This window comes from Kribbella sp. NPDC048915 (assembly GCF_040649595.1).
GTDB lineage: Bacteria > Actinomycetota > Actinomycetes > Propionibacteriales > Kribbellaceae > Kribbella.
In genome coordinates this window covers 1-54454 of the sequence record NZ_JBEZFT010000021.1, presented here as the reverse complement: position 1 = coordinate 54454, position 54454 = coordinate 1, and the positions used below count along the sequence as shown (strand labels likewise).

Here is a 54454-nt window from a genome sequence, read left to right as displayed (position 1 = left end):
TCGCCGACGACCAGCACGCGATCGCCGGCCGGTTCGCCACCAGCGGGATCGACCGGTTCGCCGAACCGACCCGCTGGTCGCGGCTGGCGACCGGCGAACCCGTGCTGGACGACTCGCCGAGTTTCCTGCGGGCGCAGATCGCGCACCGCTTCGCCGTCGGCGACCACTACCTGGTCGTCGCCCGCCTGGCCACCCACACCGAACGCCGTGAGCACGACCCGCTGCTCTACCACGACGGCCGCTACGCGAAAGCCCACCATGTTTAGAAGAACACGTCTCCTTTCCGCCCTCGCCCTGCTCGCCGTCGTCGCGGGCTGCGGCAGCAACGCGGCCGCCGACGGCGGCGCGAAGCTCGCGCTCGACGCGGACCTGCCGACGACCGTCCCGGACGGTACGAAGATCGTGGTCGGTGATCCCGCCACGGAAGTCGCGCTCAAGCTGTCCGGTCAGCTCGACAAGGTCTCGAAGTTCGTCCAGTTCGCGAACCTGAGCGGCGGACCGCAGACCACCGAGGCGTTCCGGGCCCGCGCGCTCGACGTCGGCTCGGTGGCCGAGATCCCGCCGATCCACGCGACCTGGACCGGCCTGAAGGTCAAGATCGTCGCCTCGAAGTTCCGCCAGGACCCGCTGAACCACCCGATCTACCAGCTCGGCGTGGCGCCGGGCGTCGAGGTCAAGAAGCTCGAGGACCTGCGCGGCAAGAAGATCGCGTTCAGTCCCGGTCAGGCCCAGGGCGCCCTCGTCCTCAAGGTGCTGAAGAAGGTTGGTCTGACCAAGGAGGACGTCAAGCTGGTCGAGCTGCCGAGTACCGGTGACGTGTACTCGAACGCCCTGTCTGCCAAGCAGGTCGACGTCGCGCCGATCGGCGGCGTCCAGGTCAAGCGTTACCTGACCAAGTACGGCAAGGACGGCGCGTCGACGATCCCGCACGGCATTCGCGACGACGCCGGCCACCTGTACGTGGCGCAGGAGTCGCTGGAGGACGCGGGCAAGGCGGCCGCGATCCGCGCGTACGTCGCCGCCTGGGGCGTCGCGCAGGACTGGATCGACAAGCACCCCAAGGAATGGATCGCGGGGTACTACGTCAAGGACCAAGGCCTGACCGAGGCCGACGGTCAATGGCTGGTCGACAACGCCGGCCACCCGGACATCAGCGCCGACTGGAGTGACGCGATCGAGCGCCAGCAGGAAACCGTCGATCTGCTCTCGAAGGAGACCGGCAACAAGGAGATCGAGGCCAAGGACCTGTACGACCTGCGGTTCCAGACCGTCGCCGCGGACGCCATCAAGGGAGGCGCCAAATGAGTGCGACCACACTCCCCGGGCTGCGCACCGCCGCCGCGACGAGCCCCGTCGTACGGCGCCGGCGCCTCGGTCCGGGCAAGCCGATCAAGTTCGGGGCCGCGATCGGGCCGGTGCTGCTGCTGGTGATCTGGAGCATCGGATCCGCGATCGGTTGGATCGACCCACGAGTCCTGTCCGCGCCCTGGACGGTGCTGACGACCGCCGCTGACCTGATCGCCGACGGCCGCCTGCAGACGAACCTGTGGACCTCGGCGCAACGCGCCCTGCTCGGCCTTGCCTTCGGCATCGTGCTCGGTGTCTCGCTCGCGCTGATCTCCGGCCTGTCCCGCCTCGGTGAGGCGGTGCTCGACGGCCCGATCCAGATCAAGCGCGCGATCCCCTCGCTGGCGCTGCTGCCGCTGCTGATCCTCTGGCTCGGCATCGGCGAGTCGATGAAGATCGTCACGATCCTGCTCGGCGTCTTCGTCCCGATCTACATCCACACCCACAACGGCCTGCGCACGATCGACAGCCGGTACGTCGAACTCGCGCAGACCGTGGGCCTGTCGCAGCGCGAGTTCATCCGCCGCGTGGTACTTCCGGGCGCACTGCCCGGGTTCCTGCTCGGCCTGCGGTTCGCGGTCACCGGTGCTTGGCTGTCACTGGTGGTCGTCGAGCAGATCAACTCCACCAGCGGCATCGGCTACATGATGGAGCTCGCCCGCACGTACGGGCAGACCGACATCATCATCGTCGGGCTGGTCGTGTACGGCACGCTCGGTCTGCTGTCCGACGCGGGCGTCCGCCTGATCCAGAGGAGGGCGCTGTCATGGCGGCGAACACTGGCCTCCTGACCGTCTCCGTCCGGGATCTCGTCCGGCGGTACGACGATCGCGCCGTCCTGGACGGCGTGGACCTGGACATCGAGCCGGGCGAATTCGTGGCCCTGCTGGGCAAGAGCGGCTCCGGGAAGAGCACGCTGCTCCGGGCGCTGGCAGGTCTCGATCACGACGTCGCCGGTTCCGGTGAACTCGCCGTACCGCAGAACGTCTCGGTCGTCTTCCAGGACTCGCGTTTGTTGCCCTGGGCGCGAGTTCTCGAGAACGTCGTGCTCGGCCTGCGCGGCGCCGACGCCCGCGGTCGGCAAAGCCTCGAGGAGGTCGGCCTGGCCGGCCGGGAGGACGCCTGGCCGAACGAGTTGTCCGGCGGTGAGCAGCAGCGGGTCGCGTTGGCGCGGTCGCTGGTCCGGGAACCGGAACTGCTGCTCGCGGACGAGCCGTTCGGCGCGCTGGACGCGCTGACCCGGTTGAAGATGCACGTCCTGCTGCGGAAGTTGTGCGCCGCGCATCAACCCGCCGTACTGCTGGTGACGCACGACGTCGACGAGGCGATCGTGCTGGCCGATCGAGTGATCGTGCTCGACGCGGGCCGGATCGTCGCCGCCGAAACCATCACGCTGGCGGCGCCGCGTAGCGCCGCCGATCCAGGATTCGCCGCGGTCCGCTCGCGGCTTCTCGACGCCTTGGGAGTATCGGAATGAGCAGGCACCTGCATTTGAACGCGTTCCTGATGAGCACGGGACATCACGAGGCGTCCTGGCGGTTGCCGGAGAGCAACCCGTTCGCCAACACGTCGGTGCAGCACTACCAGGAGCTGGCGCAACTCGCCGAGCGCGGCAAGTTCGATTCGATCTTCTTCGCGGACTCGCCGGTGCTGTTCGGGAACGTCGGGCGGCGGCCGGCCGGGTCGCTGGAGCCGACCGTGCTGCTGACCGCGATCGCGGCCGTGACGTCGCGGATCGGGCTGATCGCGACCGCGTCCACGACGTACAACGAGCCGTTCAACCTGGCCCGCCGGTTCGCCAGCGTGGACCACGTGAGCGGCGGCCGAGCGGGCTGGAACGTGGTCACGACGGCCGGTCCGGAGGCGGCGCGCAACTTCAACCTGGCCGATCAGCCCGCGCACGCGGAGCGGTACGACCGCGCCGCCGAGTTCCTCGAGGTTGCGTACAAGCTCTGGGACTCGTGGCAGGACGACGCCGCGATCGCGGACAAGGAGGAGGGTGTCTGGGCGGTCCAGGAGCGGGTGCAGCCGATCGACCACGTCGGCCGGCACTTCCAGGTGCGCGGTCCGCTGAACCTGCCGCGTTCGCCGCAGGGGCATCCGCTGATTGTCCAGGCCGGCTCGTCGGAAGACGGCAAGGGGCTGGCGGCGCGGTACGCCGAGGCGGTCTTCACGGCGCAGCAGACGCTGGCGGACGCACAGGAGTTCTACCGCGACCTGAAGGCCCGTACGGCGGCCCTCGGGCGGGACCCGGAGTCGATCAAGATCCTGCCTGGGATCGTGCCGGTGATCGGGTCGACGGTCGCGGAGGCGGAGCGGCTGGAGCACCGGCTCGACGCACTGATCCGGCCCGAGTACGCGCGGCTGCAGCTCGCCAAGACATTGCGGGTCTCGCCGGAGGACCTGCCGTTCGACCAGCAACTGCCCGCGGATCTCCCGGACGAGGACGAGATCGAGGGGGCGAAGAGCCGGTATACGCTGATCGTGACGCTCGCGCGGCGCGAGCAGCTGACCGTGCGCGAGCTGATCGGGCGCCTCGGCGGTGGCCGCGGGCACCGGACGTTCACCGGGACGCCGGAGCAGGTCGCGGACGCGATCCAGCAGTGGTTCGAGGCCGGCGCCGCCGACGGGTTCAACGTGATGCCGCCGGTGCTGCCGTCCGGTCTGCAGGTCTTCGTGGACGAGGTGATCCCGATCCTGCAGGCCCGCGGCCTCTTCCGCACCGAGTACACCGGCACGACCCTGCGCGACCACTACGGCCTGCCCCGGCCCGCCGGCCGGACCCAGCAGTTGGCAGACGCCGCCGTCTGAGGGATCCCCAGGCCATCACAATCACCCGCAATTCCCTGCGGTGTGCGTGGCTGCGCGGCACGGCGCACATTGTGATGGCCTGGGGGTCCGCGTCTCACCGCCGCATGTCCATGCCGTTCATCCTCCGTCGGTGTGTGAAAGAGTTTCCTTTATGCGGAAGCTCCCGCGCGTCGTTGCCCATCGCGGCGCCAGTGACCTCAATCCCGAGCACACTCTCGCGGCGTACCAGCGGGCCATCGAAGCCGGCGCGGACGGCCTCGAATGCGACGTGCGACTGACCGCCGACGGCCACCTCGTGTGTGTCCACGACCGCCGCATCGAACGCACCTCGAACGGCCGCGGCGTGCTCTCCACGATGAGCCTCGAGGAACTCGAACAGTACGACTGGGGCTCCTGGAAGACCCCGTGGGCCGAACTCGACGAGGAGGCCGAACTGCCCGGCCTCGACGTCCGGAAGGTGCTCACGCTCGAGACCCTGCTGGCCACCGTGCGGGACGCCGGGCGCCCGGTTGAGCTGGCCATCGAGACCAAGCACCCGACCCGGTACGCCGGACTCGTCGAACGCCGGCTGATCGAGGCGCTGGACCGCTTCAACTGGGCGCATCCGAAGGTCGGCAGCGAGTCTCCCGCCCGGGTGATGAGCTTCTCGTGGCTGTCGCTGCGCCGGATGCGCGCGTCGGCGCCCGGCCTCCGGACCGTACTGCTGATGGACCGGGTCCCGCTGCGCTTCCGGGACGGCTCGCTGCCGACCGGCGTTTCGTACGCCGGACCGAGCCTGGAGATCGTCACGGCGCATCCGGAGTACGTCGACCGCGCGCACAAGCACGGACATCAGGTGCATGTCTGGACGGTGAACGCCGAGAACGACATCCGGCACTGCCGCGACATCGGCGTCGACGCCGTGATCAGCGACCGTCCCGAGGTCGCGATCCGGGTGCTCGCCGAGAACCCGGAGAGATAGGACGCCTACGTCCGGTGCGGAGTTTGTGACACACCGGGGCGAATTTGTGTGTTGTGTGTCACGCGGTGCGGATACGTAGCTGAGTGAATGCGGGCGGTTATCCCGAACCGTCAATTTCTTCGATTTCGTTACGGTTTTCAGGTTTTACGGCGTGATCTTCGCTGAGCTGTGTAACGGAATACCCGCAGGTGTTTTCCGGGGCTCGTTCGTGGGCAGAAGTCACTGTGGCTGAACCGATCATCGAGGAGCCCTGCTTGTCCTCTGCGACCCTGCCCGCCGACGTGAGCGTCGTGGACGTCGTACTGCCGCACGAAGTCTCGGCGGTGGCTGACGCCAGGCGCCGTCTGGCGGCGTACCTGAAGCGCTACCGGGTCACCGACGCGGCGTGTGACGACGCCCAGCTGGTGCTCTCGGAGCTGCTCTCGAACGCCATCCGGTATGCGCCGCCGCTGCCGGCCGGCGAGGTACGGGCCGCGTGGTGGATCGACCGGGCCGGGATCCACGTCGAGGTCACCGACGGCCGCGGCGACACCGAGCCGCAGCGGATCAGCGACCCGCACCCGGAGTCGATCGGCGGCCGCGGCCTGGCCATCGTCGACATCCTGACCTCCGGCTGGGACGTCCGGACCGCTTCCTCGCACCGCACCGTGCATGCGGTCATCCCGAACTGAGTCCCGGCTGGTTGGCCCTCAGGTGGGCTCGGCTGTAAGACTGCGGGGTTATGGGAAAGAAGTCGCGGCAGCGCGCGAAGAACACGACGACGACCGTCACGCTCGACCCGGCCGATCTGGTGGACGTCGGGCCGCGCGAGCCCTGCCCGTGCGGTTCGGGCAAGCGGTTCAAGCAGTGCCACGGCAAGGAGCGGGCCCAGGCCGCCGACACCTTCGTGGTGCGGCCGTTCGAGGGCCTGCCGTCGGAGTGCGATCTGATCGCCTTCCGCGAGATCGTGCCGGCCGGGACCGCGCAGGTCGAGCTCACCGGTGAGCACGCCGGAACGGTGATCAACCTGGTCACGCTGCTGCCGATGGCGATGCCGGGCATCGTCCGCGACGACGAGTCGATCTGGATCGGCCTGCAGACGCACGCCTCGTCCGGTGACCCGAGCCGCGACGTCGGCCACGCGATCACCGCCGCCCTGCGGACCGAGCCGGGCAACCCGGTCCAGGTCGGCGACCTGATGAAGGACGGCCCGCGGCTGCAGGACCTGATCGACACCAGCAAGCCGATCGACGTCAAGGTCCACGAGGGCTTCGACTACTGGGTCGGCGAGAACGTCGAGGACCCGACCGGTGAGGTCGCCGCCGGCCTCGAGCGCGCGAACGCCGCGGCCGCCCCGACGGTCCGGCTGGACTCGGTCGAGGCGGCGTACTGGACCAAGATCGGCGACCGGATCTACCTGCGCTGGGTACTGCCGCACACCGAGGACACGGTGCTCGACGCGCTCGCCCGGCTGCACGCCGCCGGGTCGTCCGCGATCGTCGAGGGCAGCCGGCTGATCGGCTCGTTCCGGGCGCTCGGCGTCCTCGCGCCGGTCTGGGAGCTGCCGACCGGGACCGAGGCCGCCGACGTCGAGAAGCCGGCGGCGGAGTTCGCCACCGCCCTCGAGAAGGCGCTGGCCACCGAGGCACCGCTGACGACCGACGAGCGCGCCGCCCGCGCCGGCCTCGCCAGCCGCCAGCTCACGATCCGCTGACCCACGCTCGAACGACAGAACGCCCGGCTGAGATTCTCAGCCGGGCGTTCTGCTGTGTTCACTGGTCCAGTCCGGACAACGAATCCGGCGTGGAAAAGGTGGACGGCCCAAGTCCTGCTGACGGGGGAGCAACAGGGCCTGGGCCTAGCCATGAAGAGTACTCAGACCCGGGGCCGCGCACAAGCCCCGATTTCACTCCGCGTGTCGCCCACCTCACGATCCCACCGTCCAGGTCTGTTCCGGCCAAAGTTGATCAGCGCGCAGTGACCGTGGCCGTGACCGGGGCGCGAAGGATGGGGCAGGACATGCAGCGCGGGCCGCCGCGGCCGGAGCCGAGTTCGGAGCCGGAGATGCGAACGACCTCGATGCCGGACTCCTCCAGCCGCGCGTTCGTCTCGACCGTGCGCTCGTACGCGATGCACACCCGCGGCGCCACAGCCAGGGTGTTGTTCCCGTCGTCCCATTGCTCGCGCTCGGCGGTCACCGGGTCGAGGCCGGTGTCGATCCGCCGCAGCGTGTCGATGCCGAGCGCCTTCGCGGCCGCGACCAGGAACGGCTCGGGCTCCGCGACGTGCAGTTGGTCGCCGTCGGCGGTGACCGCGAGCGCCCGCATCTCCTCGGCCATGTTCGGGTACATCAGCACGGCGTCGGTGTCGACCATCGTGCAGACGGTGTCGAGATGCATGGTCGCCCGCTGCTGCGCGATCGGTACGGCGAGCACGGTGTGCGCGAGCCCCTTGGTGAACACGCGCCGCGCCAGCCGCTCCACACCGGCCGGCGTCGTCCGCTCGCCGACGCCGACCGCGAGTACGCCGGGTCCGAGCGCGAGCACGTCACCGCCCTCGACGTGCTCCAACTGGTGGTCGTACACCTTGTCGGCGCCCGCGAACCGCGGGTGGAACGTGTAGATCAGCTCGGTCAGCTGAGTCTCGCGGACCCGGGCGGGCATCGCCAGCGAGGTAACCGCGACCGAGTCCCGGATCCAGACACTCGAGTCGCGGGTGAACAGCAGGTTGGGCAGCGGGTCGATCAGGAAGTCCTCGTGTGCCAGCAGCGAGCTGACCAGACCGCCCGCCCGCACCTCGTCGTTGCGGACACCGGCCATCAGGGCCTCCGCCAGCGCGGCCGGGTCCAGCTCGCCGAGGGCCGACCGGAGGTAGCCGCGGAGGGTGTCGCCGAGCCGGAGGTCCTCGGTCGCCCCGGCGACCGCCTGCGCGCGAGCGTCAGGATTACTCAGCGATTCCGTCAGCAGCTCGCCGAGGTACAGCACCTCGACGCCGCGGTCGCGGAGCACCTGGGCGAACGCGTCGTGCTCGTCCTGGGCCCGGCCGACCCACGGGATGCCGTCGAACAGCAACTTGTCGTTGTTGCGCGGGGTGAGTCGCCGGAGCTCGTTCCCGGGGCGGTGCAGCAGCACCGTCCGCAGCGGACCGACCTCGCTGTCGACGCCGTACGGCGTGCTGCCCGGTGTGCCCGGGGTGTCCGGGGTGTCCGGGGTGTCCGGGGTGTCCGGGGTGTCTTGGCCGTCCATCCGCGTCTCGGTCATCCGTCCGCCCTTCGCCTCCGCCGTACCCACCACGCTACGGCAACTCGGTCAATCTGTCTGATTGTCCGACAATATGCGTGAGAAGGCCAATTCAGGAGCGGCTCCGGTCGTAGATCAGGCACAGCGCGCCGGACTCGGTCGGCCGCGCGTCGGTCAGCTTCCAGGACGAGGCCGGCAGCCCGTCCTCGAACAGCCGGTCGCCGCCGCCGACCAACTCGGGCGCCAGCACGAGCGACAGCCGGTCGATCTCGTCCGCGGCGAGCAGCGGCCTGATCAGGCTGACGCTGGCCAGGATCACGATCTCGCCGCTGCCCTCGGACCGCAGTTGCTTGACCACGTCCGCGGGGTCGGCGTCGACGATCCGCGAGTTCGCCCAGGTCGGCTCGGTCAGGGTCGTGGAGAAGACGACTTTTTCGGTCTCGGTCATCCACCGCGACGCGAGCCGGTCCTGCGGCGCCGCGTTCTCGTCGTCGGCGACCCCCGGCCAGAAGCCGGCGAAGCCCTCGTAGTTCTTCCGGCCGAGCAGGATAGTGGTCGAGCGCTCCGCCATCCGGACCATGTGGTCTCGGGCGCCTTCGGTGATCGCGTGCGGCACGATCCAGCTCATATCGAAGATGCCGCCGGCGCCGTGCACCCGGCCGTCGAGCGAGAGCGTGATGTTGGCGGTCACAGTGCGGGTCATTTCGGGTACCTCGTCCTTCGTCTCGTTCGTGGTGTTCGGATACCGAAAATCCTGCCGCCGCGACCGGCCCGGAACATCTGCCACCTGGCCGACATGTTCCGGCGACCTGGACGAGACGCCTGTCGTACGAAAGGACGAATATCCCCGGCCGACCGGCTACGGACGAGGTCGATCGGCTGCAGAGGAACTAGGCTGCGGTGCGTGTCCGATGCAGACCTGTCCACCGAACCGTTCGAGCGTGCCGTCGCCTGCGTGATCCCGGCCAAGGACGAGGCCGACCGGATCGCGGCGACCGTCGACGCGGTGCACAGGATCATCGGCGTCGACCTGGTCGTGGTCGTCGACGACGGCTCCGCCGACGGTACGGCGGCAGCAGCCGAGCGAGCCGGCGCGGTCGTCGTACGGCACGAGCGGAACCGCGGGAAGGCCGCCGCGATGGAGACCGGCGCGGCTGCGGTCGCGGAGCGCGACGGGGCCCGGCCGCGGCACCTGCTGTTCCTGGACGCCGACCTGACCGACACCGCCGCGGCGGCCGGTCCGCTGCTCGAGCCGGTCCAGGCGGGTCGTGCGGACATGACGATCGGGACGCTGCCGGCGCAGGTGCGAGCCGACGGTTCGAAGGCCGGCGGCCACGGATTCGTGGTCCGGCTGGCGCGCGCCGGCATTCAGGAGGCCACCGGCTGGGCGCCGGAGCAGCCGTTGTCGGGGCAGCGTTGCCTCACCCGCGCGGCGTTCGACTCCGCCGTACCGCTGGCCGCCGGGTTCGGGGTCGAGACGGCCCTGACGATCGACCTCGGGCGGAAGGGCTTCCGGATCCTGGAGGTGCCGATCGAGGTCCGGCATCGCGCCACCGGGACCGATCTGCGCGGGCAACTGCACCGCGCGAAGCAGTACCTGCACGTCCGTCGCGCGCTCGCCGCCCGCAGCGCGCTGCCCGCGGACGGTGGTGGGCCGTCGCTGCGCACGCTGGTTCCGCGGAGACTCCGCAATGAGCACTGAGTCTGCCCTCGAGCCGACGACCGGGGTGGGACGAAAGTACGGCCGCCGGGCGGTTGCGCTCTACCTGGCGAGTGCGGCGCTGATCGTCGCGACCGGACTGCTCGGTCCGTCGGTCGTCGTGCTGACGCTGACCAACCGGCACCCGTGGTTGCCGTCGTACTGGTTCGACAGCAAGCCGAACGACTGGCTCGTGTCGGTGCTGATCTGGGTCGCGATCCTGCTCGGCGGGTACGGCGTCTTCCTGGCCACCAAGGCGCTGAAGCACGGCTGGGCGCCGCGCGTCGACCGTTTGCTTGCCTTGGGCATCGGTACGGTCTTCGCCATCACGTTGGTGCCCCCGATGGCTTCGGGTGACGTGCTGATCTACGCGGCGTACGGACGGATCATGGCGCTCGGCGGCGACCCGTACACGGTGTCCCCGGCCGACACCATCCGGCTCGGGTACGACCCGGTGATCGCCGCGACCGAGCGGCCGTGGCAGGGCGCGCGCAGTGTGTACGGGCCGATCGCGACCTGGGTGCAGTGGTTGTCCTCGCTGATCGGCGGCGACTCCGCGCAGCTCACCGTCTGGATGCTGCAACTGTCGGTCGCGATCGCGATCGTCGTCACCGGCCTGCTGCTGGTCAAGCTGGTCGGTAAGGACCTGCCGGCTCGCCGGCGGGTGATCATGCTCGGCCTCGCGAACCCGCTGATTTTGTGGTCGGTGCTGGCCGGCGCGCACAACGACGCGATCGCGGTGATGTTCGCGGTGATCGCGCTGGTGCTCTTCCGGCGGCACGTGTTCCTGGCCGGCCTCATGATCGGTGTCGCGGGCTGCACCAAGTTGTCGATCGGCCTGGTCGGCGTGGCGATGCTGTGGGCGCTGCGGGCCGACCGGCGCAAGTGCGTGTGGTTCTGCGGCGGCGGCGCCCTCGCGATGGGCGGCCTGTACGCGATCGTCGGTCTGCAGGCGTTCCAGCAGGCGCGGTCCCAGACGTCGTTCATCTCCACCGGCACGCCGCACAAGGTGCTGCTGAGCTTTTTCACGCTGTTCCTGCCGAACGGCCTGGTCCGCACCGTCCTCGCGATCCTGGCCTGGGTGGGCCTGATCGTGGTCGCGATCCTGCTGACGCAGGTGTTCCCGAAGTCGCTGGTCCCGAAGACGCATCCGGAGGACCCGACACCGGCCGCGATCCGGTACACCGCGATCTACGCGATCGCCTGGGTGCTGACCGCGATGTACTCGCTGCCGTGGTACGACGTGATCGCCTGGGTCGCCCTGGCCGCGGTGGCGGCGTCGAAGGTCGACGGGCTGATGGTGGTGCGGACGACGATGCTCGCGATCGCGTACGTGCCCGGCCGGGATCCGAACGCGCGGCAGGTGGCGGCGAGCCTGACGGATTCGCTCGAGTTCTTCAGCGCGCGGTTGCGGGACACGGTGTGCCCGGCGATCGAGTTGGCCGTGCTGATCGGGTTGATCGTGTGGGCGCGGCGCAACGGCGCGCAGTGGTGGCCGTACGACTGGCCGCGGCGCAAACAGAAGCCACTCGCGGAGAAGCCCGCCGAGGCGCACTGACGCTCGGCGGGCGTTCGGTCCGAGCGGTCAGTTCCAGAGGTCGTGCCCGGCGGCGACCGCCTTCGCGAGCACGGTTTTCACCGGCTTGCCCAAGACGGTCGCGGCCGCGGCGACGTCGTCGTACTCGGGCTGGACGTTGACCACCTGGCCGCCGTACCGCGCGATCTTGACGCGGATCCGCTGACCGCTGACCTCGACCGTGGTGAACTCGCGGTCCGCGGCGTGCTTGCGGATACCGAACTCACGCAGTCCGATCGCGGACGTCTCGGACAGGATCACCGCGCGGACCTGCTCGGCGTTGCCACCGCCGACGAGCACCGACAGGGTGTGCGCCGGCCGGCCCTTCTTCATCAGGATCGGCGTCAGCCAGGCGTCGGCCGCACCGGCTTCGAGCAGGCGGGCCAGCACCTGCGGCCAGATCCGCGGGTCGAGATCGTCGACGTTGGTCTCGTACACGAGTTCGGTCGTCGCGCCGTCCGCCGACTCACCGACCACGACGCGCAAGATGTTCGGCACCTCGACCGGGTCGCGACCGCCGGCTCCGACGCCGGTCTGCTGGATCCGCAACGACGGGAGCGGGCCGAAGTCGTCGGCCAGCGTGGCCAGCAGCGCGGCGCCGGTCGGCGTCGTCATCTCGTACGGCGCGGCGCCGCCGGTGACCGGGGCCTGCGCCTCGGTCAGCAGGTGCAGTACTGCGGGGCCGGGAATCGGGATGCCGCCGTGCTGCCCGCGGACCTGACCGCCGCCGCCCAGCGCGATCGTCGACACCACCACGCGGTCCAGGTCGAGCGAGGTCACGGCCGCGGCGACGCCGACGATGTCCGCGATCGCGTCTAGCGCGCCCACCTCGTGGAAGTGCACGGTGTCCGGCTCCACGCCGTGGGCGGCAGCCTCGGCGCGCGCCAGGCGGGCGAAGGTGTCCAGGGCCCGGTTGCGCACGGCGTCGTCCAGCGCGGCTTCCTGGAGGAGGCGACGTACCTCGGACCAGGGCCGCGTCGGGCCATGATTGTCAGCTTCCCCGTCGCCATGCCCATGCCCGTGGCCGTGGTCGTGCCCATGGCCGTGCCCGTGCCCGTGGTCCGCGTCGGCCTCGTGGTCGTGACCGACGGTGCGGGCCGGGGCGGATTCGGGGTGCGGGGTGCCGAGGACCTCGACTGTCGCCTTGGTGGCGGCGATCTGGTGCCGTGAGGTCTCGGTGACCGAGACCGACAGCGAAGGGTCGACGGCGGCGACGGCGGCGTTCACGGACGCGAGGTCGGCACCCGCGGAGAGCAGTGCGCCGAGCAGCATGTCACCGGACGCGCCGGCCGAGCAGTCGATCCACGCCGTACGCATCAGTCGTCCTTCCGTTCCCGCGGGGCCGACTGCCGCGCGACGCGTGCCGCGAACACTCCGGCGCCGAAGCCGTTGTCGATGTTCACCACGCTGACCCCGGGTGCGCACGAGTTCAGCATCCCGAGCAGTGCCGCCAGTCCGCCGAACGAGGCGCCGTACCCGACCGACGTCGGCACCGCCACGAGTGGTACGCCGACCAGTCCGCCGACGACGCTCGGCAGTGCGCCCTCCATCCCCGCTACCACGATCAGGCAGTCCGCCGCGTCGAGCCGCTCGCGGACACCGAGGATCCGGTGCAGTCCCGCCACGCCGACATCCGTGATCAGATCCACCTCGGCCCCGAACACGCGTGCCGTCGTCGCCGCCTCCGCAGCCACCGGCGCATCCGAGGTACCGGCGGCCACCACCGCGACGGTCCCGCGCTGCGACGGCGGCTCACCGAGCACCGCCGTACGTCCGACCGGGTCGACCAGCGCGTGGGGCAGGCCAGCGATCACGGCCTCCTGCGCCTCGTCCGTCAGCCGGGTCGCGAGGACGGCGTGCTCCGGGTGCGTGGCGTGCAACGTGCGCAGCAGTTCCACGACCTGAGACGGCGTTTTCCCGGCGCCGTAGACCACCTCGGCGTCGCCGGTCCGCTCCAGCCGGTCCGTGTCGAGCCGCGCGTACCCGAGGTCGTGAACGCCCGGTTGTGGGCCCTGATCAGGCAAATGTGTCACGCCGCGAATCTACGTTGCCGCGGCCCGACGTACCGCATCCGTCCCACGCCGAGCACTCTACGCGATCGCCTGACCACTCAAACATCACCAGGGATGCTTTAGGCTCTCGTGCGTGTCTTCGACGTTAGCCGGTGCTTTCGGCGTCGCCGCCCTGTTCGTGGCGGTGCTCGCTCTGGTGTTCGCGATCCAGGCCCTCCGGGCCCGAACCGCCCCATCCGACGAACCGCCGACCAGCCTGCCCGACACCGAACCGCGGTCGAACCAGCCGGAAACCAAACCCGGCACGGTGAAGTCCGAACTCCGCCGCCTGACCAAGGAACTCGACGCAACCCGCGGCGAACTGCGCGAAACTCTGCAGCACCTCGCGATCGTCCGGTACGACGCCTTCGGCGAATCCGGCGGCAAACTCTCCTGGTCGCTCGCCCTCGTCGACGACAACGGCGACGGCGTCGTCCTCACCTCGATCAACAGCCGCGCCGACGCCCGCACGTACGCGAAGGAAATCAAGTCCTTCATCAGCGACGCCAAACTCTCCCCCGAAGAACAAGAAGCCCTCGACACCCTCCACAAAGAAGCCGGCCGCACGGTCGACTGACGCAAGCCACCAGGGCCCTCCACTCGCCCGGGCCCCAGCGCGGGTTGGGGTGGATCTACCGGCGGCGAGGCACTCGGGCGGTCAACGCTCCGGGTTCGATCTCGGTGAACAAGGACCGCCCGGGGCCGATCGGGTCGCCGTCGAGTTGGCGTTGTACGTCGGCCTCGGCGTGGAGTTCGACCTTTCGGCCGGTGAAGCGTTCGAGGTACATGTCGGTGCGGTTCGTCCGCGTCAGCAGCCGCCACACGACGATCGGCCACTGGGTCACACGCCGGGGCGCGATGACGACGACGTCGAGGAGGCCGTCGTCGGGGCGGGCGTCGGGGAGGAGGGGGATGTTGGCTTGCAGCATGCCAACATTGCCGATCACGACGGTGCGGACGCGGCGCTCGATGGGTTCGCCGTCGTCGATGGTGACCCGGACGCGGACTGACGGGTGGTTGATGTTCTTGGCGGCGGACACCAGGTACGCGGTCCAGCCGATCTGTTTCTTCAGGTGCGGCGGTGCGTCGGAGATGATCGCGGCGTCGAGCCCGAGCCCGGCCATCACGGCGAAGCGGTCGGTGTCCAGGTCGTCGCCGTGCACGCGGACGAGATCGATGCGCCGGTCGCGGCCTTCGAGGATCCGCTCGAGCGCGTCGTCGAGGTCGAGCGGGATGTGCAGATTGCGCGCGAGCAGGTTGCCGGTGCCCGCCGGGATCACCCCGACCGGGATCCCGGTGTGGGCGAGTGCCGAGCACACCACCCGGACCGTACCGTCCCCACCCGCGACCAGGACCAGGTCCGACTCGTACTCGATCGCCTGTTGCGCCATCGCCCGCCCGGCGTCGTCGACGCGGGTCTCGAGCCAGAGCGGATCGTCGTACCCACGGAGCGCGAGTGCCCGCGTCACCTTCCGCCGGAACGCGACGCCGTCGCCGACCTTGATCGGGTTCACGATCACCGCGGCGCGCGGCGGAGCCGTCGTACCGTCGGATTCGTCGGAGGTACGGCGCCGGCGCCGGCGCAGCCCCGGACGCAGCCCGAAGCCGATCGTGGTCGCGGTGAGAATCGCCAGCCCGAGTGCCCATCCGCCGAGTACGTCGGACACGTAGTGCACGTTCAGCGCGATCCGGTCCACGGACGCGATGCCGACCACCGCGACGACCGGCAGCAGCACCAGCAACCGGAACCGTCGCCGCCACCCGCGCACGGACGGCAGGACGACGCCGAGCGCGCCGGCCATCACGAACGCGGCGGCCGCATGGCCGGACACGTACGAGAATCCGTCCGTCTCGACCAGCATCTGGGCCGGCCGCGAACGTCCGAAGATCGCCTTCACCGCCTGCACGAGGCCCAGTTCGGCACCGGCCGAGACGAGCAGCCAGATGGTGAGCAGGCGGGCGCGGCGCTGCCAGAGGTACACCGCCACGATGACGATGACCGCCCGGCACGCCCAGGGCAGGACCACCGCGCCGACCACGTGCCAGAAGTCCACGGCCCCGGGGTGTGCGGCGCCGTACGACGCGGCGCGGGCGGCGACCGAGGCGTCCCAGCTCGCGAGCGGAGGCCAGTTTCCGAAGACCAGCAGCGTGACCACGACGAACGGCAGCGCACCCAGCACGACCGTGAGCGCACGGCCGACCGGACTGGGTGGGTGGTGGTTCATCGCCCGCTCAGATCCCCCTCCGTGATGACGTGCACCCACCACATCATCCCGAATAGACTTCGCCGGTTCTGACACGCCCCGATACCCTCAGGGTGTGATTGACGCGAAACTGCTCCGTGAGAACCCCGACCTCGTCCGCGCCGCGCTGACCAAGCGTGGTGAGAGTGCCGACCTGGTCGACCAGATTCTGGTCGCCGACAGTGAGCGTCGATCGTCCATCTCTGCCTTCGAGGCGCTCCGGGCCGAGCAGAAGGCGCTCGGCAAGCAGGTCGCGCAGGCCAAGGGCGACGAGCGGGCCGCGCTGCTGGAGCGCACCAAGACGCTGGCCGCGGAGGTGAAGGCCAACGAGGCCGCGGCGAACGAGGCCGGGAACCGCTTCGACGAGCTCGCCCGCGCGCTGCCGAACCTGGTGTCCGACGAGGCGCCGGTGGGCGGCGAGGACGACTACGTCGTGGTGGAAGAGGTCGGCAAGCCGCGCGACTTCGCCGCCGAGGGGTTCGAGCCCCGCGACCACCTCGAGCTGGGCGAGCTGCTCGGCGCGATCGACATGGAGCGCGGCGCGAAGATCTCGGGCTCGCGGTTCTACTTCCTCAAGGGCGCCGGGATGCTGCTGCAACTCGGCATGTTGCAGCTGGCGGTCCAGCAGGCGGTCGAGGCCGGCTTCACCCCGATGATCACGCCGACGCTGGTCAAGCCCGAGGTGATGGGTGGCACCGGCTACCTGTCGGCGCACGACGACGTCTACCGGTTGGAGGACCCTGAGCTGTACCTGACCGGTACGTCGGAGGTCGCGCTGGCCGGCTACCACATGGACGAGATCATCGACCTGACCGGAGGTCCGATCCGGTACGCCGGGTGGTCGTCCTGCTACCGCAAGGAAGCCGGCTCGCACGGCAAGGACACCCGCGGCATCATCCGGGTGCACCAGTTCGACAAGGTCGAGATGTTCTCCTACTGCCGGCCAGAGGACGCCGCCGAGGAACACCTGCGGCTGCTGGGCTGGGAGAAGCAGATGCTCGACAAGATGGAGCTCAGCTACCGGGTGATCGACACCGCGACCGGTGACCTGGGCGTCTCGGCGTACCGGAAGTTCGACTGCGAGGCGTGGGTGCCGACGCAGGGCCGGTACCGCGAGGTGACCTCGACGTCGAACTGCACCGACTTCCAGGCCCGCCGGCTGAACATCCGGTACCGCGACGCCGACGGCCGCACGCAGCCGGTCGCGACGCTGAACGGGACGCTCGCCACCACCCGGTGGATCGTCGCGATCCTGGAGACGCACCAGTTGGCCGACGGTTCGGTCCGAGTTCCGACCGCGCTGCAGCCGTACGTCGGCGGCCGTGAGGTCCTCGAACCGGTCGCCAAATGATCGGACAACCCACGGCCGTTGCCCTGGACATCGACGGGACGCTGATCGACCACGACGAAGGCATGTCGCCGGCGGTTCTCGACGCGGTGCGCCGGACGGCGGCGCAGGTGCCGGTCATCCTCGCCACCGGGCGTGCCTGGTCGACGACACGGCCGGTGGCCGAGCGGTTCGGCGTACCGCCTGGTGGACTTGTTGTCTGCAGCAACGGTGCCCGTACGCTCCGTTACCCCGGCGGCGAGGTGGTCGACGAGCGGACGTTCGACCCGTCCACAGTGATCGAGTCCGTCCGGCGGCACGCACCGAATGCCCGGATGGCGGTCGAGGAACACGACGGCACCTACCTGGTGACCGCGCCGTTCCCGGACGGCGACCTCGGCCGGGACGCGCGCATCCGGGTGGTGTCCGACGGCGAACTGGCGCCGCTGCCGGTGACCCGGTTGATCATCCGCGACCCGGACCAGTCCGAGAGCGATTTCGTCCACCTGGCGGAACGCCTCGGGTTGCACGGAGTCAGTTACTTCGTCGGTTGGACCGCGTGGCTCGACATCGCACCCGAGGGTGTGGACAAGTCGACCGGGCTGAAGGTCGCGCTCGCCCAGTACGGTCTCGACCCGGCCGGGCTGCTCGCGATCGGTGACGGGCGCAACGACATCGAGATGCTCAAGTACGCCGGGCACGGGGTCGCGATGGGTACCGCTCCGGAAGAGGTCAAGGCGGCCGCCGACGAGGTCACCAAGTCCGTGCAGGACGACGGTGTGGCAGCGATCCTCAACCGCTGGTTCTGACCCTTTCGGCGTCCGCCGAAAGGCTTGACACACTCGATGCTGGAGGCAAGCGAAAGGCCCGGAATCCCTGAAACTACGGGGATTCCGGGCCTTGCGTGTCGTCTAGACTCCGATCGTCCACTGGCGGGCCGAAGATCGGGGTCAGGCCACCCGGGTGCTCCCGGTCCGGCGCGGCTGGTGCTGCTGGTCGACGACGGTGTCGAATGCGTCCAGCACGGCCTCGACGGCGGGCCGCGGCCGCGGCGTCTTGGCCGCCGGGCTCTGGCCGCGGCGAGCACGCCGCAGGTGCCGCTTCACAGTCGACAGCGAACAACCCAGCCGCATCGCCAAGGACTCCAGGCTGTCGTTCGGGTACTGCGCGCGCAGTCGCAGGACTTCCTCGTGGCTCACCGGCCGGCGAGTCCCCCGCGCGCCGGCCAGCTGGTCGAAGTCGTCCGCCTGCACCTCGACGTCGAGCAGGTTACGCATCGAACGCCGTTGTACAGCAGTGGTTCCGGCAACGAAGCCGCTCACGTCGTGCTCGGCGACGGCGCTGTAGAGACAGTCGGTGAACAGCGGGCACGAGGCGCACAGTGCCTTCGCCTCGCGGACGAGCTGCTCGTACCGCTCGCGGGTCCGCCGCGTCGCGGACGCGGGCGGCGGCTCTTCCATCAGTCGGTGCTGGAAAATATCTGAGCGGGCGATGCAGCCGGTCATCGCCACCTCGTTCCTGGAACACGTGTCGACAGCCGCTCGAGAGCTACTGCCCCCCGGCCCCGCTAGATTGGCGCTGTTGACGGTCATCAAGGCTCCCCAAGTATCAAGACCCGAGTGAACGAACGGTGAACAATTGCTCGTCCGCACGGATCCACTAGCTGACGGACCTGCGGTTCGTTGCCGGCCCATCGTGTCGTCCCGGGCGCGGGACGCACCGATCCATAACTGTTGACGCCACTGCCACGGTTTTGGTTGCAGCCAATCCCACAACAGTTCTTCGACGTTTGTGCATGTGCTTCCGGAGGTGGGGCGGCATCAGTCGCTCCGATCCAGAACAGGCTTAGGACGCGAACGAACAGCCCCCGGTTCCCCACCAGACCTCCGCATGAAATCACGCACGCACGGCGCGGCGCAGGGGAACTTGCTGCCTTTGCAGCATCCTGCCGTAACGGTCTGATGACGTTGTCAAAAGCTCAACGAGATAAGTCAAAAAGACCTGAAACCAGCGCCCGACGGCTTGCATCCGAGGTGTGGACCACGGTAATGCGGAACCGGTTCATCCGGCGATACGGTGAGCCTCGTGACGGCTCCGCAGTACCCCCGCCTGATAGCCACCGATCTCGACGGAACGCTGGTCCGCAGCGACGGCACCGTCTCCGAACGAACCCGCGCCGCGGTGCTCGCCGCCCAGGCTGCCGGCAGTGTTTTCGTGATGGTCACCGCCCGGCCACCGCGCTGGCTGCACGACCTCGGCCACCTGGTCGGCGACCACGGCATCGCGATTGTTGCCAACGGCGCCATTCTGTACGACGTCCCGCACCGTCGGGCGATCCGGACGCGGTTGATCGAACCCGAGGTGGCGATCGAGGTGGCACAGGCGATCCGGGCGGCGATTCCCGACGTGCAGTTCGCCATTGAGCGACCGGATCGCTACGGACAGGAACCGGTCTACCGCAATTTCTACCCGAATCCGGAGAACTCCTTAATTGCTGCGGTTGAGGAACTCCTCAGTGAACCGGCCGCCAAACTGTTGGTCCGGCAGCCGAGCCTGGCCGCGGACGAACTGCTCGGTCTGGTGAATCCGTTGGTCGGCCAACGAGTCACCGCCAGCCACAGCGGAGGTCACGGTTTGGTGGAGATCTCGGCGAGTGGCGTCTCGAAGGCCGCGATGCTGGCCGATTTCGCCGCAGAGCAGGGGATCTCAGCAGCTGAGACGATCGCGTTCGGTGACTCGGTCAACGATTTGCCGATGCTCGCCTGGGCGGGAACGTCGTACGGCATGGCGAACGCGCACCCCGAAGTCCTCGCAGTGGTGGACAAAACCGCGCCCGCAAACGACGAGGACGGCGTCGCCGCCGTCCTCGAAGAGTTCTTCCAGCCTGTGAAATAAGGCGTTACAGGTACATCCCGCCGCTGCCGGGTCCGTCCGGGTGGTTGGCCTGCGGCGCTTCCGGGATCCGTCCCTCGCCCGGCAGGTGCTGACCGCCCGGCAGGGCCCGGCGCATCTGCTCCAGCTGTTGGCGCGCCGCCATCTGCTGCGCGAACAACGCGGTCTGGATGCCGTGGAACAGACCCTCGAGCCAACCGACGAGCTGAGCCTGCGCGATCCGCAGCTCGGCCTCGGTCGGTGTGCTGTCGTCGGTGAAGTCGAGACTGAGTCGCTCGAGCTCCTCGACCAACTCCGGCGCCAAACCGCTCTCCAGCTCCTTGATCGAGGCTTCATGGATCGAGCGCAGCCGCGCCCGCGACGCCTCGTCGAGCGGTGCCGACTTCACCTCTTCGAGCAGCTGCCGGATCATGTTCGCGACCCGCATCACCTTCGCCGGCTGCTCCACCAGCTCGGTGACCGAGCGCTCGTCCTGCTGCTGCTCGTCCTGGTCGTTGCCGGAGCGCGGCGGCCCCTCGACGGCCATGCCGTCCTGCCCGACGATCAGCACCTTGCCGTCCTCGGTCCGCGCACCGGCCATCGGAACTTCCTGGCGCTCGCTGCTGCTCTCGCTCATCTCTCCATCCTAGGCGTCTGTGGTGTGGGGTGTCAGTCGTGTCAGGATGCGCGGGCGCGATGCCGGCGCACGGCGTCCCGGTTCGCGCAGGCGGGGCTGCAGTAGCGCTGACGACCGGTGCGGGAGAGGTCGGCGTACACGTTCTCGCAGCCCGCGGCGGCGCAGCGACCCAGTCTCGTGATGCCACGCCCGGCCAGGTGCAGCGCCGTACCGGTGCTGATCAGCGTCGCGACCAGCCGCCCCACCGGCACGTCGTCCGGCCGGTAGTGCACGTGCCAGCCGTCGCCGGCGTGATTGGTGAGCCGCGGATGCTCGGTGTACTTCGCGAGCATCGCGTTCACCAGGTCGACCCGGGTCTGTTCGTCGGGTGCGTCAACGACCAGCAGCCACTCGTCGAGCGCGATCCGGACCGCGGCCAGGTCGGCGTCCGTGACCAGACGGTCGCGCACCAGGCGGCTCTCGACACCGCTCTCCTCGCAGCGCTCGGCGAGTTCGTCCGGCGTGGTCGCCGGCCGGGTGGCCAGGTTCACCGCGAGCAGGACCGCGTCGGCACCGTAAGGGTTGAGATGCATAATGCCATTACATCACGATGAGTCCATGACTGAAACCCACCGGCACCGCTGGATCGCGGTCTCCCGGCACGCCGTCAGTGAAGGACTCGTCGTGTACCAGCGCTGCGCGTGCGGCCAATGGCGCGTGGCGAGCACATCGCCGGACCCGGTCGCCTATCCCGCCGATGCCCGATGACTCGTTGCTTTAGGCAACAGGCTGATCCGCGTGCGTCAATCGGCGGACCAGGCGGGCGGTGATCTGGCGGACGTCGTACGGCCGGCCCGTGCCGGGCGTGAGTTGATCGAGGACGAGGCCGTCGATCGCGAAGTGCAGCAGCCGAATTTCCTCGGGGCCGCCGGGCAGGCCGGCGTTCGCGTTGAACGCGACATCCGCGTCGAAGCCCTGCCGCAGGGTGCGGGTCAGGGTCTCGTGCAGCCCCGGGCGGCGAACCGCTTCCAGGCGTAGCTCGAGCAGCGCGAGCGTGAGCTCCGGCCGACCGAGCAGCCGCTCGACGATGTAGTGGACGTAGTCGATCATCAGGTCGAGATTCGGCTCCCGCTGCGCGAGCGGCGCGAGCCGCTCCTCGTCCGGTGCCAGGCGCTCGAAGATTCGCTCGCCGAGCGCGCCCAGCAGCGCGTCGCGCGTCTTGAAGTAGTTGGACGCCGTCCCGGCCGGGAGTCCGGCGGCGGCGTCGACGGCTCGGTGGGTCAGGCCGCGGGCGCCGGCCTCCGCGAGCACGGCGAGACCGGCGTCGGCCAGTTGGGTACGGCGCTCGGGGTTGCGGGGCATGTTGACAAGCGTAGCAGAGGTCCACTACAACTGTCCTATATAACAACAACAGCTGTAGTAGTCAGGAGTGCGTATGCAACCCGCAGCCTTCGGCGCGACCGTCGTTTCCGACCACCCGTCGGAGGTCGCCGCCTTCTACACGCAGTACTTCGATCTGCAGGTCGGTCTCGACCTGGGCTGGTTCATCACGGTCCGCCGGGGGACGGCGGACTGGGAGATCGCGATCATGGAGCGCGGGCATCCGACGATCCCGGCTGCGGTGTCCGCGGCCACGGAGAGCACGAACGTCTTCGGCTTCGTCGTCGACGACGCCGACAAGGTCGCCGCCGCGCTGCGTGAGGGCGGTGTCGCGCTGGAGGGCGAGCCGGTGACGGAGCCGTTCGGCCAGCGGCACTTCTTCGTCCGCGACCCGGCCGGCACCTGGATCGACGTGATCCAGCTGGTCGAACCGGACCCGGAATGGGTCGCGGCCAACTTCCCCAGCGAGTCATGACCTCCGAGTGCGGATCCCCAGCACTCATCAACGGCCGTCCGCAAGCCAGAACGACCGCCGGCTGAGCGTGAACTCGGCCGGCGGTCGGTCGTTGCTGAGTGCTGGAGATCCGCCCCGGTCAGGTCGCCCCGGTCAGGTCGCCCCGGTCAGGTCGCCCCGGTCAGGTCGCCCCGGTCAGGTCGCCCCGGTCAGGTCGCCCCGGTCAGGTCGTCAGCAAGACCTTGCCGAGCTGGGTGGACTGCTCGAGCGTCTCGTGCGCCTTCGCGACCTCGGCGAGCGGGAAGGTCGCGTGCACGATCGGGCGCACCTTCTTCTCCGCGACCAGCGGCCAGACGTGCCCGACCACTTCCGCGAGGATGCGGCCCTTGTCCGCGACCGCACGGCTCCGCAACGCGGTCGCGATCACCGAGCCGCGCTTGCTGAGCAGCCGTCCCAGGTCGAGTTCCCCCTTCGCGCCGCCCTGGAGCCCGATCACCACGAGCCGGCCGTCGTACGCCAGCGACTTCACGTTGTCGGTGAGGTACTTCGCGCCGATGATGTCCAGGATCACGTTGGCGCCCGCGCCCTTGGTCGCCTCGTGCACCACCGACGCCCACTCGGCTTCCTTGTAGTTGATCGCGACATCGACGCCGAGGTCGGTGCAGAACTCCATCTTCTCCTTGCTGCCGACCGTGGTCAGCACCCGCGCGCCGTGTGCGACGCCGAGTTGGATCGCCATCGTGCCGATCCCCGACGAGCCGCCGTGCACCAGCAGCGTCTCGCCGTCCTTGAGGTGGGCGGTCATGAAGACGTTCGACCACACGGTCGCGACCGCTTCGGGCAGTGCGGCCGCGCTCACCAGGTCGATCCCGTCCGGCACGGGCATCACCTGCGGCGCGGGTACGACGACCTTCTCCGCGTACCCGCCACCGGCCAGCAGCGCGCAACACTCGTCGCCGACCGACCAGCCCTCGACCTCGGCGCCGACCGCGGCGATCCGGCCCGACACCTCGAGCCCGATCGTCCCGGGCGCACCAGGAGGCGGTGGATAGTGTCCCTGCCGCTGGAGGAGGTCGGCGCGGTTCACCCCCGCTGCTGCGACCTCGATGACGACCTCGTCGACAGCCGGTTCGGGGTCCGGGATCTCGCCGATCCGCAGGACATCGACACCGCCGGCACCTGCACACACGACAGCTCGCATGCCGACCAATCTACGTCAGCGTTCGACCAGCTTCGCGAGGTCTTGCGCGATCGAGTCGAGGTGAGTGGTCTCGCCTATGGAAGCGAACCAGTCCCATAGTTCGAGCGAGTGGTAGAGCCGGTAGAGGTCGATGCGGTCCTCGGGTACGGCGCCGTACCCGTCGAGAAGTCCGGCGCGTTTCTCCCGGTTGTCCCGCACGGAGTACTGGATGGTCTTCGCGAGATCGATCAGCGGGTCGGCGGCGATCGCGTTCTCGACGTCGATGAACCCGTTGACCCGCCACGTGTCCGGGTCCACCAGGATGTTGCCCTCGTGGAAGTCGTTGTGGCACAGCACGGCGGCCGGGTTGTCCGCGAACAGGTGCGCGTGCCGGTCGACGTGGCGCGCGATCTCCCGGTGCAGTGCCGGGGCACCGCCGAGTTCGTCGTACTCGCGGAGCTTCTTCGTGAACTGCCACCGCATGTACTGGTCGTTGTCCGGCAGCGGTTCGAGGATGCGATCGATCAGATAGCCGTACGCCGGTTGCGCGATCTGGTGGACCTTCCGCACCAGTGCGCCGAGCTGCGCATACAGAGCCCGCCAATCGGGCGGCTCCGCCTGGGACAACGGGACGCCGTCGATCTTCGACAGCATCGTGACACCGTCACTGACGTGCAGCACGCGCGGGATCGAGTCGCCGACGACCGGTTGGAGCATGGCGTAGACGTGCACTTCCTTGGCCTGTTTCCAGCGCCAGTCGGGCGCATACACCTTCACGATCACAGGGTCGGCCGACGTGCGCACCTCGTACACGGAACTCAGCTGACCGCCGGTCCGCTCAACGACCTCGTCGACCTGCAGACCGAGAACCTCGCGTACCGATCCGGCGGCATCCATGGGTCGAACCTACGGGTGTGGTCCAGCGATTTATCCGGGCTGATGCTCGGTGCGGAACGCGGCGAGTTCTTCGGCGTAGCGTTGCCGCTGGTCGCGCCGTACCGAATGGCCGGCCTCGCGGAGGTGAACCGCGCGGAGCTCGCCGCCGGCGGCCTCGGTGCAGCGTGCCGCGTAGTCGTCGGAGATCAGCGAGCCGCGGTCGGTGTCGCCGTGGATCAGCAGGATCGGGCAGCTCGTCTTGGCCAGCACCTCGTGGAGCGGGCCGACGCCCTGGTAGTCGAGGTCGAACATCTTCGGGTTGACCTGTGCCTTCGAGACGGCCCACGGTTCGCGTTCGTCTTCGGGCCAGTGCGGATCCGCGGACGCCATCCGGGCCTCGAGATCGAGTGCTCGAGCGTCCGCGAGCCACTCCGGCATGCCACAAGTCCCGTTCCTTCGCGGCTGTTCCTCGGTCGGCGGGTCTTCCAGGACCAGCGCGCGGACCAGTTCTGGCCTCGTCGCGGCCAGGTACGCCGCCGACATCGCGCCCATCGAGTGACCGACCACGATCTTGGCCTCACCGGGCTGGGCTTCGAGGACCCGGGCTACGTCGTCGCGGTGTCCGGCGTAGCCGTACGGCTCGTCAGGCAGTCCGGACTCGCCGTGGCCGCGGGCGTCGATCGCCAGTGCTTTCATGTCGGGCAGTGCGCTGAGCAGCGGCGCCCAGCAGTGGGCCGAGTCGGAGAAGCCGTGCAGGAAGGCTACGTCGGCTGTTCCCTCGGCGGTGCGGTACCAGGCGAGGTGGGCCGTTCTGCCGCGCTCTTCGAACATGGTTGTGGACAGTAGTCCACTCCGCCGGGCTGTGGGTCGGGGATTTCGGCTGATGGTCCTCAGTCGTCCAGATCGGCCCAGGTGTCGACGTCGTCGCCGGCGCGGGTCGGCGCGGTCCAGGCCAGGTCGAGTCCGGCGAGCGTTCGCCGTACGGACTTGTCGCGGGGATCGCCGACGCGCTGGATCGCCGCGGTGAGTGCGGTACGGCGGTACGCGGCGGCGAGCTGCTGCTCGCGGCCGTCGGTGTCTCTCAGCCCGTAGCCGTCGTGCTGGTCGAGGTGGTCGACCAGAGTGGTGACGTCGGTTTCGGTGATCCACGGGAGGTCGCAGCTGACCACGACGACCGTCGGCGCCGTGCCGTAGGTGAGCCCGGCCGCGAGTCCCGCCACGGGACCGCCGGACGGAGGGTCTTCCACAGTCCAGTTCACGTCCCGGTACGTCGTACGCGCGGGGCCGACCACGACAGTCGAGGTGGCGGCGGCTGTTGCCATCAGTACGCGGTCGAGGAACGACACCCCGTCGAGTACGAGCATCGCCTTGTCCACGCCGCCGAACCGGGTGGAGCCACCACCGGCCAGGACGATCGCATCGAAGTCCACCTCGCAAGTCTCGCATCCCGAAGTGTTCACCTCGGGCGGTTGCGGGGCGGGTTTGTGCGGCACCATGGGGAGATGAGGATCGCCGTGGTGCAGACCGCCAGCAGCTATGACAAGGCCGCGAACCGGGACGCGGTCACCCGCCTGGTCGCGGAGGCGGCGCAGGACCGGCCCGATGTCGTCGTACTGCCCGAGGCGATGATGTACGACTTCGCCGTCGAGGGCGGTTCGGTGGCCGACGCGGCCGAGCCACTGGACGGCGAGTTCGTGACCACCTTGAAGAAGGCCGCGGTCGAACACGGCGTGGCGATCGTCGCCGGCATGTTCGAACCCAGCTGCGACCAGCACCGCCCGTACAACACGCTGCTCGCCGTCGGCGCGGACGGCGTGCTGCTCGGGGCGTACCGCAAGATCCACCTGTACGACGCATTTGGCTACAAGGAGTCCGACCAGCTGACCCCCGGTGACGTGGCGCCCGTGGTGATCCAGCTCGGCGATCACGCACTGGGCCTGATGACTTGCTACGACCTGCGCTTCCCCGAACTTTCCCGCGCTCTCGTCGACGCGGGCGCCGACGTGCTCGTCGTGCCGGCCGCCTGGGTCCGCGGGCCGCTCAAGGAACACCACTGGAGCACCTTGCTCACTGCCCGAGCCCTGGAGAACACCTGCTACGTGGTGGCCGCCGCTCAGAACGGCCAGAAGTACTGCGGCCTCAGCCAGATCATCGACCCCCAAGGCGTCCCGATCGCCGCGGTCGGCGAAGCCGACGGCCATGCCACCGCGACCATCTCCACCACCCGCCTCACCGAAGTCCGCAACCGCAACCCCTCTCTCGCCAACCGCCGCTACACGGTTGTCCCGCGCTGAACCAGCTGTCACTCGTCCTGTCACTCGCCTGTCGCTCTCGGTCGTTCGGTGGGCGGACCGGGCGGGGTCGAGGCGTGGTGACGGGCTAGCCTCCTGGCGTGGCGGATGGGTTTGATCTGGATCATCACGGTGACGTCGAGGTCGGCGACGGGTTGGTCGACCTGGCGGTGAACGTGCGTACGGGCACGCCGCCGGGCTGGTTGCTCGAGGCGATCTCAGCGAGTCTGACCGATCTTGCCGCTTACCCACGGCACGACGAGGCCGTTGCGGCGGTCGCGCAGCGGCACGGCGTCGCGGCAGATCAGGTACTGCTCACCGCCGGAGCCGCCGAGGCATTCGTACTGATCGCCCGCGCGTTCCGGCCGCGGCGTCCCGTGGTGGTGCACCCACAGTTCACCGAGCCCGAGGCCGCCCTCCGCTCAGCAGGTCACCTGGTCGACCGTGTGATCCTCCGTCCCGAGGACGGATTCGTGCTCGACCCGTCCGCCGTACCCGCCGACGCGGACCTCGTCGTCATCGGAAACCCGACCAACCCCACCTCCGTTCTGCACCGCGCCGACGACCTCCGCGAACTCGCCCGCCCGGGCCGAATCCTGGTCGTCGACGAGGCCTTCATGGACGCGGTACCGGGCGAGCCCGAATCCTTGGTCGGTGCCACGATCCCCGGCCTCGTGGTCATCCGCAGCCTGACCAAAACCTGGGGACTCGCGGGCCTGCGCATCGGCTACGTGATCGGCGGCGCCAACCTGATCGAGCAATTGGCGGCGGTGCAGCCGCACTGGCCGGTGTCCACTCCTGCACTCGCAGCGGCGATTGCCTGCAGCAACGAGCGCGCGATCGCGGAGGCGACCCGAGCAGCCGGCGACATCGACCGCCAACGTGCCCATTTGCTCGACGGCCTCGGCCGATTGAACGGTGTCGCGACGTACGGCGTGGCGCGGGCTCCGTTCGTCCTGGTGCGGATTCCCGGGGCAGCTGAGGTGCGCGAATCCCTGCGTGCACAGGGATTCGCGGTCCGGCGCGGGGACACCTTCCCGGGGTTGGGCGCGGACTGGTTGCGGATCGCCGTACGGCATGAGGACGTCACCGACGGCTTCGTGAAGGTGCTGTCCGATCTGCTGAAGTGACGCGGTTGTAGTTCGCCCCGTTGGCAGTTGCCGCGCAATCGAGTTGGCGCTGTAACGCGCGAGGGGTTTAGCCGAGGTCCACTTTGCGCACAAGATGACCAGTGCCCAGGTTGGTATGCCCGGGCAACTTTCTGGCGACGCGAAGGGAGCAGCACAATGGGTCTCGACGATGACGACATGAACACCTCGTCCCAAGGTTCTGGCGAGTACGGAGGTTCAGGCGGGTCGACGGCTGCTCCGGGCGGCGGGTACGGCGGTCAGTCGTCGGACGGCGGTGCTGACGGCGGAGCCGACGGTGGTGCTGGTGGTGCCGGCGGTGGTGGGTACGGCGAAGGTCCGGCGGACGGCGGCGCCTCGCAAGGTACGCAGGACGGCGGAGCCGACGGTGGCGCCGGCGGCGGACTCGGTGGCGGACTCGGCGGTGAATCCGGTGGTGCGTCCGGCGGCGAAGGCCTCGCGGACGGCGGCGCGAACCCGGGCGGTGCCGACGGTGGTGCTGATGGTGGTGCTGATGGTGGTGCTGATGGTGGTGCAGACGGCGGAGCCGGTGGTATGGGCGGTTCCGGCGGACTCGGTGAGGGACCGGCCGACGGCGGCGCTTCGCAAGGTGCGCAGGACGGCGGTGCTGACGGTGGCGCGGGCGGTGGCGCGGGCGGTGAAGGCCCCGCGGACGGCGGCGCGAACCCGAACGCGACCGACGGTGGCGCCGACGGTGGTGCCGACGGTGGTGCCGGCGGGAACTCCGGAAGCTGGTGACAACAGTGCCGGGGGCCGGGGCTTTCCCGCAGAACAACCGTTCGGCCGGCGACATGCCGGACGGTGGCGAGCTGTTGCGAGATGAGCGCCCGGCTCTCCGGCGCTGTGTGGCGGGGGATCTGAACGAGTTCGCGGACTCCTACTGGGGTTCGCGGGCGATGTTGTCGCACGGTCCGGACCTCCCGGCGCCGTACGACGACCTGTTCAGCCTCGACGCCGTGGACGAACTCCTGTCCCGTCGCGGCCTGCGGACACCGTTCCTGCGGATCGCGAAGAACGGGACGGTCGCCGGCGACGGTCAGTTCACCGGCCCGGCCGGCGTGGGTGCGGAGATCGCCGACCAGGTCCGCGACGACAAGGTGGCCGCGCTGTTCGCGAGCGGTCACACCGTAGTACTGCAGGCACTGCACCGGACGTGGCCCGCGCTGGTCGACTTTTCGACTCAGCTGTCCACCGACGTCGGCCATCCGGTCCAGATCAACGCCTACATCACGCCGGCGGAGTCACAAGGGTTCTCGGCGCACTACGACGTACACGACGTGTTCGTCCTGCAGGTCGCCGGTGAGAAGCACTGGACGGTCCACGAACCGGTCCACGTCGACCCGCTCCGTAACCAACCGTGGACCGACCATGCGCGGGCCGTCGAAGCGGCGGCGCGTGACACCGCGCCGGTGATCGACGACGTACTGCGTCCGGGCGATGCGCTCTACGTACCGCGCGGGTTCCTGCACTCGGCCAAGGCGCTGGGTGGCGTCAGCGCGCACCTGACCGTGGGCATGCACACGCTGACGCGCTACCTGCTGGTGCAGGAGCTGACGGCGCTTGCCGCCGACCAGGTGGCTTTGCGCAAGGCGCTGCCGCTGGGCTTCGACCCCGGTGACCCGGACCAAGTCGCTGAGGTACTGCCCGAGGTTGTCGCGCTCCTCACTGCGGAGCTCCGCACCGCCTCCGCGTCTGATCTCGCGGAGCGCCTCCGCCGACGCACCTGGTCCAGCAACCGACCCGCTCCGCTGCCGCCGTTGGCCCACGCCGCGTCCATCGCCTCGCTGGCCGTCGGTACCACTGTCAGGTTGCGGGCGGGATTGCGCTGCCGACTGGTCCCGGGCGACCCGCTGGTCCTGCAGCTCCCAGACCGCACCATTACTTTCCCACTCAGCACCAGGGCCGCCGTCACCGAACTCGTCTCCGGCACTGACTGCAAGGTCGGCAACCTTCCCGGCCTGGACGACGCCGACCAACTGGTCCTGGTCCGCCGCCTCCTCCGCGAGGCAGTGCTGGTCGTCCCGTCCCAATAGATCCCGCCATCTCGGGTACGACAGGGGAGTTGTCGGGTACTGCGTTGTGCGGTGAGGTGGGGTGGGGTACTGCGTTGTGCGGTGGGGTGCGGTGTCGTGCGGTGCGGTGGAGTGGTTGCGAGGCGACAGTATGGTGAGGCGGTGTGGACGGAGACGGCGGCAGGTACCGACCGGAGACTGGCTGTGCAGCGCTGGCCGATCTCCGGCGGGACTCGTTGGTGGCGAGCGCTCCGCCCGCTGAGCGCTGGCTGCTGATCGAGTCTCACGCGGCTTGGCCACGCCAGGCTCTGACCTCCCTTCGGGGTTCGCCCGGCTCCGAGGAACTGGGTGCGACCGTCACCCGCCTCTGCCGTGAGGCGGGCATCCGACCCGTACTGATCCGCCGGTACGGCCGCGTCGACCGCACCCGCCGGCGCCGATGGGGACTGGTCGACGCCCGCCCTGGGCGCGAATCTCTGCACTGGGGCGACCTGCCCGCGGATGAGCACCTCCTCGAGGTCCTGGCCGGCAACGACCGTGGTCGAGCGAGCAACGAACCGGCGTACTTGGTCTGCACCCACGGCCGCCACGACGCATGCTGCGCCGTCCGCGGACGTCCCGTCGCCGCCGCACTGGCCGCCGCCTACCCGGAACGTACCTGGGAATGCAGCCACATCGGCGGCGACCGATTCGCGGCGAACGTGGTCATGTTGCCGCACAGCCTGTTCTACGGACACGTCGCGCCCGCGCAGGCCGTCGAACTCGCCAAGCGGTACGACGAACGTGTGGTCGTACCCGATCTCCTCCGTGGATCAGGTGCGTTCCACCCGGCCGTTCAAGCCGCCCAGCACTTCGCCCGCGCCGCGGGTCACTCACCCGCGCTCGGCAACCTTCTCCCGTACTCCGTGGACGTCCTCGGCGACAACCGTTGGCGAATCCTCCTCGCATCCACCACCGGCCCGATCGCCGTCGACGTTTCTGCGCACCTCGACACCGTCCAAGCCCGCCTGACCTGCGCAGGCTCCGCTCCCGCCCAGGTCCGTCGCTTCGAACTCCACAACCTGACCCCAGCCGAACGCACAGCCTGACCGCGCGCCCAGCACAGTTCGTCCAGCGCACAGTTTGCCCAGCGCAGTTCGCCCGGCGCCCTTCGCTCAGGGCAGGTCGATGCGGCGGTCCGCCGCGTGCTCGCCGTAGCAGGCGGATTGGCGCGCCATGATTTCGCGCATCGACGTCCCGCGCGGAACGCCGTACACCGTGCCCGGGAAGTCCAGTTCGCGCTGGAGCTGCCACAGCTCCTCGTGCCGGTCCGGGGAGAAAAGCTGTGCGGGGTCGCCGGCGGCGATCCATCCGATCGGGAGGACCGTGCCCGCGTCCAGTCGCGAGTTCACGTGCAGCACGCTGTTGATCCGCAGCTCTGCGCCTGCGCCGGCGACAGAACCGGGGAACAACGCGGCGCCCGTGGCGATGAAGACCTCGTCCTCGACCGTGGCGCCGTTGACGTGCGCATGGGGACCTACCAGCACCGCGTCGCCGATCAGCGCGGGATGGTCGGCCCGGCCGCGCACCAGGGCGTTCTCCATCACCACACTGTTGGTACCGAGCCGGATGTCGCCGTTCTCCGCGGTCAGTACCGCCCCGTGCAGCACTCTGCTGCCTTCGCCGAGGACGACGGCTCCACAGAGTACGGCCGAAGGGGCGACGTACGCGGATTCGGGCACGACCGGTCGGCGGCCGCGGTGTTCGAGCAGCATGTCGCTACCTCTCGTCGAATGATCACCTCGTTCCAGTGTCGGCGTCGGTCGGGTTGCAGGCTCTCCACTGCCCGGGCCCTCACCACCCGGGCGGCGGTGTCCTCCGGGCCGTCCACATCGGAGGTGGCAGGCTCGGTCCGGCGGACAATCCGGGTGGAGAACCTCGAACGCTGCCAACATTAGAACATCTGTTCGAGCACCGCAAAGCATCCTGACCCGTCAGGAAACGGGTGCTCAGATCCGCGCGGAAGCCAACCGGGGTGCCACCCGCGCGAGCACATAGATGGTCACACTTGCGATCAGAGCGAGGACCGCCAGCGCCACCCAGGGCAGCTCGTGTTGCGCCTCGAAGAGCTGCGCGAAGAACGCCGGTGCGAGCACGCTCGCAAAGGTGAACGAGTACTGCCAGTACGACAGATACTTCCCGCGCCCGATCGTCGGCGCGATCGCGGCCGACAGCGCGTTGTTCGTGGCCGCGTGCAGTACGTCGGCGAACGCGTAGCAGGCCGTGGCGAGCACCAGGACCGGCACCACCCATCCGACCGGGATGTGTACCTGTAGCGCCATCAGCAGCGCCCAAACGGCGTACGTGATGCCCGCGACCACCATGACGTTCGTGCGGCGCCGACGCTCGGTGTGCCGTACGACGAGCGTCTGACCGGTCGCGAGAACGACGGACGTCGCGGCGATCAGTACGCCGACCAGCCACTTCGGGACGGTGAGCGCCTCGGTGACGTACACGGGGACGCCGACGCCGAGCATCATCGTGCAGAGCGCCAGCAGCGTGTTGGCGCCGATCAGCGCCAGGAACGTCCTGTCCTTGCGTAGCTTCGGCGCCGGGCCGGTGTCCGGGTGCGTCCGCTCGTGGTGTGCCGGACGCAGCCGCAAGAGCAGCAGCCCGGCCAGGACGAACGTTGCGGCGTTGAGCGCCATGGCCAGCAGGAACGGTGTGTCACCGCCGATCGCCAGCAACCACCCGGCGACCAGAGCGCCGAGTGCAAGGCCGCCCGCCTGCATCATCCCGCCCAGGCCGAACCAGTTGTCCCGTTCGCCCTCGTCGGCGACGTCCGCGAGCAGGCTGAAGATGGCGGACCAGAAGACGCGCTGGCCGGTCGTCATGACCAGTGCGCACAGGAACAGCAGCCACATCGACCGTCCGAAGAAGAACCCGGTGAACGCGAGCCCCTGCGCGAACTGCGCACCGATGACGAGGTTCCGCGGTCCGACCCGGTCGATCACCACCCCGACCGCCGCCGGCGCCGCGATGGAGAACAGCGTCGCCACGGTCAGCATCACACCCGCCGTACCGAGCGGGATGTCGGCGACCTTGTTCAGGAACAGCAGGAGCAGCGGTCCGGCGCACCCGCCGCCGAAGGAGTCGATGGCCAAGCCCGCCAGCAAGGGGACGCGGCCACGGACGTTCGGCAGACCGAGTGACGCAGCTGCGGGCATGACAAAGTACTCCGATCAGGTCGAAATGGGGCAGTCGGCCACCGTAGCAACCGGATGCTGACTCGATTCAACCCATTTTCAGTCAGCTGCGGGCACCCGTCGTACGGCGACGTTCCGCAATGGCAGCCAGGCGACCACCGTCATCACCACCATCCCCACGAACGCCAGCGCGAACGGCGCAGTGAGGCCGTACCGCTGCGCCAGCACACCGCCGAACGCGGAACCGACCGCCGCACCTCCGACCGACGCCAGCAGGTACACACTGTTGACCCTGCCCATCAGCGGATCCGGTGTGGCGATCTGGCGCGCCGTCGTCGAGACCGTGCCCCACACGACCGCGTGGACGCCGAAGACAGCCATGGTCACGGCGACCACCCAAGGGCTCCTCGTCAGCGCCAGGATGAGGTGGACCGTCGTTTCGATGACCAGTCCGGCGCGTAGCAGGGTCACGGCCCCCAGGCGGGGCTCCAGCAGGTGGTATGTCGGCATACCGAGCACGCCGCCCACTGCGCCGACCGCAATAAGCAGACCAAACTGCGTCTCGCTCAGTCCGAGCCGTTCGCGCGCGTACAGGACCCAGGTCGCGAAGGCCGCGCAGAAGGTGATGTTCATGACCAGGATGGACAGTGCGAGCGTCCGTACGCCGGAGTGGTGCCAGAGCCAGCGGACTCCTTCCTGCACCTCGTGCCAGAGCGCCGTACCTGCGGACCGATCGGGCAGGGGCGGCCGAACGGCGACGCGGGAGATCAGGACCGCTGCGGCTGCGAACGTAAGGGCGTCGAACGCCAGCGGTATGCCGGCACCGACAGCGAACAGCAGCGCGCCCAGTGGTGGTCCGCCGAGCTGCTGCAGCACCGTGCCGCTGGCGAACAGGCGTGCGTTGGCCGTGCCCAGGTGTGTCTTGGGTACGGCGGTGACGAGCAGTGCGCCGGACGCGTTGTCGGCCAGCGTCTCCGCAGTACCCAGAAGGAACAAAGCGACGTACACCGCCCAGAGTGGAGCGGTGTGCAGTAGTACTGCGAGGCCGAGCGCTGCCAGGACCAGCGCGCGGAACGTGTCCGCGACGACGATCATGGTGCGGCGATCAAGCCGATCGACGAGGGCGCCGCTGAAGAGCGCAAACAGCAGCCACGGCAGCTGCTGGACGAACGCCGCCGCGCCGACTGCCGCAGGCTCCGTGGTGATCGAGGCGACGAGCAGCGGACCGGCCGCGAGCATCGCGCCGTCGCCGAGATTCGAGATGATCGCGGCCGGAAAGATCTTCCGGAAATCCCGGCCGAGTTCGGGCGGTGAGACGTACGCACCGAGGGAACGCATAGAGGCTCCAGAGGGCAGGACGAAGTGACGTCCGCCGGCTGCACGATCAGCCGGCTCGCCCGCTCAGCGCATCAACGCGCCGACCGGACGGCGTAGGCGATGCCCTCGAACAACCGAGACACTGCTCCACCTCCGTCCACACCCTGACGGCGATCCCGCCGCCCCAGGGACGATACCGCCCCCTCCCCACCCCCGCACCTGTTTTCACCCGGTATCCTCAACCACTCCGGGAGGGTTCGCATAGTGGCCGAGTGCGCTGGTCTTGAAAACCGGTAGGGCGGGTGACCGTCCTCGTGGGTTCGAATCCCACACCCTCCGCCAAATCCGACGCAGAACACCGCGCTGACCTGCGGAAACGCGGTCCGCGCCGGTTCTGGGACAGTGGGACACCTGGGACAACGGCGCTTGCACGTCCGCCAGCTCTCTGCGGAGCTGGGCGGCGAGTTCCCGTACGTCGTCGCGGCGGATCGTTGGTCCGAAGCACTGCGACGGGAGCCGATCAACGTAGGTGATCGCGATCGAGACGCCTCCGTCAAAGCCTTCGTCGTACCCGCGTCCCCAGGGCGAGTGTCGATCGAGGAGGCGGCGGATGCGTCGGCGCATCAGTCGTCCAGCCACTCAGCGCCGGTCTCGTCTCGGTGGTAGCCGTTGTGGTGGCCGAGGATGCAGTTCCGGCCGGTCTGGGGGCTTTCCCCGTCGCAGTCGATGTCCTGTGCAGCCCGCAGGATCGGCCACCCCGCGGCGTCCCTCTCTGGTCCCCGCGTCGTTTCGGTCATGCCCGGAGCATCGCTCAAGCAATACGCTGGATCGATCATTCCCGCGTATCCCTTGGCATCGGGAGACAGGGATACAAGGCGTGGGTGACACTGGGGTTATGTCGTTCGGGAGCCGCCTTCGGGAGTACCGCGACCATCGCGGGTGGTCGCTGGCCGACCTGGCGCGGGCAACGCATTTCAGCCGGTCCTACCTGTCGAACGTCGAGAACGGGCGGAAGCCAGCGACCGACGACATTGCGCGGGCGTGTGACGCGGCCCTGCGAGCCAAGGGCGAGCTGATCGCGGCGGCCCGCCAGGATGCGGCGTTGAAGCTCAATGACACGCCCTGGCAGACAGCCGAGCTTGTCTCACGGTTGCAGTCATCGGACACGACGCCGAACACGATCGAGGCGCTTCACTCGACCGTTGAGGAGCTGTGCTGTCAGTACAACCGGAGAGACGCGCTAGAGCTCCGCCAGGAGGCGCATGAGTGGCTTCAGTACGTCGGCACCCTCTTGCGCCGTCCCGTGGGCCTCAGGGCGCATACAGACCTGCTGGTCGCCGGCGGGTGGCTCGCGCTGCTCGCGGGGTGCGTTGAGTACGACCTCGGCATGGGGACAGCCGCGGAGTCAACACGCGTTGCAGCAGCCCAGCTCGGCGTGGAGGCCGGGCACCCGGAGATTGTTGGGTGGGGGCACGAGATGACCGCCTGGTTCGCCCTGACCCAAGGCCGTTTCCGGCAGGCTGTCGATGCTTCGCGGCGCGGGCAGGCAGTTGCTCAGGGCACCAGTGTTCAAGTCCAGCTCATCGCTCAGGAGGCGAAGGCGAGGGCACGCCTCGGTGAATCCGGTCTGACGACGCTGCTTGAGTCTGGCCGTCAGCTACTCGATGAGTTGCCGTACCCGGATCGCCCGGACAATCACTTCAAGGTAGATCCGGCGAAGTGGGACTACTACGCGATGGACGTTCACCGCATGGCGCAGGACAACGCCCAGGCGAGCGAGTATGCAACGTCGGTCATCGGCGACAACATCGCACCGGACGGCACCGAGCTAAGTCCGATGCGGATCGCCGAATGCAGGCTGACGCTGGCGTTCGTTGCAGGTCGCGACGGTGACCTAGAGCAGGCTGTCGGCCTCGGTGTCGAAGGACTGAAGGACGGTCGCCAGAGCAAGGTTCACTTGCGGATGATCGCGAGCGAACTGGACCAGGAGCTACGCCTGCGCTTCCCTGGGGAAGGGGCAGTGATCGGCTTGGAGGATGCGCTCCGGGCTGTCTGACACTACGGTGCTCAGGAAATGGAGTGGCTGTGCTAGTCAGGTACCCCCAGTTCGGCTCTCACGGCACTGCGCCACTCCTCGGCGGCTACCGTAAACCGTTCGTCTACGGTCTCGAACCAGGCGACATGATGGTCAAAGTCCAGGTAGTCCGCTGTCGACCCTTAGCTCCTCTGTCGACTCGTTGCGCATAATCAGCGCGCGGGTAAACGCGGTCAACGCCGACGCGATGGAGCTTCGGCAGGAAGCTCGGGGGTGGCTCGGGTACGTCGGGGCGCTGCTGCGTCGGCCCGTTGGCGTCAAGGCGCACGGTGAGTTGCTGGTCGCCGGTGGGTGGTTGGCGTTGCTGGCCGGATGCGTGGAGTACGACCTGGGGATGGGGGCGGCGGCGGAGTCCTCGCGGGTGATGGCTGCGCGGCTCGGGGCCGAGGCGGGTCATCCGGAGATCGTCGGATGGGGACACGAGATGACCGCGTGGTTTTCCCTGACGCAGGGGCGGTTCCGGGAAGCGGTGGCTTCCGCGCGGCGTGGGCAGGCGGTTGCTCAAGGCAACAGTGTTCAGGCGCAGCTCGTCGCGCAGGAGGCGAAGGCGCGGGCGCGGCTCGGGGACTCCGGACTTACGCCGGTGCTCGAGCGAGGGCGCGCTGTGCTCGGTTCGCTGCCGGCTCCGGATCGGCCACTTCAGGATGGATCCGGCGAAGTGGGACTACCTCGCGATGGACATCCACCGGCTGGCGGGCGACGACGTACAGGCGGCTGCATCAGCGCGCTCCGCCCTACGGGACAATCTGGCGCCGGACGGTACGGAACTGAGTCCGATGCGCATCGCCGAGTGCCGGCTGACGCTGGCGTTCGTCGCCGGCCGCGCCGGCGACCTCGAAGAGGCCGTCAGGTTGGGCATCGAAGGCCTGAAGGACGGCCGGCAGAGCAAGGTCCACCTACGGATGGTCGCCCGCGAACTGCACCACCAGCTGCAACAGCAGTACCCCGCCGCCGAAGCCGCGACCACCGACCTGGCCGAAGCGATCCGCGCAATCTGACCGCTTCGCTGGATGGGTTAACCCATGCTCTTGTGGGTTCCTGAACCTCCCGACCGCTGAGGAACCCACAACACGGTGGGTGAACCCACCGTGTGCCCGTCGGCACAGAGGGCGTGGTCGCGGTGAGGAGTGCGTCAGTGGGAGGGGTCGAGTTGGCCGGCCAGGCGTTGGTGGCGTTGAGCGCTGGCGGGGTTGAGGCCAACGATGTCGACGGTCTTGCCGTAGCGGGCGTACTTGGTGGTGATCGCGTCGAGGGTGGCGACCGTGGAGGCGTCCCAGATGTGGGACTCGGTGAGGTCGATGACCACGTGGGCCGGATCGCCGCGATAGTCGAACTGATGCACGAGGTCGTTGCTCGACGCAAAGAACAGTTCGCCGGTGACGGCGTACACCTTGGTGTCGTCGTCGGTACCGCCAACGGTCCGCACAGTGGTGAAATGCGCGACGCGCCGGGCGAACAGAACCATGGCGACGAGTACGCCGACCACGACCCCGATGGCGAGGTTGTGGGTGATGACCACGACGACGACCGTGGCGAGCATGACGGTGGTCTCGCCGCGCGGCATTCGACGCAACGTCCGCCACCGGATGCTGTGCCAGTCGAACGTGCCGACCGACACCATCACCATCACCGCGACCAGCGCGGCCATCGGGATGTCGCCGACGAGATCACCGAGACCCACGACCAGGATCAGCAGGAACACGCCGGCAAGGAACGTCGAGATCCGGGTCCGCGCGCCGGACGCCTTCACGTTGATCATCGTCTGGCCGATCATCGCGCAGCCGCCCATACCGCCGAAGAATCCGGTGACGACGTTCGAGACCCCCTGCCCCCACGCCTCGCGGGACTTGCGCGACGGGGTGTCGGCGATGTCGTCGACGAGCTTCGCGGTCATCAGCGACTCGAGCAGTCCGACCAGTGCCATCCCGAGCGCGTACGGCGCGATGATGCGCAGCGATTCCAGGTTCAACGGAACGTCGGGCCAGAACAACGACGGCAGACTGTCCGGGAGCTTGCCCTCGTCACTCACCGTCGGCACGGTGATCGAGGTCAGCGCGACCAGGATCGTGACGGTGAGGATCGCGATCAGCGGCGCGGGCACCGCTTTGGTGAATCGCGGCAGTAGCACGATCACCGCGATCCCGAGCGCCACCAGCGGATACACCGCCCACGGCACGTGGACCAGGTGCGGGAGCTGGGCGAGGAAGATCAGGATCGCCAGCGAGTTCACGAATCCGACCATGACCGAGCGCGGAATGAAGCGCATCAACCGCGCGACCCCGAGGACGCCGAGGATCACCTGCAGGACGCCGGCCAGCAGCACGGTCGCGATCAGGTAGTCGAACCCGTGGTTGCGCATCACCGGCGCGATCACCAGAGCCACCGCGCCGGTCGCGGCCGAGATCATCGCCGGCCGGCCGCCGAGGAACGCGATCGAGACCGCCATCGTGAACGACGCGAACAGCCCGACGCGCGGGTCGACGCCGGCGATGATCGAGAAGCTGATCGCCTCGGGGATCAGCGCGAGCGCGACCACCAGGCCGCCGAGTACTTCGATCCGCAGCCGGCGCGGGGACCGCAGCGCGGCGCGGACCGAGGTGACGTCGTCGGTCGGAAGCTGGGCGGATTCGGCCTCAGCTGTTGTGGGCTGGGCGGTTTCAGGCTGGGCGGGTTCGGGCGTGGCTGACTCGGGCGTCAGCGGCGTCATGCGGTCTCCAGGGCAGGCCGTACGGCGGTACGCCTCGGGCGCAAGCCGACGGCGGCGCGTCGTTGCGCCGGGCGACAGCACGAGGGACCGCGTCACGAAGGGGAGTAAGGCGCGTGAGGAGCACCAGAACGCCTCACGAACCGCAACTCTACCTGAACGTAAGAGTAGGGTTTCACGCGGTCCGTTATCCTTCCGCGGCACGGACCGCGGGCACCAGGCCTCGGGATCCGGGCCGGCGGCGGGAGAGGCGTATGGGCGAACACATGCAGATCGGCGAGGTCGCCGAGCGCACGAGGCTGAGCCTGCGCACGATCCGCCACTACGAGGAGGTCGGCCTGGTCCCGCCCTCGGCGCGCAGCAAGGGCGGCTTTCGGCTGTACAGCGAGTCCGACGTCCAGCGCCTGCTGCTGATCCGCCGGATGAAACCGCTCGGCTTCACCCTGGAGGAGATGGCTGATGTCCTCAACCTCCTGGACGCACTGGACACCGGCACCGCCGATCGCGCCGTACTCATCGATCGGCTCACCATGTACCGCGAGGCCGCCGGCCAGCGCATCGAAGCCCTGCGCGAACAACTCGACGTCGCGGTCAACTTCGCCGACACCCTGCAGCACCACCTCGACGTCCACAGCACCAGACCGGCCGACGCCTGACCGCCTCGCTAGATTCCCAGGGCGCGCGCACGAGCCGGCGCTGCGCTACGTCGACGCGTGGAACGCCGAGGAGAACACGCCCATGCGAGCCGTCAACGCCCGCCTCGGGTTCACGCCAGTCGACAACTGGTCGGTCTTTCAGCTGCCCGTGGTGACCTGACCGGCGGCGAGGGTGTCGAGGTCTCGGGTGGCGAAGCGGTAGTGCTCCCATTCCTCCTCGAGGATCACGTGGAGGCAGGACCGGGTGGTTTCAGCGCGGGTCGGTTCGTGGGGGTTGGCGCGCGAAGTGTCCAGCTCCTCCGGCGTCACCTTGGCGATCAGGTCGCGGACCATGGCTACGCGGCTCTCGCGGGCGGCGAGGACGTCGGCGAACGGCGGTGTGGTGTCGTCCTTGGCGAGGTAGCTGAGGCCGAGTGGGTGGAAGTCCTCGCGCCCGAGAACGGAGCGGCCGATCCACAGGTCGCTGGCGTGGACGAGGTGCCGCAGCGTCTGGGCGAACGACCACTCGCCGTCCACGGACGCGTCGACAGTCGGTTCGGGCATGCTCTCGACGCGTTTCAGCGCGTCGGCCCAGGCCTGCTCGACCGTCGCCCAGGCCGCGCGCAGACCGTCCGGATCCTTCGCCCGGCGCTCCGCCCGGCCGGGGAAGCGGCGGTTCAGCTCGCCGTCGACGTACGCCGCGACCTCGACGCCGTTGACCTTCAGGCTGCCGCCCGGTTCACTCAGCCACGGCGCGTCGAGGTCGGCTCCCTGGAGGTCGACACCGCGCATCACAGCACCTGACAGATCGCACTCGACGAACCGGGCGCCGCGCAGATTCGCCTCCACGAACTCCGCCCCCACCAAGTCGTCGGACCGCCCGAACTTCGCCATCACCAGCTCCCTCAGTAGACGTTTCGGCGAGCCTAGCGGCGACCTAGGACAGAAAAGTCGTGCGCCCGACCCGCGGCCCGTGGTGAGGTCGAAGGAACCGATCGACGGAGGGATCACCGACGTGGACGTTCTGAGCGCGGCGGCACGAGTGGGCTTCAAGGGGCGGCACCTGGCACGGGTCGAGGGCCTGAACATCGGCGATCCACAGCTCCCGGATGACGCCGAGGAGCTGATGGCGTACCGCGGTGTGCACCAAGCCGATCGCGCCGCGTCTGCCACTCCTGGCTCCTCGACCCGCAGCTCGCCGAGTACCTGCGTCCCGAGTCCAACATCGTGCGTTTCCAGCGTCGCTTCGACCTGCTGCCGCTCTTGCCCCTGGAGGACCCCAGCGAGGGTGACAGGGAGCTGATGCGGCTCGGACTGCACCTGCCTGTCCCGGACGGTCCGTTGACGGACAAGGACCTCGACAGTGTGCCGCAAGACACCTCACTGCAGCGCGCGTTCGTCGAACACCTGCGCGCGGGCGGGCATTGGTACGCGCGAACGGGCATGCTGAAGCGATGGAGCTGATGATCCCCGTTGGGCAGGACATCGTCTGGGCCGAGCACCTGGCAGGTGACGGCGTACCGATTGTGCTGCTGCACTCGGGCGTCGGCGACTCGCGGGACTGGGACCGCGTCGTACCCGGGCTGGACGGCCTGCGACTCGTCAGGTACGACGTCCGCGGCTACGGACGCTCCCCACAGCCCACGGCTCAGTTCACCCTGCTCGGCGACCTCGAAACGGTTCTGGACCAGTTGGCGCTCGACCGTGTGCTACTGGTCGGTTGCTCGATGGGCGGCGGTACGGCGCTCAGCTTCGCGGTGAGGTACCCGCAACGGGTCCACGGCCTCGTACTGCTCTGCCCAGGCGTCCCTGGCTTCCCCATGCCCGACGAGCCCGAGCTGGACGCGGAGTACGACGCGCTGCTGGCACGCCGCGACGTGGACGGCATGGTGCAGTTCGCACTGCGCATATGGGGTGGGGCGGGCGCCGACGACGCGGTGATGGCGCAGCTACGAGCCTCGATCCCAGCGTGGTTCGACCAGGACGAGTACCTGAGACCGACCGCCCCCGTGTACAACCGCCTGCACGAGATCACCGCCCCGTCGGTCGTCATGGCCGGCGACAAGGACCGCCCGATCCTCGCAGCCGTGGCCGGCGGCACCGCCGCGCGCATCCCCGGCTGCGAGTTCGTCTGGCTGCCCGGCATCGACCACTTCCCGGCCCTCCGCGCACCTCAAGCAGTCACCGACGCTGTCCTCCGCGTGGTAGGCCAAGACGTGAGCCCGGACATCAGTTAAGACGCTGGATACGAGAGGTGCTGGTGAATCATCTGCCAGCCGCTCCCGCGTTTGCGGAAGACACGCGTGGCCCGGGACGTCGTCTCGACACCGTCGGCGATGACGTGGTCGATGGACCAGGCGACAGCCAGGTCGTCCCCGGACTCGATGGTCGGGTTGGTGATCTGCAGCGTGACGGGGCTCGAGCTCGCGGTCAGTCCGGTGGCGCAGACGTCGCGGACAGCTGCTTTGCCTGTGTAGTTGCCGTCGATCTCGTAGGAGACGATGTCCTCCGCGATGGGCTCCATCAACGACTCCAGGTCGCCTGCGGCGGTGTCGGCGGACCATTGGCCGAACACAGCCTTCAGGTCAGGCTCGACCGACTCGTGTGGGAACGAGTGGTGTTCGTGGGTGATCGTCCAACGGCCATCGACCTTACGAAGGCCGATCGTCAGCCGGAGCAGGCGGGCGGGATCGTCGCCGGCGTTGCGGCAGTGCAGGAGGGCGAACGCGAACGCCACGTCCGTCCCCGCGGTCACCTCGAGCGATTCGAGGTCGAACATCGCGCCCGAACGCTGCCACTCGAAGAAGCCCGGCCACGTGTCGCGGTACGCGTCCAGTCCGCGCACACCGTCGTACGGCGGGGGCACGTCGAACATCACCAGGTCGGGCGCGTGCTCCGCGAGTACTGCGTCGAGATCGCCGGTGTGGACCGCGGTCACCCAGTTCTCGATCAGGGTGCGGATCTGCTGCTCGTCAGTCATGTCTCTCCTCGGGAAGGTGGTTCTCACCCCCTACAACCCGGGAAGTCCCGCAAACTCATCGCGCGAGTTCGGCGGGCAGTCCGAAGGCCGGGAAGTCCGCCTCGAGGTACGACACCACCTCGGCGATCTCCGCTCCCCGCAGAACGATGACGTCGAGCCCGGCCGGGACGTAGCGGTCGCCGTCGCGCAGGTACGTTCCGAAGGCGAGCTGCCCGTTCGCCCGCGCCGGCAGGAACCGCCACTCCGAGCGCAGCGGACCGTCGAGCAGGAACCCACGAATCGCCTCGTGCCCGACGTACCAGTCCGGCAACGGCGGCATCGAGTACTTCGCGTCGGCCGCCAGCATCGCCACAATCGCGTCGACGTCCCGCGCTTCCCAGGCAGCCATGTACCGCTCGACCAGTTCACGTTCCGCGGACGCACCCAGCGCGCGCAGTGTGCGCTGTTGACTCGGTACGTCGCGTACGACGACGCGCGCACGCTGCAGCGCACTGTTGACCGCGGCAACCGTGGTCTCCAGCAGCTCAGCCACCTCACGCGCACTGAACGCCAGCACGTCCCGCAACAGCAGTACTGCCCGTTGCAGAGCGGACAGGTGCTGCAGTGACGCGACGAAGGCGAGTTCGACGGACTCGCGCGTCAGTAGCTCGGCCTCCGGCGTCAGAGTGGACGTCCACGCGAGGCGGCTCTCCGGGAGCGGCTTCAGCGTCTCCAGCTCGCGGCGTCCACGCTGCTGGATCATGGTGAGGCAGCGGTTCGTGGCGATCTTGTAGAGCCACGGACGGATCGAGCCGCGGTCGTCGTACCCACGAAGTCCGTTCCACGCGCGCAGCAGCGTCTCCTGCACGGCGTCCTCGGCGTCCGCGTCAGAGCCGAGCATCCGGTAGCAGTGCGCGTGCAGCTCACCGCGCCACGGTTCGACCAGCGCGGCGAAAGCCTGCTGGTCGCCCGCACGGGCGGCGTCCAAGAGGTCGTGCATCACTGGCACGCTAGCGACTTGCCTGCCGAGCGGTCGAGTACTGCGGCTGATGCCGGATGCGGTCCACCGTGAAGGTGGGGACGTGGTTGCGGCCGGACTGGTCCGGGAAGTCGAAGACGGCCAGCATCAGTTGCATCGGGTACGTCGGTGCGCCCTGGCAGCCTCGAACGACCTGGCCGTCGACGGAGAACGTCGCCGTACCGCCGGACCACTCGACCGCATACGTGTGGAACTTCCGGATGGGGGTTGGGGGCGTGGCTGCGGCTGAGCCGGACGGACGTGAGCGACGTGGGCAATCCGGATGGCTGGCTGACCTGGACCTCATCCCGCTACCAGCCTGAGCACCCGTCGCGCCTGCGCCTGCGCCGTACCGGGTGGGTTGCGGGCGGCGCTCGGCCCACCGGGACCGATCAGCATCAGCCAGAACCCGGCCCACAGGCAGCGCGCCGCCCGGAAACGATCCGGGTCCACGGCGAACCGCCGTACCAACGAGGTCGGGTCGGTCTGTCGCCAGGACAGGTGCTCGACCAGGTTCGCCAGCTCGATCGCACGATCACCGCGGCCCGCGTCCTCGAAGTCGACGATGCGGACGCGGTCGCCGTCCCACAGATAGTTGGCGAGATTGGGATCACCGTGAGCGACCACCGGGTCGTCGATCGGTGTCAGGTCCGGCGATTCGTCGTCGAGCCAGGCGCGGGCCGCTACGCCGATGACGTCGTCGCCATCACACAACGCGCGCAGGCCGGAGCGGGTGCGCTCGACCAGAGCCGGCAGATCGATCGCCGGCAGCTCCTCGGAGGGGACCGACCACAGCGTTTCGAGGGCATCGCCGACAGCGCCGAGCTGCTCGGCGGTCAACGACCCCTGCAGAGGCGAGCCGGGGACCACCGTCATCGTCAGCCATGGACTGTCGCCTGGGGACAACTCGAGCGGCACCGGTGCGAGACCCGGCGCCGTCCGGGTGAGCAACGTCAGCGCGGTCCACTCACGCACCGGTTCGTCGCGCGACCATGACCTGTAGCGCTTGGTCAGCGTCTGGCCGGAGGTCTCCACCGAGTGGGTCATCGAGGAAAGTCTGGCGGACGTGTCGATTTCCGGCGACCTCCTTCGACGTACGAGCAGGAAGCAGATACGGCGAAGGAGCGATCGGATGTCGACGCAGGCGGTTGGGGCGGATGTCAACGACGTGGTGGCGGGGCTGCTTGGGGCGGGGTTCAATGGTGTGATCCGCCGGCCGGGCGAGCCGGAGTACGACGAGCAGCGGCGGTCCGTGATCCCCTCGGTGGACTCGCGCCCGCTGGTGATCGCCGAGGCCTCCGGGCGGACCGACGTCCAGGCGGCGGCACGGACGGCGCGCGCATACGGCGTACCGCTCGCGGTGCAGGCGACGGGACACGGCACGCGAGTTCCCGCGGACGGCGGGATCCTGCTCAAGACCACGCAGCTGACCGGCGTGCTGATCGACCCAGAGCGGCGCGTCGCCAAGGTAGCGCCGGGTGCCCGGTGGGGCGCGGTGCTGGATGCCGCGCGGCCGTTCGGGCTCGCGCCGCTGTCCGGGTCGCACCGCGACGTCGGCGTCACCGGCTACACGCTGGGCGGCGGTGTCGGCTGGTTGGCGCGCAAGTACGGTTTCGCCGCCGACAGTGTGATTCGCGCCGAGGTTATGACCGCTGACGGACGGTTCGTGACCGCGACCGCCGAGCAGCACGCCGACCTGTTCTGGGCGATCCGCGGCGGCACCGACAACTTCGGCATCGTCACCTCGCTCGAGTTCCGCCTGTATCCGGTCCGCGAGGTTCACGCCGGCATCGTGTACTACGGCATCGGCCGCGCCGCCGCGATCCTCCGCCGGTATCGCGAGTGGACCGCCACGATCCCCAACGAACTCAGCACTGCGGTCGTCCTGACCCGAGTCCCCGGCACCGAGCAGCGCGCCGTCGCGATCAAGGTCCTGTACGCCGGGCCCGCCGACGTTGCGGAGCACCTGCTCAAACCACTCTTCGCGGTGGCAGGCCCGCGCCTCGCCGGTGAACTGCGAACGATCGAGTACGCCGATGCCGCAATGGGCGGAACGCCCGCGCGCCACCTCGACTTCCTGGACGCGCTGACCGACGAGGTGATCGACGTGATCAGCGACCTCGAGGACGCCATGGTCGAGGTGCGGCACTGGGGCGGCGCGATGGCCAACCCGGGACCCGGTGCCGGACCGGTCGGCCACCGCGCGGCGCCGTACTCACTGATCGTCGACCGCGAGATCGACCTGCCCACGTCTGGCCGGACGTTCGTGAACTTCCTCGGCGACCCAGGGCGCGCGGACACCGCGTACGGCCCGCAGGACCTGGACCGGCTGCGCGGTCAAGCGCGCCTACGACCCGACGAACTTCTTCCACCTGAACGCCAACATCAGGCCCTGAGAAACGACGAAGCGGCCCGGGCAGAGTGCTCGGGCCGCTTCGTTCGAGTGGATCAGACCGTGCCGGAGTTGCCGTAGACGCTGACGTGCACGTGGTCGTAGTGGTTCGCGGTCGCGCTGCCGCGGTCCTCCATCGCGCGCCAGCCTTCGCTGCTGCGCTGGACCGTCCAGATGTGCTGCTGCCAGATCAGCTGGCTGATGCCGAGCTTCTTGTAGTTGGCCTTCAGCCAGTCGGCGACCTCCTGGCCCTCAGAGCCGCTGACCATGATGTCGAGCGCGCGACCGCTGGAGTGCTCGGAGCCGCTGTCGCCGGACCGCAGACCGCCGTACGACGTGATGTTCGGGAACTTCGCGCAGATCGCGCGGTGCACGCGGATCGCGTCCTGGGTCAGGCCGTCCTCGACGCCGGAACCGGACTTGCAGGCCGCCTGCGAGATCTCGCCGGTGGTGCTGGTCGTCGTCTTCGGCACGGGCTTGGTGGCGGACAGGTACTGCGCCTTCACCCAGCGGGACTTGCCGTCGCTGACGACCTCGGCCCAGATGCCGTCGACCTTGCCGGTGACCGAGACCTTGGTGCCCTTCGGCAGGACGTCCAGCAGGACGCCGGTCAACGGCAGCGACCACAGGTTCAGATCGGTGGTCGTGTACTTCGTGCCGGTGATCTTCGGCGGTGCCGTGTTCACCTGGGCCGCGCGGGTCTTGGTCGCGGTCGGCTTCGGGATCGGCGCCTGCTTCTTCAGATGCTTGGCGGTCGGGCTCGGCTTGGGCTTCGGCTTCGGCGCCACCGTCGGCGTCGACGGCGTGATCGGCGGGCGCAGCGCGTCCCGGCTGATCGTGGTGTCGCGCGCCAGCTGCAGGGACGAGCTGGCGATCGACGGGTCGAGCTCAACGTGCTTGCTGGGCAGCGCGGCCGCGGAGCCGGTGGCCACCATCGCCACCGCCGCGCCCGGGATCGCGACCTTCGCCAAGCCTGGCTGGATCACCTTCGGACGCGACTGCTTGTGCCGCGCCTTGCTATGTCGTCCTGCAGCCACCTTCTGAATCCCCATCTGTCGAGATCAAAACGTTATCGACCGGAAGGGAGTCAAGCACACTTCTGCGCACGGGTTCGAATCGGGGGCGACTCTTAACGCATTACGAACATCCACAGGCTGAGTCGGAGCGTGATCTGGCCGCTATCCGGATGTAATCGCGTTGAGATCAAACGTTTGGTCGGCGATTCGGGCGTGTCTGTGACCCAGAGCGCGGCGGATCGGCCGTGATCTGCGGTTGACTGCGCGGGTGGGATTCCGGGTCGAACGTTCGGGCGAAGGTCGAAGCGGCGGTGGCGGCGCGGTCGCGCGGTTGGTGATCGATCGGGCGGCGAAGCGGAATGCGCTGACCCGGGCGATGTGGGCCGAGCTGCCTGGGCTGCTGGCCGGGCTCGCGGCCGACGACGAGGTTCAGGTCCTGCTGGTGACCGGCGAGGGTGCGAGTTTCTCGGCCGGTGCCGACATCCGTGACCTGATCTCGGGCGCCGATCCCGCCGATCCGATGGCGGAACTGCGCGCGGCGAACCTGGCGGCGCAGGCGGCGTTGCGCGAGTTCCCGAAACCGACGATCGCGGTGGTCCGCGAGCACTGCATCGGCGGCGGGCTGGAGATCGCGGTGAACTGTGACTTCCGGTTTGCCGCGCGGGACGCGAGCTTCGGCGTCACCCCGGCCCGGATCGGTGTCGTGTATCCGCCGGCCGCGATCAAGGTCCTGCTCGATCTGGTCGGTCCGGCGACCACGAAGTACCTGCTGTTCAGCGGGGAGTTGCTGACCGCTGACCAGGCGGAGCTGAAGGGGCTGGTCGACCGCGTGGCGGACGATCCGATGGCGGCGGCCGAGGCCTTCGCGGAGACGCTGGTATCGCGATCCCAGTTGACGATTCGCTCGGCCAAGGAGTCGGTCAACGCGCTGCTGGCCGGCCGTGACGGCGATGCGGCGGCGGTACGGCGGTACCGCGAGACGATCGCGTCCGGTGAACTGGCCGAAGGAATCGAGGCTTTCACCCAGAAACGGTCGCCGAAGTTCGGCTGGCGGCACTGAGCAGCACCCGACCGCAGCCATCCTGACCGGCCGAACCCCGCGGATCGCTCCGCGGGGTTCGGCCGGTCCGGCCTGTCAGCGGCCGGGCGAGATGTCAGGGGTCAGAACCAGTGCCTTCGCCCACCGACCGCGCGGCCGGTCGCTCCGAGAATCCAGAACACTGCGCCGATCAGCAGCAGGATGATGCCGAGCGTCCACAGGATCGAGATGTTCAGGACGAACCCGAGAATCAACAGGATCAGTCCGAGGATGAGCATTGAGCCTCCTTCACAGGGGCCGCCGGGCGGAAGTGGCGGCTACGCGCCTCAGGTGCCCACCGTTCAAGCGCTCAACCTCCAACAACCGTTTGAGCAGCAGGCAGCCGGCCAGACCGATCACCAGGAAGATCCCCACGGTCACAAAGGCGATCCGGAATCCGTGAGTCAGCGCGATCGGCGTGACACCCGACGTACTCGCTGTAGCGACCGCCGACACCACCGCGACCCCGATCGCGCCGCCGATCTGGAAGCTCGCGTTCTGCAGGCCGGAGGCGACGCCCGCGTCCTCCCCACGCGCGTCGCTGAGCGAAGCGATCGACCCGGCGACCGTGCCCGCGCCGAGTCCGGCGCCGAAGATCGTCAGCCCCCAGAACGCCACCTCGAAGTACCCGGACGTCGCGGTCAGCCGAGTCATCACCGTCGTACCGGCACCCGCCACCAGAAGCGACACGAAGGCGACGCGGCGTGGGCCGACTCGGGTGACGAGGTGCTGCCCGATCATCGATCCCACCACCGCGGTGGCTGCGAGTACGGCGGACATGAAGCCGTAGCGAACCGCTGACGCGCCCAGTGCCAGCTGGGCGTACTGCGTGTACACGAAGTTGAGGCCGAACGCCGCCAAACCCCAGCTGAGCGTGATGAGGTTGCCGCCGACCAGTGCCCGCGAGCGGAAGAGCCGCAGTGGTACGAGCGGTGCGGCGGACCGCTTCTCCACCAGGACGAACAGCACAACAAGCCCTGCGGACAGCAACACCAGCAGAGCAGTGCGCACGGGCGGCGACGTCGGGGCCTCGATGACGGCGTACACGAGGACGATGAGCGCTGCGGTCACGGTGACGGCGCCGGCCACGTCGAAACCGCGGCGTCCCGGTCCACGACTGTCCTGCAGGAGTAGCGGGGCCAGTACGACGACCAGCACGCAGACCGGCACGTTGATGAAGAAGATCCACTGCCAACCCAGTCCGTCCGTGACCGGTCCGCCGACGAGCGATCCCGCCGTACCGCCGACACCACTGGTCGCGCCCCAGATCCCCAACGCCTTGTTGCGATCCGCTCCGGACGGGAACGTGGTCATGACGATCGACAGCGCGCTCGGCGCGAGTACGGCGGCCGCTGCGCCTTGCAGACCGCGGGCGAGCACCAGCGCGTCGCCGCTCCACGCGAACCCGCACAGCAGGGAGGCGCCCGCGAACAGCAGCAGTCCGGTGACGAAAACGCGTCGCCGGCCCAGGAGGTCCGAGATGCGCCCGCCGAGCAGCAGGAGACCGCCGAACATCAGGGCGTACCCGCTGGGCACCCACTGCACGCCACCGCTGCTGAAGACCAGTTCGCGCTCGATGGACGGCACGGCGACCAGCACGATGGACGCGTCGAGGATGATCATGAAACCGGTCAGGCAGAGCAGTGCGAGCGCAAACCAGCGTTTGGAGTGGGAAACCATCGGTTATCTCCCGTACGGCGGGACGCCCCGGCTGAGCGTCACTCGACAGGGACGTCGGTGCGGGGCGGAGGTACTTCGACATTCCGGAGGTGTCGAAACCAGGGGCAGGTGTTCCGACGTACCTGACGAGCGGGGGTCACAGCGGCCTCCACCGGGGACAGGATGGTGACCGTGAAGTACATGCTGCTGATCTACAGCAACGCCGAGAGCTGGGAGAGTCTGTCGGCCGAGCAACGCGACGGGCTGAGCCGTGCGCACGAAGCGCTCACGCGGGAGCTGCTGGAGCAGGGCCAGTTGGTCAGCGGGGCCGGGCTGGCGGACCCGATCACCACGCGGACCGTGCAGGTCCGCAACGGCACCACGACCACCACCGACGGGCCCTACGCGGAGGCGAAGGAGCACCTGGCCGGGTTCTACTTGGTGGAGTGCGACAACATCGACCAGGCGATCGGGTACGCAGCGCGGATGCCCGACGCGCAGTACGTGGCGGTGGAGGTGCGGCCGGTGATGGATGCGTCAGGGCTGGAGATGTGACTGACATCGAACTCCTCCTGCGGGAGCAGACGCCGCAGGTGCTCAGTGCGCTGGTTCGGCACTACGGGCACTTCGACCTGGCCGAGGAAGCGGTCCAGGAGGCGCTGCTCGCCGCCGCGCAGCAGTGGCCGGCCGAAGGCCTGCCGGACAACCCGCGTGGCTGGCTGATCCGGGTCGCGTCGCGGCGGCTGACCGATCTGCTCCGGAGCGAGTCGGCCCGGCGCCGGCGCGAGGAGAACGCGGCACAACTCGCCGCGCCGGAGGAGTTCGTTGCGCCCGGCCCCGATGCCGACGATCCGGGTGGACGGGACGACACGCTGACTTTGCTCTTCCTGTGTTGTCATCCGGCGTTGTCACCGGCATCGCAGATCGCTCTGACACTGCGTGCGGTCGGCGGTCTCACCACGGCGCAGATCGCCGCCGCGTTCCTGGTGCCGGAGGCAACCATGGCACAGCGGATCAGCCGGGCGAAGCGGAGCATCAAGCAAGCCGGGAGCTCGTTCGAGATGCCACCCGAGGCGGAGCGGGACGAGCGCATGTCCGCCGTACTGCATGTGCTGTACCTGATCTTCAACGAGGGCTACACGGCCTCGTCCGGTACGTCGCTGCACAGCGCGGAGCTGACCACTGAGGCGATCCGCCTGGTCCGCGGCGTACGGAAACTGCTGCCGGACGACGGTGAAGTGGCGGGGTTGCTGGCATTGATGCTGCTGACCGACGCGCGGCGGCCGGCGCGCACCGGTCCGGACGGGGCGCTCGTCCCGCTGGCCGAGCAGGACCGCTCCCAGTGGAACTGGGACATGATCGTCGAAGGTGAGGCGCTGGTGAGCGATGCGCTGTCTCGGACTCAGCTGGGTCCGTACCAGGTGCAGGCCGCGATCGCAGCCGTCCACGACACGGCGGAGCGCGCCGAGGACACGGATTGGCGGCAGATCGTCGCGCTGTACGACGTACTCGAGCAACTCGTCGACAACCCGATGGTGAAGCTCAATCACGCCGTCGCCGTCGGGATGGCGATCGGTCCGAAGGAGGGGCTCGCCGTACTCGAGCCGCTCGCGTCGGACGACCGCATGAACCACCGGTTCGAGGCGGTCCGCGCGCATCTGCTCGAAATGGCCGGCGATACGGCTGCTGCGCGGGAGAGTTACCTGCTGGCGGCCCGCCGTACGACGAGCATGCCGGAGCGGAACTACCTGCAATCCAAGGCCGAACGCCTCCCGGACGCCTGACGGCTCGATCCTTCTGACGGCTTGATTCTTCTAACCGCTCGTTTCCTCCAGCGGCTCGATTGATGCGAGGAACTGGTCCCAGGAGTCGGCGAGCCGCTCGCGGACGACCGGGGTGGTCACGCCTTCGTCGTCCTCCTCCAATTCGCTGCTCTGGTACCAGACCGAGCCGCTGTCCTCGCCTGTCACCACCAGCAGGAACAGGCCGCCGCCCGCATCCGTACCCACCGGAATCCAGCCTGCCGGAATCACGTCGCCGTCGACGCTGAGGAGGTACCACAGGCTGGACCACCGAGGGACGTCGCCGATGCCGGTGACGATCTCGAGACCGTGGTTGTTGTAGCCCTCGAGCGCACCGCCGTCCTGTGTGCTCAGGTAGGCGCGGTACGGCTCCGGGAGGCGGGCGCCCAGTTTGCTTTCCAGTTCCGTCAACCTGCTCGGTGCGGCAGGCGGGTAGGTCCTCGCGTAGGTCGGTGTGGTCACCGGGCGCGTCCTCTCGTTCGTCGTACGACGCAGTCTGCCTCGCGTTCGGACCGGTGGATGTGTCAGGTTGGGGGTGTGGATCTCACCCGAGCCTCGCTCCTGCGGGAGATGCTGAGCGGTACCGAACTGGGGAGCCGGACGACGGAGTTCGGCTATGCGCTGCGACGCTTCACGACGCGGCGCAGCGGGCTCATGCTGTTCGGGCCGGCCGACGACGAGCCGTGGCATCTGACCGCGCACCTGGACGACGAACTGCACCGCGCGGGCATCGACGACCTGCGCCCGTCACTGGTCCGCTGGTCGCCGCCGCCGGGCGCCCCGCCCCATCTGGCGATCGGCCTGGACCGCCTGCGCGACGCCGGCCGCGGTGAGTCCCTGCTGGTGGTCGCCGAAGACGCACCGCCCGCCACCTTGCTGGAGCGAGTCAACGACGTACGCCGCCGCGGTACGACGATCTTCAGCATCGGCAACGGCGACAGCGAACTGACGTCGCTCAGCCACGAGACACTCGTACCCGAACTCCTGATCCCCGACGGCTTCGGCTGGACGACCCACAAGGTGTACGACGACCCGCCCGCCGCACTGACCGAAGTGGAGCCCCAGACCGTCGAAAGCTTCGAAACAGCACAACACCTGGTCAGCCTCGCCGCCGCCGACGAAGAAGCCGGCCGCCCAGGCTGGCGCCGCCGCCTGCGCAACGCCATCGAACGCCTAGGCGGCGAACCAGCGTAGGGCTCCGGCAACGTCGCCAACGGCCGCCACACTCAAGGAGTGTCGCGCCCGGCCCGCCGTCTACGGCGCTGGATGTGCCGTCGTGCCTGAGCTTGTCCCGCGCCTCAGACCATGGGGTCTGGGAGTGCCTGGGCCCGGGGTGCTGCGCTGCCTGGGGTGCTGCGGTGCTTGGGGTGCTGCGGTGCTTGGGGTGCTGTGGCGCTTGAGGTTCTGCGAGGCCAAGGTGCTGCTCCGCCGGGCGTTCTGCCACACCCAAGGTCCGCGATCCTCAAGGTCCTGCGGGGTCTGGGGTTTGCCGTGCTCAGGGTGCCGTGGCGCCTGGGGGTCTGCGCGCGTGGGGTGCCTGACGTCTGGGGTCTGCGGCGCTCGAGGTGCCCTGAGGTTCTGCGGCGCCTGGGTCAGCCACGCTCAATATGGGGTGGCTCCTGAGGGTCTGCCACGTCTGAGGTGCCGTGCCGCCTAAGGTCCTACGGTGTCGGGCACCCTACGCTGCCGGGGACCGTGCTGCCGGGGACCGTGCTGCCGGGGACCGTGCTGCCGGGCTGCCGGGCGAAGGCCTGCGCTCGTCGAAGGTCCTCCGCAGAGGTGTACCTGCGAGGGCCGTCCCGCGTCCTCTTCGCGCAGGCGCTGAGGCACAGCTGACTTGCCGCGTTATGACGGTGCGCGTGATCGGGAACTTGTGCTCTGCAGTCGAAGTCCGTCAAGGAGTCTGCGGGCGGGTGGAAGCAGCGACTTCGCCGGTCGCGCACGCCTGAATCAAGGCCCGAGATGGCGGAGCTACCGCTGCGGCGGCCATCGATTGATCAGGCCGGAGAAGACTTCGGTCGGCCAGGCTGCGTCCAGGCCCGGTTGAAGCAGCCGCGTCCGACGTCGGCACAGGTGATAGCAGTTCGACCACGAGCGAGACGGAAGAGTTCGCGCAGTCGGGGGCTCCGGCGGGCGGCTGCGTCCAGGTCAGAAGGGTGGTGGGTCGCTCGGCGGGCAGGCGGCCGCGTTCGTGGTGCCGTCTGATGAGGCGCCGGGCGGTCTGCCGTGTGGTGGGGTGCCGGATTGTGGGGTGCTGGTGTGTGGGGTGATGGGGCCGCGGGCGGGTGGGACGGTGGTGTAGCGGTGGCCGGTGGGTGTGGTGAGGGTTATTGAGCCGTCGGGGTGGGTGGTGGTTGTCCATCCCCAGGCGGGGGTGTCTTTGATGATGTGGTGGTACTCGCAGTAGGGCACGAGGCCGGTGAGGTTTGTGTGGCGGGTTTTCTGAAGGGGGTGGCGTGGTCGCGGTCGCAGTTGCGGGAGGGGTGGTTGCAGCCGGGCCAGGCGCAGACGGGGTGGCGTGCGAGGAGGGTTT

The 54454-nt window shown here is 69.0% G+C and carries 56 protein-coding genes, 1 tRNA gene and 2 pseudogenes (1 of these 59 cut by a window edge); 31 read left to right on the top strand and 28 right to left on the bottom strand.

Annotation, left to right across the window (positions count from 1 at the left end; translation table 11 throughout):
* The 8 genes from AB0B82_RS14095 to AB0B82_RS14060 all read left to right on the top strand — a co-directional run.
* Nucleotides 1-266, top strand: partial view of a flavin reductase family protein gene (locus tag AB0B82_RS14095; protein WP_360166778.1) — the end only. It extends 277 nt beyond the left edge of the window; only the last 266 of its 543 coding nucleotides appear in the window; its start codon lies beyond the left edge, outside the window; the stop codon is at nt 264-266.
* Entirely contained in the window at nt 259-1305 is a 1047-nt protein-coding gene (locus AB0B82_RS14090; RefSeq protein ID WP_360166775.1) for an ABC transporter substrate-binding protein, read from the top strand. Before AB0B82_RS14095 ends, AB0B82_RS14090 begins: the two co-directional genes overlap by 8 nt.
* Nucleotides 1302-2138: an ABC transporter permease gene (locus tag AB0B82_RS14085; RefSeq protein WP_360166772.1), complete on the top strand. Its 837-nt coding sequence runs from the start codon at nt 1302-1304 to the stop codon at nt 2136-2138. The genes AB0B82_RS14090 and AB0B82_RS14085 overlap by 4 nt, the downstream gene beginning before the upstream one ends.
* Entirely contained in the window at nt 2114-2824 is a 711-nt protein-coding gene (locus AB0B82_RS14080) for an ABC transporter ATP-binding protein (protein WP_360166769.1), read from the top strand. The genes AB0B82_RS14085 and AB0B82_RS14080 overlap by 25 nt, the downstream gene beginning before the upstream one ends.
* A complete protein-coding gene (locus AB0B82_RS14075; protein WP_360166766.1) occupies nt 2821-4158 on the top strand; it encodes an LLM class flavin-dependent oxidoreductase in 1338 nt (445 codons plus the stop codon). Before AB0B82_RS14080 ends, AB0B82_RS14075 begins: the two co-directional genes overlap by 4 nt.
* Nucleotides 4159-4309: 151 nt before the next feature.
* Entirely contained in the window at nt 4310-5119 is an 810-nt protein-coding gene (locus AB0B82_RS14070; protein WP_360166763.1) for a glycerophosphodiester phosphodiesterase family protein, read from the top strand.
* A gap of 254 nt (nt 5120-5373) precedes the next feature.
* Nucleotides 5374-5790 (top strand): ATP-binding protein, encoded by a 417-nt coding sequence (locus AB0B82_RS14065; protein WP_360166760.1) that lies wholly within the window; start codon nt 5374-5376, stop codon nt 5788-5790.
* A gap of 50 nt (nt 5791-5840) precedes the next feature.
* Entirely contained in the window at nt 5841-6812 is a 972-nt protein-coding gene (locus AB0B82_RS14060; RefSeq protein ID WP_360166757.1) for a DUF5926 family protein, read from the top strand.
* Between the two features lie 253 nt (nt 6813-7065).
* Here AB0B82_RS14060 and AB0B82_RS14055 read toward each other — a convergent pair whose 3' ends face one another.
* A complete protein-coding gene (locus AB0B82_RS14055) occupies nt 7066-8358 on the bottom strand; it encodes an arginine deiminase (RefSeq protein WP_360166754.1) in 1293 nt (430 codons plus the stop codon).
* A 91-nt stretch (nt 8359-8449) separates the two neighbouring features.
* On the bottom strand, nt 8450-9040 hold the full coding sequence (locus tag AB0B82_RS14050; RefSeq protein WP_360166751.1) for a dihydrofolate reductase family protein: 591 nt from the start codon (nt 9038-9040) through the stop codon (nt 8450-8452).
* A 201-nt stretch (nt 9041-9241) separates the two neighbouring features.
* On the opposite strand from AB0B82_RS14050, the gene AB0B82_RS14045 reads away from it, so the two are divergent.
* Entirely contained in the window at nt 9242-10039 is a 798-nt protein-coding gene (locus AB0B82_RS14045) for a glycosyltransferase (protein ID WP_360166748.1), read from the top strand.
* The gene (locus AB0B82_RS14040) at nt 10029-11594 is read left to right on the top strand and encodes a DUF2029 domain-containing protein (RefSeq protein WP_360166745.1); all 1566 of its coding nucleotides are present in this window, start codon (nt 10029-10031) and stop codon (nt 11592-11594) included. The genes AB0B82_RS14045 and AB0B82_RS14040 overlap by 11 nt, the downstream gene beginning before the upstream one ends.
* A 27-nt stretch (nt 11595-11621) precedes the next feature.
* Here the strand turns inward: AB0B82_RS14040 and larC are convergent, their stop codons facing one another.
* Both larC and larB read right to left on the bottom strand, forming a co-directional pair.
* Nucleotides 11622-12929 (bottom strand): nickel pincer cofactor biosynthesis protein LarC, encoded by a 1308-nt coding sequence (larC, locus tag AB0B82_RS14035; RefSeq protein WP_360166742.1) that lies wholly within the window; start codon nt 12927-12929, stop codon nt 11622-11624.
* On the bottom strand, nt 12929-13645 hold the full coding sequence (larB, locus tag AB0B82_RS14030; protein WP_360166739.1) for a nickel pincer cofactor biosynthesis protein LarB: 717 nt from the start codon (nt 13643-13645) through the stop codon (nt 12929-12931). Before larB ends, larC begins: the two co-directional genes overlap by 1 nt.
* Nucleotides 13646-13757: 112 nt before the next feature.
* Here larB and AB0B82_RS14025 point away from each other — a divergent pair, with 112 nt between their 5' ends.
* The gene (locus AB0B82_RS14025; protein WP_360166736.1) at nt 13758-14240 is read left to right on the top strand and encodes a DUF4446 family protein; all 483 of its coding nucleotides are present in this window, start codon (nt 13758-13760) and stop codon (nt 14238-14240) included.
* 55 nt (nt 14241-14295) lie between these two features.
* Here AB0B82_RS14025 and AB0B82_RS14020 read toward each other — a convergent pair whose 3' ends face one another.
* A complete protein-coding gene (locus tag AB0B82_RS14020) occupies nt 14296-15888 on the bottom strand; it encodes a diacylglycerol kinase family protein (protein ID WP_360166733.1) in 1593 nt (530 codons plus the stop codon).
* Between the two features lie 94 nt (nt 15889-15982).
* On the opposite strand from AB0B82_RS14020, the gene serS reads away from it, so the two are divergent.
* Nucleotides 15983-17257 (top strand): serine--tRNA ligase, encoded by a 1275-nt coding sequence (gene serS, locus AB0B82_RS14015; protein WP_360166730.1) that lies wholly within the window; start codon nt 15983-15985, stop codon nt 17255-17257.
* On the top strand, nt 17254-18042 hold the full coding sequence (locus AB0B82_RS14010; protein WP_360166727.1) for an HAD family hydrolase: 789 nt from the start codon (nt 17254-17256) through the stop codon (nt 18040-18042). Before serS ends, AB0B82_RS14010 begins: the two co-directional genes overlap by 4 nt.
* Nucleotides 18043-18183: 141 nt before the next feature.
* On the opposite strand, the gene AB0B82_RS14005 is transcribed toward AB0B82_RS14010, so the two are convergent.
* The gene (locus AB0B82_RS14005; protein WP_360166724.1) at nt 18184-18738 is read right to left on the bottom strand and encodes a WhiB family transcriptional regulator; all 555 of its coding nucleotides are present in this window, start codon (nt 18736-18738) and stop codon (nt 18184-18186) included.
* 580 nt (nt 18739-19318) lie between these two features.
* Here AB0B82_RS14005 and AB0B82_RS14000 point away from each other — a divergent pair.
* Complete coding sequence (locus AB0B82_RS14000; protein ID WP_360166721.1) at nt 19319-20128, top strand: HAD family hydrolase; 810 nt, start codon at nt 19319-19321, stop codon at nt 20126-20128.
* Nucleotides 20129-20132: 4 nt separating this feature from the next.
* Here AB0B82_RS14000 and AB0B82_RS13995 read toward each other — a convergent pair whose 3' ends face one another.
* On the bottom strand, nt 20133-20741 hold the full coding sequence (locus AB0B82_RS13995) for a bacterial proteasome activator family protein (RefSeq protein ID WP_360166718.1): 609 nt from the start codon (nt 20739-20741) through the stop codon (nt 20133-20135).
* A gap of 41 nt (nt 20742-20782) precedes the next feature.
* Nucleotides 20783-21313, bottom strand: coding sequence for a CGNR zinc finger domain-containing protein (locus tag AB0B82_RS13990; protein WP_360166715.1), 531 nt, complete (start codon nt 21311-21313; stop codon nt 20783-20785).
* A gap of 25 nt (nt 21314-21338) precedes the next feature.
* On the opposite strand from AB0B82_RS13990, the gene AB0B82_RS13985 reads away from it, so the two are divergent.
* Nucleotides 21339-21488 (top strand): hypothetical protein, encoded by a 150-nt coding sequence (locus AB0B82_RS13985; protein ID WP_360166712.1) that lies wholly within the window; start codon nt 21339-21341, stop codon nt 21486-21488.
* 9 nt (nt 21489-21497) lie between these two features.
* Here AB0B82_RS13985 and AB0B82_RS13980 read toward each other — a convergent pair whose 3' ends face one another.
* On the bottom strand, nt 21498-22082 hold the full coding sequence (locus AB0B82_RS13980) for a TetR family transcriptional regulator (protein ID WP_360166709.1): 585 nt from the start codon (nt 22080-22082) through the stop codon (nt 21498-21500).
* Nucleotides 22083-22155: 73 nt separating this feature from the next.
* On the opposite strand from AB0B82_RS13980, the gene AB0B82_RS13975 reads away from it, so the two are divergent.
* Entirely contained in the window at nt 22156-22575 is a 420-nt protein-coding gene (locus AB0B82_RS13975; RefSeq protein WP_360166706.1) for a VOC family protein, read from the top strand.
* Between the two features lie 202 nt (nt 22576-22777).
* On the opposite strand, the gene AB0B82_RS13970 is transcribed toward AB0B82_RS13975, so the two are convergent.
* The 4 genes from AB0B82_RS13970 to AB0B82_RS13955 are packed head-to-tail and all read right to left on the bottom strand — an operon-like array spanning nt 22778 to nt 26040.
* Nucleotides 22778-23755 carry an NAD(P)H-quinone oxidoreductase gene (locus AB0B82_RS13970; protein WP_360166703.1) on the bottom strand — a complete coding sequence of 326 codons (978 nt, stop codon included), beginning with the start codon at nt 23753-23755 and terminating at the stop codon, nt 22778-22780.
* A 15-nt stretch (nt 23756-23770) separates the two neighbouring features.
* Nucleotides 23771-24631 (bottom strand): aminoglycoside phosphotransferase family protein, encoded by an 861-nt coding sequence (locus tag AB0B82_RS13965; protein ID WP_360166700.1) that lies wholly within the window; start codon nt 24629-24631, stop codon nt 23771-23773.
* Nucleotides 24632-24661: 30 nt separating this feature from the next.
* Complete coding sequence (locus AB0B82_RS13960) at nt 24662-25441, bottom strand: alpha/beta hydrolase (RefSeq protein ID WP_360166698.1); 780 nt, start codon at nt 25439-25441, stop codon at nt 24662-24664.
* 59 nt (nt 25442-25500) lie between these two features.
* A complete protein-coding gene (locus AB0B82_RS13955) occupies nt 25501-26040 on the bottom strand; it encodes a molybdenum cofactor guanylyltransferase (RefSeq protein ID WP_360166696.1) in 540 nt (179 codons plus the stop codon).
* Nucleotides 26041-26112: 72 nt separating this feature from the next.
* Here AB0B82_RS13955 and AB0B82_RS13950 point away from each other — a divergent pair, with 72 nt between their 5' ends.
* Together AB0B82_RS13950 and cobC are read left to right on the top strand one after the other, a co-directional pair.
* Entirely contained in the window at nt 26113-26904 is a 792-nt protein-coding gene (locus AB0B82_RS13950) for a carbon-nitrogen hydrolase family protein (RefSeq protein WP_360166694.1), read from the top strand.
* Nucleotides 26905-27002: 98 nt separating this feature from the next.
* On the top strand, nt 27003-28031 hold the full coding sequence (cobC, locus tag AB0B82_RS13945) for an Rv2231c family pyridoxal phosphate-dependent protein CobC (RefSeq protein ID WP_360166692.1): 1029 nt from the start codon (nt 27003-27005) through the stop codon (nt 28029-28031).
* A 216-nt stretch (nt 28032-28247) separates the two neighbouring features.
* Here the strand turns inward: cobC and AB0B82_RS13940 are convergent, their stop codons facing one another.
* Nucleotides 28248-28790 (bottom strand): hypothetical protein, encoded by a 543-nt coding sequence (locus AB0B82_RS13940; protein ID WP_360166690.1) that lies wholly within the window; start codon nt 28788-28790, stop codon nt 28248-28250.
* A 104-nt stretch (nt 28791-28894) separates the two neighbouring features.
* On the opposite strand from AB0B82_RS13940, the gene AB0B82_RS13935 reads away from it, so the two are divergent.
* Together AB0B82_RS13935 and AB0B82_RS13930 are read left to right on the top strand one after the other, a co-directional pair.
* A complete protein-coding gene (locus tag AB0B82_RS13935; protein WP_360166688.1) occupies nt 28895-30082 on the top strand; it encodes a cupin domain-containing protein in 1188 nt (395 codons plus the stop codon).
* Nucleotides 30083-30300: 218 nt separating this feature from the next.
* A complete protein-coding gene (locus tag AB0B82_RS13930; RefSeq protein ID WP_360166685.1) occupies nt 30301-31149 on the top strand; it encodes a sucrase ferredoxin in 849 nt (282 codons plus the stop codon).
* Nucleotides 31150-31215: 66 nt separating this feature from the next.
* On the opposite strand, the gene AB0B82_RS13925 is transcribed toward AB0B82_RS13930, so the two are convergent.
* From AB0B82_RS13925 to AB0B82_RS13915, 3 genes are all read right to left on the bottom strand, one after another.
* A complete protein-coding gene (locus AB0B82_RS13925) occupies nt 31216-31815 on the bottom strand; it encodes a gamma carbonic anhydrase family protein (protein WP_360166682.1) in 600 nt (199 codons plus the stop codon).
* Nucleotides 31816-32049: 234 nt separating this feature from the next.
* Nucleotides 32050-33267, bottom strand: coding sequence for an MFS transporter (locus tag AB0B82_RS13920; protein WP_360166679.1), 1218 nt, complete (start codon nt 33265-33267; stop codon nt 32050-32052).
* Between the two features lie 78 nt (nt 33268-33345).
* A complete protein-coding gene (locus AB0B82_RS13915) occupies nt 33346-34584 on the bottom strand; it encodes an MFS transporter (protein WP_360166676.1) in 1239 nt (412 codons plus the stop codon).
* A 229-nt stretch (nt 34585-34813) separates the two neighbouring features.
* Between AB0B82_RS13915 and AB0B82_RS13910 the strand changes: the two genes are divergently transcribed.
* Nucleotides 34814-34905: transfer RNA gene (locus AB0B82_RS13910), tRNA-Ser, on the top strand.
* Nucleotides 34906-35186: 281 nt separating this feature from the next.
* Here AB0B82_RS13910 and AB0B82_RS13905 read toward each other — a convergent pair.
* Nucleotides 35187-35360, bottom strand: a complete 174-nt coding sequence (locus AB0B82_RS13905) for a hypothetical protein (RefSeq protein WP_360166673.1) — start codon at nt 35358-35360, stop codon at nt 35187-35189.
* A 98-nt stretch (nt 35361-35458) separates the two neighbouring features.
* Between AB0B82_RS13905 and AB0B82_RS13900 the strand changes: the two genes are divergently transcribed.
* The gene (locus AB0B82_RS13900) at nt 35459-36619 is read left to right on the top strand and encodes a helix-turn-helix transcriptional regulator (RefSeq protein WP_360166670.1); all 1161 of its coding nucleotides are present in this window, start codon (nt 35459-35461) and stop codon (nt 36617-36619) included.
* A gap of 683 nt (nt 36620-37302) precedes the next feature.
* Complete coding sequence (locus AB0B82_RS13895) at nt 37303-37656, top strand: hypothetical protein (RefSeq protein WP_360166667.1); 354 nt, start codon at nt 37303-37305, stop codon at nt 37654-37656.
* A 134-nt stretch (nt 37657-37790) separates the two neighbouring features.
* Here the strand turns inward: AB0B82_RS13895 and AB0B82_RS13890 are convergent, their stop codons facing one another.
* Nucleotides 37791-39461: a SulP family inorganic anion transporter gene (locus AB0B82_RS13890; protein WP_360166664.1), complete on the bottom strand. Its 1671-nt coding sequence runs from the start codon at nt 39459-39461 to the stop codon at nt 37791-37793.
* 155 nt (nt 39462-39616) lie between these two features.
* Between AB0B82_RS13890 and AB0B82_RS13885 the strand changes: the two genes are divergently transcribed.
* Nucleotides 39617-40018, top strand: coding sequence for a MerR family transcriptional regulator (locus AB0B82_RS13885; protein ID WP_360166661.1), 402 nt, complete (start codon nt 39617-39619; stop codon nt 40016-40018).
* A 138-nt stretch (nt 40019-40156) separates the two neighbouring features.
* Here the strand turns inward: AB0B82_RS13885 and AB0B82_RS13880 are convergent, their stop codons facing one another.
* Complete coding sequence (locus tag AB0B82_RS13880) at nt 40157-40891, bottom strand: DinB family protein (protein WP_360166658.1); 735 nt, start codon at nt 40889-40891, stop codon at nt 40157-40159.
* A gap of 273 nt (nt 40892-41164) precedes the next feature.
* Between AB0B82_RS13880 and AB0B82_RS13875 the strand changes: the two are divergent.
* A pseudogene (locus AB0B82_RS13875) lies at nt 41165-41461 on the top strand (hypothetical protein); the annotation flags it as partial.
* Nucleotides 41452-42234 carry an alpha/beta hydrolase gene (locus AB0B82_RS13870; RefSeq protein WP_360166655.1) on the top strand — a complete coding sequence of 261 codons (783 nt, stop codon included), beginning with the start codon at nt 41452-41454 and terminating at the stop codon, nt 42232-42234. The pseudogene AB0B82_RS13875 and the gene AB0B82_RS13870, both read left to right, overlap by 10 nt.
* On the opposite strand, the gene AB0B82_RS13865 is transcribed toward AB0B82_RS13870, so the two are convergent.
* The 4 genes from AB0B82_RS13865 to AB0B82_RS13850 are packed head-to-tail and all read right to left on the bottom strand — an operon-like array spanning nt 42231 to nt 45021.
* On the bottom strand, nt 42231-42977 hold the full coding sequence (locus AB0B82_RS13865) for a nuclear transport factor 2 family protein (RefSeq protein WP_360166652.1): 747 nt from the start codon (nt 42975-42977) through the stop codon (nt 42231-42233). The two genes, AB0B82_RS13870 and AB0B82_RS13865, sit on opposite strands and share 4 nt — an antisense overlap.
* 55 nt (nt 42978-43032) lie before the next feature.
* Entirely contained in the window at nt 43033-43956 is a 924-nt protein-coding gene (locus AB0B82_RS13860; RefSeq protein ID WP_360166649.1) for an RNA polymerase subunit sigma-70, read from the bottom strand.
* 10 nt (nt 43957-43966) lie between these two features.
* Complete coding sequence (locus tag AB0B82_RS13855) at nt 43967-44281, bottom strand: family 16 glycosylhydrolase (protein WP_360166646.1); 315 nt, start codon at nt 44279-44281, stop codon at nt 43967-43969.
* A complete protein-coding gene (locus tag AB0B82_RS13850; protein WP_360166644.1) occupies nt 44278-45021 on the bottom strand; it encodes an aminoglycoside phosphotransferase family protein in 744 nt (247 codons plus the stop codon). Before AB0B82_RS13850 ends, AB0B82_RS13855 begins: the two co-directional genes overlap by 4 nt.
* 85 nt (nt 45022-45106) lie before the next feature.
* Here AB0B82_RS13850 and AB0B82_RS13845 point away from each other — a divergent pair.
* A pseudogene (locus tag AB0B82_RS13845) lies at nt 45107-45589 on the top strand (FAD-dependent oxidoreductase); the annotation flags it as partial.
* An 833-nt stretch (nt 45590-46422) separates the two neighbouring features.
* On the opposite strand, the gene AB0B82_RS13840 reads toward AB0B82_RS13845, so the two are convergent.
* A complete protein-coding gene (locus tag AB0B82_RS13840; RefSeq protein WP_360166641.1) occupies nt 46423-47418 on the bottom strand; it encodes an SH3 domain-containing protein in 996 nt (331 codons plus the stop codon).
* A 232-nt stretch (nt 47419-47650) separates the two neighbouring features.
* On the opposite strand from AB0B82_RS13840, the gene AB0B82_RS13835 reads away from it, so the two are divergent.
* Nucleotides 47651-48442, top strand: a complete 792-nt coding sequence (locus AB0B82_RS13835; RefSeq protein ID WP_360166638.1) for an enoyl-CoA hydratase/isomerase family protein — start codon at nt 47651-47653, stop codon at nt 48440-48442.
* A 101-nt stretch (nt 48443-48543) separates the two neighbouring features.
* On the opposite strand, the gene AB0B82_RS13830 is transcribed toward AB0B82_RS13835, so the two are convergent.
* Nucleotides 48544-48699 carry a hypothetical protein gene (locus tag AB0B82_RS13830; protein WP_360166635.1) on the bottom strand — a complete coding sequence of 52 codons (156 nt, stop codon included), beginning with the start codon at nt 48697-48699 and terminating at the stop codon, nt 48544-48546.
* Nucleotides 48700-48709: 10 nt separating this feature from the next.
* Entirely contained in the window at nt 48710-50140 is a 1431-nt protein-coding gene (locus AB0B82_RS13825) for an MFS transporter (RefSeq protein ID WP_360166632.1), read from the bottom strand.
* Nucleotides 50141-50320: 180 nt separating this feature from the next.
* Between AB0B82_RS13825 and AB0B82_RS13820 the strand changes: the two genes are divergently transcribed.
* Entirely contained in the window at nt 50321-50674 is a 354-nt protein-coding gene (locus tag AB0B82_RS13820) for a YciI family protein (RefSeq protein ID WP_360166885.1), read from the top strand.
* Nucleotides 50671-51903 carry a DUF6596 domain-containing protein gene (locus AB0B82_RS13815; protein ID WP_360166629.1) on the top strand — a complete coding sequence of 411 codons (1233 nt, stop codon included), beginning with the start codon at nt 50671-50673 and terminating at the stop codon, nt 51901-51903. The genes AB0B82_RS13820 and AB0B82_RS13815 overlap by 4 nt, the downstream gene beginning before the upstream one ends.
* A gap of 30 nt (nt 51904-51933) precedes the next feature.
* Here AB0B82_RS13815 and AB0B82_RS13810 read toward each other — a convergent pair whose 3' ends face one another.
* Nucleotides 51934-52383, bottom strand: a complete 450-nt coding sequence (locus AB0B82_RS13810; protein ID WP_360166626.1) for an SMI1/KNR4 family protein — start codon at nt 52381-52383, stop codon at nt 51934-51936.
* Between the two features lie 75 nt (nt 52384-52458).
* Here AB0B82_RS13810 and AB0B82_RS13805 point away from each other — a divergent pair, with 75 nt between their 5' ends.
* Nucleotides 52459-53115, top strand: a complete 657-nt coding sequence (locus tag AB0B82_RS13805; protein ID WP_360166623.1) for a hypothetical protein — start codon at nt 52459-52461, stop codon at nt 53113-53115.
* Nucleotides 53116-54454: the final 1339 nt, after the last annotated feature.

What these genes read in the sequence shown, in the direction of transcription:
- AB0B82_RS13920 (WP_360166679.1), bottom strand. Translation starts at nt 33,267, where the DNA reads ATGCCCGCAGCTGCGTCACTCGGTCTGCCGAACGTCCGTGGCCGCGTC.
- AB0B82_RS13900 (WP_360166670.1), top strand. Translation starts at nt 35,459, where the DNA reads ATGTCGTTCGGGAGCCGCCTTCGGGAGTACCGCGACCATCGCGGGTGG.
- AB0B82_RS14020 (WP_360166733.1), bottom strand. Translation starts at nt 15,888, where the DNA reads ATGAACCACCACCCACCCAGTCCGGTCGGCCGTGCGCTCACGGTCGTG.
- AB0B82_RS14080 (WP_360166769.1), top strand. Translation starts at nt 2,114, where the DNA reads ATGGCGGCGAACACTGGCCTCCTGACCGTCTCCGTCCGGGATCTCGTC.
- AB0B82_RS13830 (WP_360166635.1), bottom strand. Translation starts at nt 48,699, where the DNA reads ATGCTCATCCTCGGACTGATCCTGTTGATTCTCGGGTTCGTCCTGAAC.
- AB0B82_RS13995 (WP_360166718.1), bottom strand. Translation starts at nt 20,741, where the DNA reads ATGAGCGAGAGCAGCAGCGAGCGCCAGGAAGTTCCGATGGCCGGTGCG.
- AB0B82_RS14050 (WP_360166751.1), bottom strand. Translation starts at nt 9,040, where the DNA reads ATGACCCGCACTGTGACCGCCAACATCACGCTCTCGCTCGACGGCCGG.
- AB0B82_RS14055 (WP_360166754.1), bottom strand. Translation starts at nt 8,358, where the DNA reads ATGACCGAGACGCGGATGGACGGCCAAGACACCCCGGACACCCCGGAC.
- AB0B82_RS13855 (WP_360166646.1), bottom strand. Translation starts at nt 44,281, where the DNA reads ATGAGGTCCAGGTCAGCCAGCCATCCGGATTGCCCACGTCGCTCACGT.
- AB0B82_RS13870 (WP_360166655.1), top strand. Translation starts at nt 41,452, where the DNA reads ATGGAGCTGATGATCCCCGTTGGGCAGGACATCGTCTGGGCCGAGCAC.
- AB0B82_RS13850 (WP_360166644.1), bottom strand. Translation starts at nt 45,021, where the DNA reads ATGACCCACTCGGTGGAGACCTCCGGCCAGACGCTGACCAAGCGCTAC.
- AB0B82_RS14070 (WP_360166763.1), top strand. Translation starts at nt 4,310, where the DNA reads ATGCGGAAGCTCCCGCGCGTCGTTGCCCATCGCGGCGCCAGTGACCTC.
- AB0B82_RS13925 (WP_360166682.1), bottom strand. Translation starts at nt 31,815, where the DNA reads ATGCTGCTCGAACACCGCGGCCGCCGACCGGTCGTGCCCGAATCCGCG.
- AB0B82_RS13885 (WP_360166661.1), top strand. Translation starts at nt 39,617, where the DNA reads ATGGGCGAACACATGCAGATCGGCGAGGTCGCCGAGCGCACGAGGCTG.
- AB0B82_RS13985 (WP_360166712.1), top strand. Translation starts at nt 21,339, where the DNA reads ATGACTGAAACCCACCGGCACCGCTGGATCGCGGTCTCCCGGCACGCC.
- AB0B82_RS13970 (WP_360166703.1), bottom strand. Translation starts at nt 23,755, where the DNA reads ATGCGAGCTGTCGTGTGTGCAGGTGCCGGCGGTGTCGATGTCCTGCGG.
- AB0B82_RS14060 (WP_360166757.1), top strand. Translation starts at nt 5,841, where the DNA reads ATGGGAAAGAAGTCGCGGCAGCGCGCGAAGAACACGACGACGACCGTC.
- AB0B82_RS13965 (WP_360166700.1), bottom strand. Translation starts at nt 24,631, where the DNA reads ATGGATGCCGCCGGATCGGTACGCGAGGTTCTCGGTCTGCAGGTCGAC.
- AB0B82_RS13950 (WP_360166694.1), top strand. Translation starts at nt 26,113, where the DNA reads ATGAGGATCGCCGTGGTGCAGACCGCCAGCAGCTATGACAAGGCCGCG.
- AB0B82_RS13980 (WP_360166709.1), bottom strand. Translation starts at nt 22,082, where the DNA reads ATGCCCCGCAACCCCGAGCGCCGTACCCAACTGGCCGACGCCGGTCTC.
- AB0B82_RS13860 (WP_360166649.1), bottom strand. Translation starts at nt 43,956, where the DNA reads ATGCACGACCTCTTGGACGCCGCCCGTGCGGGCGACCAGCAGGCTTTC.
- AB0B82_RS13880 (WP_360166658.1), bottom strand. Translation starts at nt 40,891, where the DNA reads ATGGCGAAGTTCGGGCGGTCCGACGACTTGGTGGGGGCGGAGTTCGTG.
- AB0B82_RS13915 (WP_360166676.1), bottom strand. Translation starts at nt 34,584, where the DNA reads ATGCGTTCCCTCGGTGCGTACGTCTCACCGCCCGAACTCGGCCGGGAT.
- AB0B82_RS14005 (WP_360166724.1), bottom strand. Translation starts at nt 18,738, where the DNA reads ATGACCGGCTGCATCGCCCGCTCAGATATTTTCCAGCACCGACTGATG.
- AB0B82_RS13975 (WP_360166706.1), top strand. Translation starts at nt 22,156, where the DNA reads ATGCAACCCGCAGCCTTCGGCGCGACCGTCGTTTCCGACCACCCGTCG.
- AB0B82_RS14090 (WP_360166775.1), top strand. Translation starts at nt 259, where the DNA reads ATGTTTAGAAGAACACGTCTCCTTTCCGCCCTCGCCCTGCTCGCCGTC.
- AB0B82_RS13825 (WP_360166632.1), bottom strand. Translation starts at nt 50,140, where the DNA reads ATGGTTTCCCACTCCAAACGCTGGTTTGCGCTCGCACTGCTCTGCCTG.
- AB0B82_RS13840 (WP_360166641.1), bottom strand. Translation starts at nt 47,418, where the DNA reads ATGGGGATTCAGAAGGTGGCTGCAGGACGACATAGCAAGGCGCGGCAC.
- AB0B82_RS13895 (WP_360166667.1), top strand. Translation starts at nt 37,303, where the DNA reads ATGGATCCGGCGAAGTGGGACTACCTCGCGATGGACATCCACCGGCTG.
- AB0B82_RS14040 (WP_360166745.1), top strand. Translation starts at nt 10,029, where the DNA reads ATGAGCACTGAGTCTGCCCTCGAGCCGACGACCGGGGTGGGACGAAAG.
- AB0B82_RS13820 (WP_360166885.1), top strand. Translation starts at nt 50,321, where the DNA reads ATGCTGCTGATCTACAGCAACGCCGAGAGCTGGGAGAGTCTGTCGGCC.
- AB0B82_RS13960 (WP_360166698.1), bottom strand. Translation starts at nt 25,441, where the DNA reads ATGTTCGAAGAGCGCGGCAGAACGGCCCACCTCGCCTGGTACCGCACC.
- AB0B82_RS13905 (WP_360166673.1), bottom strand. Translation starts at nt 35,360, where the DNA reads ATGACCGAAACGACGCGGGGACCAGAGAGGGACGCCGCGGGGTGGCCG.
- AB0B82_RS14085 (WP_360166772.1), top strand. Translation starts at nt 1,302, where the DNA reads ATGAGTGCGACCACACTCCCCGGGCTGCGCACCGCCGCCGCGACGAGC.
- AB0B82_RS14075 (WP_360166766.1), top strand. Translation starts at nt 2,821, where the DNA reads ATGAGCAGGCACCTGCATTTGAACGCGTTCCTGATGAGCACGGGACAT.
- AB0B82_RS13865 (WP_360166652.1), bottom strand. Translation starts at nt 42,977, where the DNA reads ATGACTGACGAGCAGCAGATCCGCACCCTGATCGAGAACTGGGTGACC.
- AB0B82_RS13990 (WP_360166715.1), bottom strand. Translation starts at nt 21,313, where the DNA reads ATGCATCTCAACCCTTACGGTGCCGACGCGGTCCTGCTCGCGGTGAAC.
- AB0B82_RS14010 (WP_360166727.1), top strand. Translation starts at nt 17,254, where the DNA reads ATGATCGGACAACCCACGGCCGTTGCCCTGGACATCGACGGGACGCTG.
- larC (WP_360166742.1), bottom strand. Translation starts at nt 12,929, where the DNA reads ATGCGTACGGCGTGGATCGACTGCTCGGCCGGCGCGTCCGGTGACATG.